This is a genomic window from Pleomorphomonas koreensis DSM 23070 (genome assembly GCF_000425185.1).
GTDB lineage: Bacteria > Pseudomonadota > Alphaproteobacteria > Rhizobiales > Pleomorphomonadaceae > Pleomorphomonas > Pleomorphomonas koreensis.
Genome location: NZ_AULH01000009.1, coordinates 1 through 56,594, shown reverse-complemented (window position 1 = coordinate 56,594; position 56,594 = coordinate 1). Strand labels below are relative to the sequence as shown.

52 protein-coding genes and 1 pseudogene (1 of these 53 running past the window's edge) are annotated in these 56,594 nt (G+C 66.0%); 28 read left to right on the top strand and 25 right to left on the bottom strand.

Annotation, left to right across the window (positions count from 1 at the left end; translation table 11 throughout):
- The 3 genes and pseudogenes from H512_RS23175 to H512_RS0108405 form a co-directional block, all read left to right on the top strand.
- Nucleotides 1-582, top strand: partial view of a TetR/AcrR family transcriptional regulator gene (locus H512_RS23175; RefSeq protein ID WP_169507139.1) — the 3' portion only. It extends 72 nt beyond the left edge of the window; 582 of the gene's 654 nt are visible here — the last part of the coding sequence; its start codon lies beyond the left edge, outside the window; the stop codon is at nt 580-582.
- Nucleotides 583-590: 8 nt separating this feature from the next.
- A pseudogene (locus tag H512_RS23170) lies at nt 591-1,037 on the top strand (carbohydrate ABC transporter permease); the annotation flags it as partial.
- Nucleotides 1,038-1,110: 73 nt separating this feature from the next.
- Nucleotides 1,111-2,133 carry a LacI family DNA-binding transcriptional regulator gene (locus tag H512_RS0108405; protein ID WP_036790765.1) on the top strand — a complete coding sequence of 341 codons (1,023 nt, stop codon included), beginning with the start codon at nt 1,111-1,113 and terminating at the stop codon, nt 2,131-2,133.
- 3 nt (nt 2,134-2,136) lie between these two features.
- On the opposite strand, the gene rhaM is transcribed toward H512_RS0108405, so the two are convergent.
- On the bottom strand, nt 2,137-2,451 hold the full coding sequence (gene rhaM / locus H512_RS0108400) for an L-rhamnose mutarotase (protein ID WP_026783074.1): 315 nt from the start codon (nt 2,449-2,451) through the stop codon (nt 2,137-2,139).
- A 375-nt stretch (nt 2,452-2,826) separates the two neighbouring features.
- On the opposite strand from rhaM, the gene H512_RS0108395 reads away from it, so the two are divergent.
- The 8 genes from H512_RS0108395 (at nt 2,827) to H512_RS23165 (ending at nt 12,133) form a co-directional block, all read left to right on the top strand.
- The gene (locus H512_RS0108395) at nt 2,827-4,095 is read left to right on the top strand and encodes an L-rhamnose isomerase (RefSeq protein ID WP_026783073.1); all 1,269 of its coding nucleotides are present in this window, start codon (nt 2,827-2,829) and stop codon (nt 4,093-4,095) included.
- Nucleotides 4,096-4,101: 6 nt separating this feature from the next.
- Nucleotides 4,102-4,968: a rhamnulose-1-phosphate aldolase gene (gene rhaD / locus H512_RS0108390; RefSeq protein ID WP_210162674.1), complete on the top strand. Its 867-nt coding sequence runs from the start codon at nt 4,102-4,104 to the stop codon at nt 4,966-4,968.
- A 78-nt stretch (nt 4,969-5,046) separates the two neighbouring features.
- The gene (locus H512_RS0108385; protein WP_026783071.1) at nt 5,047-5,859 is read left to right on the top strand and encodes a DeoR/GlpR family DNA-binding transcription regulator; all 813 of its coding nucleotides are present in this window, start codon (nt 5,047-5,049) and stop codon (nt 5,857-5,859) included.
- A gap of 51 nt (nt 5,860-5,910) precedes the next feature.
- A complete protein-coding gene (gene rhaS / locus H512_RS0108380; protein ID WP_026783070.1) occupies nt 5,911-6,906 on the top strand; it encodes a rhamnose ABC transporter substrate-binding protein in 996 nt (331 codons plus the stop codon).
- 240 nt (nt 6,907-7,146) lie between these two features.
- Nucleotides 7,147-8,679, top strand: a complete 1,533-nt coding sequence (locus H512_RS0108375) for a sugar ABC transporter ATP-binding protein (RefSeq protein WP_026783069.1) — start codon at nt 7,147-7,149, stop codon at nt 8,677-8,679.
- 55 nt (nt 8,680-8,734) lie between these two features.
- Nucleotides 8,735-9,715 carry an ABC transporter permease gene (locus tag H512_RS0108370; RefSeq protein WP_026783068.1) on the top strand — a complete coding sequence of 327 codons (981 nt, stop codon included), beginning with the start codon at nt 8,735-8,737 and terminating at the stop codon, nt 9,713-9,715.
- Nucleotides 9,712-10,725: an ABC transporter permease gene (locus tag H512_RS0108365; protein WP_026783067.1), complete on the top strand. Its 1,014-nt coding sequence runs from the start codon at nt 9,712-9,714 to the stop codon at nt 10,723-10,725. The genes H512_RS0108370 and H512_RS0108365 overlap by 4 nt, the downstream gene beginning before the upstream one ends.
- A gap of 16 nt (nt 10,726-10,741) precedes the next feature.
- Nucleotides 10,742-12,133: an FGGY-family carbohydrate kinase gene (locus H512_RS23165; RefSeq protein WP_084798375.1), complete on the top strand. Its 1,392-nt coding sequence runs from the start codon at nt 10,742-10,744 to the stop codon at nt 12,131-12,133.
- Here H512_RS23165 and H512_RS25700 read toward each other — a convergent pair.
- Together H512_RS25700 and H512_RS0108350 are read right to left on the bottom strand one after the other, a co-directional pair.
- Nucleotides 12,116-13,525, bottom strand: coding sequence for a sensor histidine kinase (locus tag H512_RS25700; protein WP_156899426.1), 1,410 nt, complete (start codon nt 13,523-13,525; stop codon nt 12,116-12,118). The genes H512_RS23165 and H512_RS25700 overlap by 18 nt on opposite strands.
- 69 nt (nt 13,526-13,594) lie before the next feature.
- Entirely contained in the window at nt 13,595-14,395 is an 801-nt protein-coding gene (locus tag H512_RS0108350) for a response regulator (protein ID WP_026783066.1), read from the bottom strand.
- 221 nt (nt 14,396-14,616) lie between these two features.
- Between H512_RS0108350 and H512_RS23155 the strand changes: the two genes are divergently transcribed.
- Nucleotides 14,617-14,841: a NepR family anti-sigma factor gene (locus tag H512_RS23155; protein ID WP_036790762.1), complete on the top strand. Its 225-nt coding sequence runs from the start codon at nt 14,617-14,619 to the stop codon at nt 14,839-14,841.
- Nucleotides 14,838-15,341: a sigma-70 family RNA polymerase sigma factor gene (locus H512_RS23150; protein ID WP_036790814.1), complete on the top strand. Its 504-nt coding sequence runs from the start codon at nt 14,838-14,840 to the stop codon at nt 15,339-15,341. The genes H512_RS23155 and H512_RS23150 overlap by 4 nt, the downstream gene beginning before the upstream one ends.
- A 63-nt stretch (nt 15,342-15,404) precedes the next feature.
- Here H512_RS23150 and H512_RS23145 read toward each other — a convergent pair whose 3' ends face one another.
- Entirely contained in the window at nt 15,405-16,526 is a 1,122-nt protein-coding gene (locus tag H512_RS23145; RefSeq protein ID WP_053239683.1) for an AI-2E family transporter, read from the bottom strand.
- Between the two features lie 214 nt (nt 16,527-16,740).
- On the opposite strand from H512_RS23145, the gene H512_RS27345 reads away from it, so the two are divergent.
- Both H512_RS27345 and H512_RS0108325 read left to right on the top strand, forming a co-directional pair.
- Entirely contained in the window at nt 16,741-17,136 is a 396-nt protein-coding gene (locus H512_RS27345; RefSeq protein WP_026783065.1) for a hypothetical protein, read from the top strand.
- Complete coding sequence (locus tag H512_RS0108325) at nt 17,133-17,531, top strand: hypothetical protein (RefSeq protein ID WP_026783064.1); 399 nt, start codon at nt 17,133-17,135, stop codon at nt 17,529-17,531. The genes H512_RS27345 and H512_RS0108325 overlap by 4 nt, the downstream gene beginning before the upstream one ends.
- Before the next feature lie 29 nt (nt 17,532-17,560).
- Here the strand turns inward: H512_RS0108325 and H512_RS0108320 are convergent, their stop codons facing one another.
- From H512_RS0108320 to H512_RS27340, 6 genes are all read right to left on the bottom strand, one after another.
- Nucleotides 17,561-18,628, bottom strand: coding sequence for a sensor histidine kinase (locus H512_RS0108320; protein WP_053239682.1), 1,068 nt, complete (start codon nt 18,626-18,628; stop codon nt 17,561-17,563).
- Nucleotides 18,629-18,630: 2 nt separating this feature from the next.
- Nucleotides 18,631-19,044 carry a response regulator gene (locus H512_RS0108315; protein WP_053239710.1) on the bottom strand — a complete coding sequence of 138 codons (414 nt, stop codon included), beginning with the start codon at nt 19,042-19,044 and terminating at the stop codon, nt 18,631-18,633.
- A 29-nt stretch (nt 19,045-19,073) separates the two neighbouring features.
- Nucleotides 19,074-20,582: a sensor histidine kinase gene (locus tag H512_RS0108310; RefSeq protein WP_036790758.1), complete on the bottom strand. Its 1,509-nt coding sequence runs from the start codon at nt 20,580-20,582 to the stop codon at nt 19,074-19,076.
- A 108-nt stretch (nt 20,583-20,690) separates the two neighbouring features.
- On the bottom strand, nt 20,691-20,852 hold the full coding sequence (locus H512_RS26300) for a DUF1328 domain-containing protein (RefSeq protein WP_026783060.1): 162 nt from the start codon (nt 20,850-20,852) through the stop codon (nt 20,691-20,693).
- Nucleotides 20,853-21,350: 498 nt separating this feature from the next.
- Nucleotides 21,351-21,569: a hypothetical protein gene (locus H512_RS0108300; protein WP_026783059.1), complete on the bottom strand. Its 219-nt coding sequence runs from the start codon at nt 21,567-21,569 to the stop codon at nt 21,351-21,353.
- A 98-nt stretch (nt 21,570-21,667) separates the two neighbouring features.
- Nucleotides 21,668-21,814: a hypothetical protein gene (locus H512_RS27340; RefSeq protein WP_169507138.1), complete on the bottom strand. Its 147-nt coding sequence runs from the start codon at nt 21,812-21,814 to the stop codon at nt 21,668-21,670.
- A gap of 324 nt (nt 21,815-22,138) precedes the next feature.
- Between H512_RS27340 and H512_RS0108290 the strand changes: the two genes are divergently transcribed.
- Nucleotides 22,139-24,478 carry a bifunctional diguanylate cyclase/phosphodiesterase gene (locus H512_RS0108290; protein WP_026783058.1) on the top strand — a complete coding sequence of 780 codons (2,340 nt, stop codon included), beginning with the start codon at nt 22,139-22,141 and terminating at the stop codon, nt 24,476-24,478.
- A 65-nt stretch (nt 24,479-24,543) separates the two neighbouring features.
- Nucleotides 24,544-25,992: a methyl-accepting chemotaxis protein gene (locus H512_RS23140; protein ID WP_053239681.1), complete on the top strand. Its 1,449-nt coding sequence runs from the start codon at nt 24,544-24,546 to the stop codon at nt 25,990-25,992.
- 65 nt (nt 25,993-26,057) lie between these two features.
- Here the strand turns inward: H512_RS23140 and H512_RS0108280 are convergent, their stop codons facing one another.
- From H512_RS0108280 to H512_RS0108270, 3 genes are read right to left on the bottom strand one after another with little or no spacing between them, the layout of a single operon-like run.
- Nucleotides 26,058-26,891 carry an FTR1 family iron permease gene (locus tag H512_RS0108280; protein WP_036790755.1) on the bottom strand — a complete coding sequence of 278 codons (834 nt, stop codon included), beginning with the start codon at nt 26,889-26,891 and terminating at the stop codon, nt 26,058-26,060.
- A 38-nt stretch (nt 26,892-26,929) separates the two neighbouring features.
- On the bottom strand, nt 26,930-27,238 hold the full coding sequence (locus tag H512_RS0108275; RefSeq protein ID WP_026783056.1) for a cupredoxin domain-containing protein: 309 nt from the start codon (nt 27,236-27,238) through the stop codon (nt 26,930-26,932).
- A gap of 49 nt (nt 27,239-27,287) precedes the next feature.
- Nucleotides 27,288-27,827 carry an iron transporter gene (locus H512_RS0108270; protein ID WP_036790753.1) on the bottom strand — a complete coding sequence of 180 codons (540 nt, stop codon included), beginning with the start codon at nt 27,825-27,827 and terminating at the stop codon, nt 27,288-27,290.
- Between the two features lie 268 nt (nt 27,828-28,095).
- On the opposite strand from H512_RS0108270, the gene H512_RS23135 reads away from it, so the two are divergent.
- The gene (locus H512_RS23135) at nt 28,096-29,547 is read left to right on the top strand and encodes a 4Fe-4S binding protein (protein ID WP_053239680.1); all 1,452 of its coding nucleotides are present in this window, start codon (nt 28,096-28,098) and stop codon (nt 29,545-29,547) included.
- A gap of 209 nt (nt 29,548-29,756) precedes the next feature.
- Here H512_RS23135 and H512_RS0108260 read toward each other — a convergent pair whose 3' ends face one another.
- Nucleotides 29,757-30,200 (bottom strand): RrF2 family transcriptional regulator, encoded by a 444-nt coding sequence (locus tag H512_RS0108260; protein ID WP_026783054.1) that lies wholly within the window; start codon nt 30,198-30,200, stop codon nt 29,757-29,759.
- A gap of 272 nt (nt 30,201-30,472) precedes the next feature.
- On the opposite strand from H512_RS0108260, the gene H512_RS0108255 reads away from it, so the two are divergent.
- Nucleotides 30,473-31,426 (top strand): aldo/keto reductase, encoded by a 954-nt coding sequence (locus H512_RS0108255; RefSeq protein ID WP_084798369.1) that lies wholly within the window; start codon nt 30,473-30,475, stop codon nt 31,424-31,426.
- 136 nt (nt 31,427-31,562) lie between these two features.
- Nucleotides 31,563-32,066, top strand: coding sequence for a GFA family protein (locus H512_RS0108250; RefSeq protein ID WP_026783052.1), 504 nt, complete (start codon nt 31,563-31,565; stop codon nt 32,064-32,066).
- Between the two features lie 92 nt (nt 32,067-32,158).
- Here the strand turns inward: H512_RS0108250 and H512_RS0108245 are convergent, their stop codons facing one another.
- The 4 genes from H512_RS0108245 to aspA all read right to left on the bottom strand — a co-directional run bounded on the left by H512_RS0108245 (nt 32,159) and on the right by aspA (nt 38,244).
- Nucleotides 32,159-33,490, bottom strand: coding sequence for a sigma-54-dependent transcriptional regulator (locus H512_RS0108245; RefSeq protein WP_026783051.1), 1,332 nt, complete (start codon nt 33,488-33,490; stop codon nt 32,159-32,161).
- On the bottom strand, nt 33,483-35,357 hold the full coding sequence (locus H512_RS0108240) for a sensor histidine kinase (RefSeq protein WP_245585373.1): 1,875 nt from the start codon (nt 35,355-35,357) through the stop codon (nt 33,483-33,485). Before H512_RS0108240 ends, H512_RS0108245 begins: the two co-directional genes overlap by 8 nt.
- A 115-nt stretch (nt 35,358-35,472) precedes the next feature.
- Nucleotides 35,473-36,771, bottom strand: coding sequence for a dicarboxylate/amino acid:cation symporter (locus tag H512_RS0108235; RefSeq protein WP_026783049.1), 1,299 nt, complete (start codon nt 36,769-36,771; stop codon nt 35,473-35,475).
- Nucleotides 36,772-36,810: 39 nt separating this feature from the next.
- Complete coding sequence (aspA, locus tag H512_RS0108230; protein ID WP_026783048.1) at nt 36,811-38,244, bottom strand: aspartate ammonia-lyase; 1,434 nt, start codon at nt 38,242-38,244, stop codon at nt 36,811-36,813.
- Nucleotides 38,245-38,708: 464 nt separating this feature from the next.
- Between aspA and H512_RS0108220 the strand changes: the two genes are divergently transcribed.
- Nucleotides 38,709-40,325 carry a fumarate hydratase gene (locus H512_RS0108220; RefSeq protein WP_026783047.1) on the top strand — a complete coding sequence of 539 codons (1,617 nt, stop codon included), beginning with the start codon at nt 38,709-38,711 and terminating at the stop codon, nt 40,323-40,325.
- Between the two features lie 460 nt (nt 40,326-40,785).
- Nucleotides 40,786-41,877, top strand: coding sequence for a type II asparaginase (locus H512_RS0108215; RefSeq protein ID WP_245585372.1), 1,092 nt, complete (start codon nt 40,786-40,788; stop codon nt 41,875-41,877).
- Between the two features lie 140 nt (nt 41,878-42,017).
- Here the strand turns inward: H512_RS0108215 and H512_RS26910 are convergent, their stop codons facing one another.
- Entirely contained in the window at nt 42,018-42,299 is a 282-nt protein-coding gene (locus tag H512_RS26910; RefSeq protein ID WP_156899425.1) for a hypothetical protein, read from the bottom strand.
- A 185-nt stretch (nt 42,300-42,484) separates the two neighbouring features.
- On the opposite strand from H512_RS26910, the gene H512_RS0108205 reads away from it, so the two are divergent.
- Nucleotides 42,485-43,156, top strand: a complete 672-nt coding sequence (locus H512_RS0108205) for a KH domain-containing protein (RefSeq protein WP_026783045.1) — start codon at nt 42,485-42,487, stop codon at nt 43,154-43,156.
- Between the two features lie 60 nt (nt 43,157-43,216).
- On the opposite strand, the gene H512_RS0108200 is transcribed toward H512_RS0108205, so the two are convergent.
- Genes H512_RS0108200 through H512_RS23130 form a run of 3 tightly spaced genes read right to left on the bottom strand, consistent with a single transcriptional unit; the run spans nt 43,217 to nt 45,610 of the window.
- On the bottom strand, nt 43,217-43,900 hold the full coding sequence (locus tag H512_RS0108200) for a glycosyltransferase family 2 protein (protein ID WP_026783044.1): 684 nt from the start codon (nt 43,898-43,900) through the stop codon (nt 43,217-43,219).
- Nucleotides 43,897-44,472: a DedA family protein gene (locus tag H512_RS0108195; protein ID WP_026783043.1), complete on the bottom strand. Its 576-nt coding sequence runs from the start codon at nt 44,470-44,472 to the stop codon at nt 43,897-43,899. Before H512_RS0108195 ends, H512_RS0108200 begins: the two co-directional genes overlap by 4 nt.
- On the bottom strand, nt 44,465-45,610 hold the full coding sequence (locus H512_RS23130) for a ceramide glucosyltransferase (protein WP_036790748.1): 1,146 nt from the start codon (nt 45,608-45,610) through the stop codon (nt 44,465-44,467). Before H512_RS23130 ends, H512_RS0108195 begins: the two co-directional genes overlap by 8 nt.
- Nucleotides 45,611-46,314: 704 nt before the next feature.
- On the opposite strand from H512_RS23130, the gene H512_RS0108185 reads away from it, so the two are divergent.
- Nucleotides 46,315-48,606 (top strand): glycosyltransferase, encoded by a 2,292-nt coding sequence (locus tag H512_RS0108185; RefSeq protein WP_026783042.1) that lies wholly within the window; start codon nt 46,315-46,317, stop codon nt 48,604-48,606.
- Nucleotides 48,603-49,877 (top strand): glycoside hydrolase family 130 protein, encoded by a 1,275-nt coding sequence (locus H512_RS0108180; protein ID WP_026783041.1) that lies wholly within the window; start codon nt 48,603-48,605, stop codon nt 49,875-49,877. The genes H512_RS0108185 and H512_RS0108180 overlap by 4 nt, the downstream gene beginning before the upstream one ends.
- Nucleotides 49,878-49,939: 62 nt before the next feature.
- On the opposite strand, the gene H512_RS0108175 is transcribed toward H512_RS0108180, so the two are convergent.
- Together H512_RS0108175 and H512_RS0108170 are read right to left on the bottom strand one after the other, a co-directional pair.
- Nucleotides 49,940-51,394 carry an HlyD family type I secretion periplasmic adaptor subunit gene (locus tag H512_RS0108175; protein ID WP_084798368.1) on the bottom strand — a complete coding sequence of 485 codons (1,455 nt, stop codon included), beginning with the start codon at nt 51,392-51,394 and terminating at the stop codon, nt 49,940-49,942.
- A complete protein-coding gene (locus tag H512_RS0108170) occupies nt 51,391-53,532 on the bottom strand; it encodes a type I secretion system permease/ATPase (RefSeq protein WP_245585371.1) in 2,142 nt (713 codons plus the stop codon). The genes H512_RS0108175 and H512_RS0108170 overlap by 4 nt, the downstream gene beginning before the upstream one ends.
- Nucleotides 53,533-53,824: 292 nt before the next feature.
- Between H512_RS0108170 and H512_RS0108165 the strand changes: the two genes are divergently transcribed.
- Genes H512_RS0108165 through H512_RS26295 form a run of 3 tightly spaced genes read left to right on the top strand, consistent with a single transcriptional unit; the run spans nt 53,825 to nt 56,286 of the window.
- Entirely contained in the window at nt 53,825-54,373 is a 549-nt protein-coding gene (locus H512_RS0108165) for a GNAT family N-acetyltransferase (RefSeq protein ID WP_053239679.1), read from the top strand.
- Nucleotides 54,363-55,151: a hypothetical protein gene (locus H512_RS26905; protein ID WP_156899424.1), complete on the top strand. Its 789-nt coding sequence runs from the start codon at nt 54,363-54,365 to the stop codon at nt 55,149-55,151. The genes H512_RS0108165 and H512_RS26905 overlap by 11 nt, the downstream gene beginning before the upstream one ends.
- Before the next feature lie 13 nt (nt 55,152-55,164).
- A complete protein-coding gene (locus H512_RS26295) occupies nt 55,165-56,286 on the top strand; it encodes a LysM peptidoglycan-binding domain-containing protein (protein ID WP_084798367.1) in 1,122 nt (373 codons plus the stop codon).
- On the opposite strand, the gene H512_RS0108155 is transcribed toward H512_RS26295, so the two are convergent.
- The coding region (locus H512_RS0108155) for a transposase (RefSeq protein ID WP_156899423.1) at nt 56,273-56,594 on the bottom strand (322 nt) is incomplete at its 5' end. The genes H512_RS26295 and H512_RS0108155 overlap by 14 nt on opposite strands.

The window sequence follows — 56,594 nt, the reverse complement described above, 5'->3', positions numbered from 1 at the left end:
CGCGCCCTGATTGTCGCGGCGGCGGCGCGCGCCTTCCTTGATACGGGCTATGTCGGCACCGGCGTCGACACCATCGCGCGGGCGGCGGGCGTGTCGACGCGGACGCTGTACCGGCTGTTCGCCACCAAGGGCGATCTCCTCAAGAAAGCCATGGAGGCGCGGATCGATATCGCCTTCGGCCAGCTCGACGCGGCCCGCGCCGCCGGTGCCGCCGGCGCCGATCCGCGGTCCAGCCTGGAACTGCTGCTCGGTGGCTATGCCGAACTGGTGCTGTCGGACGAGGCGGTGCGGCTGACCCGGCTGATCATCGCCGAGCGGCAGGGCGTGCCGGCGCTGGTCGAAAGCTATCGGCAGGCGACGGTCCGCGTCGCCGACGTGTTCGACGCCTGGATCGGCGAGCAGCAGCGAACCGGCTTCCTGCGGCCGGGCAAAGCCGAGATGGTGGCGCATCTCCTGCGCGGCACGATCAACGAGGCACAGCGGCAGATCCTGCTCGGCCTGCGCGAGCCGCTCACCGCCGACGAGCGTCGGGACTGGGTGGCCGCGTCGCTGGCGATGGCCCTCGACGGGCTCGCCGCCTGATCCTTCAGCTGCAATGGCCCGGCCTGTTCAAGATGCTCTCGGGCCTGATCCTGATCGAGATCGCCTATTCGCTGTCCTTCTCGGTGCCCCTGTTCCGCGCCTTCATCGCCACCATTCCGCGCGAACTCGACGAGGCGGCCATCCTCGAAGGCGCCGGGCCGTTCACGCTGTTCTTCCGTATCGTGCTGCCGCTTCTGAAGCCGGTGGCGGTGACGGTGATCGTCTTGCAGTCGGTGGCGATCTTCAACGACTTCACCAACCCGCGCTACTATCTGCCGGGGGCGAAGAACGCCACGGTGCAGCTGACGCCGTTCAACTTCCAGAGCATGTTCAATACCTCCTACAATCTCCTGTTCATGAACATCCTGCTGATCACCATTCGGCCGCTGATCATGTTCCTGTTCTTCAATCGGCAGATCGTCGAGGGCATGACGGCCGGCGCCGTCAAGGGGTGAAAGCAAGGTTGCCGGCAAACGGCCGGCCGTATAGAGGAAACCTTGGAAACGGGCGGGAAACGGGCGGGAGATCATGAAGCGCGCGACGATCAAGGACGTGGCGGAGGCGGCCGGTGTGTCGCGCGCCGCCGTCTCCAAGGTGCTGCGCAACGCCTACGGCCTCTCAGACGACATGCGTGCCCGCGTCGAGGCGGCGATGACCGCGCTCAACTACCGGCCGCAGACGGCGGCGCGCGGTCTCCGCGGCCGCACCTACACGCTCGGCATCGTGCTGCCGGACATGCGCAATCCCTTCTTCCCCGACATCCTCGACGGCGTCATCTCGACGCTCCGGAGCACCAGCTACGAGCCGCTGATCGGCTTCCGGCCGTCGGCCGAGGCCACCGAGAAGCACGCCGTCGACACCATGCTCGATCACAAGATCGACGGCTTCCTGATGATCGCGCCGCGCCTCGACGAGGCCTATCTCCACGCCGTCGCCACCTCGGTGCCGACGGTGATGATCGGCCGGCACGACCGCGATTGCGGCTACGACACCGTCAACAACGACGACCGCGCCGGCGCCCGCCTCGCCGTCGAGCATTTCATCGCCGCAGGCCACCGCGACATCGCCTATTTCGGCCTCGACGTCGCCTCGGTCGGCGTCACCAACTCGACGGCGCTGCGCCTCGACGGCTATCGCGACACCATGGCCGCCCACGGCCTTTCGGGCCATATCCAGGTGCACGAGGGCACGCATTTCCGCGGCGAGCGCCACGATGAGGACGTGGCGCGGCGCATGCTGACGGGCGCGCGGCGGCCAACGGCCATCTTCTGCTGGACCGACCAGGTGGCGATCACCGTCATGGCGGAAGCAGCGCGGCTCGGCATCCGCGTACCCGAGGACCTGTCGGTGATCGGCTACGACAACAGCCGCCTCGCCGCGCTGCCGCAACTGTCGCTGACCTCGGTCGACCAGTCCGGCCATCTTCTCGGCAGCGAGGCGATGAAGCTGTTGATCGAGCGGATCGAGGGCCGGCGGATCGACCGGCACGTCATCCTGCCGCCGCGCCTCGACATCAAGGGCTCGACCGGCCCGGCGCCGGCGCGGAGCTGACCGTCAGGCCAGGAAGAACACCTGCCGGAGATCGTCCGACCGTGGGCTGTTGTCCGGGTTGGACGGCATGATGTCGGCCATGTATTTCCACCATCTCTGGCAGACCTCGGTGGAGGCGACGGCGTTCCAGCGCTCCTCGGATTCGATCTCGACGGTGGCGAACAGCGTCGAGGTGCGCGGCTCCAGATAGATGGCGTAGTTGTGCGCGCCATGCGCCTTCAGCACGGCGGAAAGCTCCGGCCAGATCTCGTCGTGCCGGCGCCGGTATTCGGCGTGGGCGTCCGGATTGACCCACATGACGAAGGCTTTCCTGATCACGGCACACTCCTCCCTGTCGCTTGCCAGACGATCATATTCGATCTCGCCCGGTCATTCATCGTGGGGCCATTACGCAAAGTCGATCATTTTCGATCTCGCGACAAAGGTCTGGCCGGCCGGCCCGGATTTCCCACCATCGGCTAGAACTTTCGACGATACGCAATTCTACGCCAAAACGCCGTTCGGAAAGCGGTTTTCGTTGCCTTTTCAGGGGACAGGCGCCGTCCCGGATGCCAGGCCGCCCCCTTCGCCCGATCAAGTAGCCGAAGCTACGGATATGATCGTACTTGATCATACATGATGGAATATGATTGATGGTGACGGCGCACTGGAAACAGGCGCCGGCAGCGGAGCCAATGGAGGAAACCGCCGGTCATGTCCGAGAATTCGCCGATCACCAAGGCCTACGAGCTGGCCCGCGAGCACTTTTCCCGCGACGGAATCGACACCGAGGCCGTCCTCGGCACGCTCGACGCCGTCCCCGTGTCGATGCACTGCTGGCAGGGCGACGACGTCAAGGGCTTCGAGAATCCCGACGCCGAGCTGACCGGCGGCATCCAGGTCTCCGGCAACTATCCCGGCCGCGCCCGCAATCCCGACGAACTGCGCGCCGACATCGACACGGCGCTGTCGCTGATCCCCGGCGCCAAACGGCTCAACCTGCACGCCCTCTATCTCGAAGCCGACCGCAAGGTGGAGCGCGACGCCATCGAGCCGAAGCACTTCCAGCGCTGGGTCGACTGGGCGAAGGAGCGCGGCCTCGGCCTCGACTTCAACCCGTCCTGCTTCTCGCATCCCAACAGCGCCGACAACCGCACGCTCAGCCACCCCGACGCCGGCATCCGCCAGTTCTGGATCGACCATTGCAAGGCCAGCCGCAAGGTGTCCGAGCATTTCGGCCGCTCGCTCGGCACGCCCTCGGTGATGAACATCTGGATTCCCGACGGCTCCAAGGACTATCCCTTCGACCGCTACGGACCGCGCGAGACGCTGAAGGCCGCCCTCGACGAGGTGATCTCCGAGAAGATCAGCAAGGAATTCCACTACGACGCCGTCGAGAGCAAGCTGTTCGGCATCGGCGCCGAGGCCTATACCGTCGGCTCCAACGAGTTCTACCTCGGCTATGCGGCGACGCGCGGCACCATGCTCTGCCTCGACGCCGGCCACTTCCACCCGACCGAGGTGGTATCCGACAAGCTGTCGGCCGTGTTCCAGTATGTCGACCGCGTGCTGCTGCACGTGTCGCGGCCGATGCGCTGGGACAGCGACCACGTCGTGCTGTTCGACGACGAACTCCAGGCCATCGCCAACGAGCTGGTGCGCGGCGGCATGCTCGGCCGCACGGCGATCGGCCTCGACTATTTCGACGCCTCGATCAACCGCGTCGCCGCCTGGGTGATCGGCATGCGCAACATGCGCAAGGCGCTGCTCAAGGCCATGCTGGAGCCGGCGAGCAAGCTCCGGGCGGCCGAGACCTCCGGCGACTACGCGCTGCGGATGGCTCTCTTCGAGGAACACAAGACCAGCCCGTGGGCGGCCGTCTGGGATCACTATTGCCAAAGCCGGAACGTGCCGGTCGGCGCCGCCTGGTTCGACGTCGTCAAGGCCTATGAGCGCGACGTGCTCGCCAAGCGGGAGTCCTGAGCCATCATGACGATCAACATGACTGCGAACATGATCGACGCCTGGTTCGTCAAGGCCATGGTGAAGGCCACCACCGACTGCTGGGAAAAAGGCTGGGACGAGCGCAACGGCGGCAACATCAGCCTGCGCCTTCTCGACGAGGACGTCGCGCCCTATCTCGGCGGCATCAAGGAGCCGCGCCGGCTGCCGATGTCCGAGCCGCTGCCGGCGCTGGCCGGGCAGAGCTACATCGTCACCGGCACCGGCAAGTTCTTCCGCAACGTCCAGCTCGATCCCGAGAACAACCTCGGCGTGGTGCGCGTCGGCGCCGACGGCAGCTTCCTCGAAGTGCTGTGGGGCTATCGCGACGGCGGCGGGCCGACGTCGGAATTCTCCAGCCACTTCAAGGGCCACATCGCCCGCCAGACCGCCAGCGCCGGCGCTGACCGGGTGGTGCTTCACTGTCACGCCACCAATCTGATCGCGCTCACCTACGTGCTCGACTGGACCGACGCCAACGTGACGCGCGCCCTCTGGGAAGGCTCGACCGAGTGCCTCGTCGTGTTCCCCGACGGCGTCGGCACCATGCCCTGGCTGGTGCCCGGCACCGACCAGATGGGCGACGCCACGGCCCGGCTGCTGGCCAGGCGGCCGCTGGTTCTCTGGCCGTTCCACGGCGTGTTCGGCGTCGGCCCGACGCTCGACGACGCCTTCGGCCTGATCGACACCGCCGAGAAGGCGGCCGAGATCCTGGTCAAGGTGCTGTCGATGGGCGGGCCGCGCCAGACGATGACCACGCAGGACCTGATCGACCTTGCCGCCCGCTTCAAGGTGGTGCCGCAGCCCGAGGCCATCGCCCTCGACGGCTGGACGCTGGCGCCCCGCGCCGGCTGACGTTCCATCCGCCGGCGCTTGCCCCCGCGGCGCCGGCGGGACAAAGTCCCTGCCCCACCCTCGGAGCCGAGACACGCCATGCACGAACGCGAACGCCACCGCATCATCCTCTCCGCCGTCCAGGAGCGTCCGATCCTGACGGTACAGGACATCGTCGAGCTGACCGGCGCCTCCGAGGCGACGATCCGCCGCGACATCAGCGCGCTGGCGCTCCAGAACCGCCTGAAGAAGGTGCGCGGCGGCGCCGAGGCGCTGCATCCGCCGCAGATCGGTGTCTTGGCCGCCCGCTCGTTCCGGGCCGACGAGACGGTCAATTCGGCGCAGAAGCGCGCCATCGCCCGCGAGGCGGTGAAGCTCTGCCGCGACGGCGAGGCCATCGCCATCAACGGCGGTACCACCACCTTCCCGATGGTCCATTACCTCGCGCAGATGCGCTTGCAGGTGATGACCAACTCGTTCCCGATCGCCGAGCACCTGATCAAGCATTCCAAATGCACGGTGATGCTGCCGGCCGGCGCCGTCTACCGCGAGCAGAACATCATCCTGTCGCCGTTCGACAGCGACGGCACCGGCCATTTCTACGCCCGCCGCTTCTTCATGGGCGCCCGCGGCGTTTCGTCGCTCGGCATCATGGAATCGGACTCGCTGATCATCCAGTCCGAGCAGCGGCTGATGCGGCAGGCCGACGAACTCGTCGTGCTGGTCGACAGCTCCAAGTTCAAGACGCGGTCGAGCCTGATCCTGTGCCCGCTCGAACGGGTCAGCACGATCATCACCGACGACGGCATCGACGATCGCGACCGGCGCATGGTGGAGACCGCCGGCATCGAGCTGATCGTCGCAGCCACGGACAGACAGGAAGATACCCAGCAATCCCCGACCGTTGCCTGACAGAGGAGTGAGGCGGCGGTCGACGGACGGTCGAAACGGGAGGAGACCCAAATGACCCTGTTCAAGAAACTGATCGTTACCACGGCGGCCGCCGTCGCCCTCATGGCCGGTCCGGCCAGCGCCGACAACGTCAAGATCGCCCTGGTGGTCAAGACGCTCGGCAACGGCTTCTTCGACGCCGCCCACAAGGGCGCCCAGGAGGCGGCCAAGGAGCTTGGCGACGTCGACATCATCTACACCGGCCCGACCACCTCGACCGCCGAGGCGCAGATCGACGTCGTCAACTCGCTGATCGCCCAGAAGGTCGACGCCATCGCCATTTCCGCCAACGACAAGGACGCCCTGGTGCCGGCCCTGAAGAAGGCCATGCAGCGCGGCATCACGGTCATCTCCTGGGATTCGGGCGTGGCGCCGGAAGGCCGCCTGATGCACCTCAATCCGTCGTCCAACCCGCTGATCGGCAACATGTGCGTCAAGCTGGCCTCCGACGGCCTCGGCGGGGAGAAGGGCGACGTCGCCATCCTGTCGGCCGCCTCGACGGCGACCAACCAGAACATCTGGATCGAGGAGATGAAGAAGGTCCTGCCCAACTATGCCAACGTCAACCTCGTCGACACGGTCTATGGCGACGACCTCGCCGACAAGTCCTATCGCGAGACGCAGGGCCTGATCGCCAAGTACCCGAACCTCAAGGCGATCATCGCGCCGACGTCGGTCGGCATCGTCGCCGCCGCCCAGGCCGTTGAAGACGCCGGCCTCGTCGGCAAGGTCAACGTCACCGGCCTCGGCCTGCCGTCGGAGATGGCCGGCCACGTCAAGGCCGGTTCGTCCAAGGCCTTCGCCATCTGGAACCCGATCGACCTCGGCTATTCGGCGACCTACATCGCCTACGAGCTGAAGACCGGCAAGGCCGAGGCCAAGCCGGACGGCGAGATCTCCATCGGCCGCATGGGCAAGATCAAGCTCGACGCCAACAACGAGGCGGCGATGGCCGACCCGTTCGTCTACGACGCCGGCAACGTCGACGAGTTCGCCAAGATCTTCTGATCCGGCGCCAGCATTGCGGACCCGGCTTCGGCCGGGTCCGCCCCGACAGAGTGAAGACCTCCTCTCCCTGCTTCCTCGCGGGACAGGACATTCTCCGGCCCGAGATGGTCCGAACGAGGCGCCGGTTCGCGCCTCCTGCCGATCCGCGCCGGCCGGCTCGCCGTGCCGATCCCGATCGCGACGATACGCATCCCGGCCGCCCCGCCTCCGGGACCCAAGGCTCTAGCAGCGAAAACGCCGATGACCGCCATGCTTTCAACGGACACCCCCACCACAGAGCCCATCCTCCGGATGACCGGCATCTCCAAGACCTTCCCCGGCGTCAAGGCGCTGTCCGACGTGGCGCTCGACCTGCGCCCCGGCCACGTCACGGCGCTGATCGGCGAGAACGGCGCCGGCAAGTCGACGCTGGTCAAGATCCTGACCGGCATCTACCAGCCGGACGGCGGCTCAATCCAAATCGACGGCAGGGAGGTGACGCTGCCGACCGCCGAGGCGGCGCAGGACCTCGGCATCACCGCCATCCATCAGGAGACGGTGCTGTTCGACGAGCTGACGGTGGCCGAGAACATCTACATCGGCCACGCGCCGCGCAACCGCTACGGCCTGATCGACTGGGCGGCCATGCACGCCCGCGCCGCCGCCATCCTGCACGGCATCGACGCGCCGATCTCGACGCGGGCGCGGCTCAAGGACCTCTCCATCGCCCAGCGCCATCTCGTCGCCATCGCCCGGGCGCTGTCGATCGACGCCCGCATCGTCATCATGGACGAGCCGACCGCCGCCCTCTCCTACAAGGAGGTGGAGGAGCTGTTCCTGATCATCGACCGACTGAAGAAGGCCGGCAAGGCGATCCTGTTCATCAGCCACAAGTTCGAGGAAGTCTGGCAGATCTGCGAGTATTTCGCCGTGTTCCGCGACGGCCGGCAGGTCGGCGCCGGCCGGCTCGACGAGGTATCGCACAACGACCTCGTCAAGCTGATGGTCGGCCGCGACGTGACGCAGGCCTTCCCCAAGCTCGACGCCGAGATCGGCGAGGTGGTGCTGAAGGTCGACGGCTACTGCCACCCGACCGAGTTCGACCAGGTGTCGCTGGAATTGCGGCGCGGCGAAATCCTCGGCCTCTACGGCCTCGTCGGCGCCGGCCGCTCGGAAGTCTGCCAGGCGCTGTTCGGCGTCACCCGGCCGTCGGCCGGTAGCGTGACGCTGAACGGCCGGCCGATCGCCGTGCGCTCGCCATCCGACGCCATCGACGCCGGCATCGTCTACGTGCCCGAGGAGCGCGGCCGCCACGGCGCCATCACCGCCATGTCGATCGTCGCCAACATCTCGCTGCCGTCGCTGAAGGTGACCAGCCGCCGCAACTTCCTGCGCATGGCCGAGGAATTCGCCCTCGCCCGCCAATATGCCGAGCGGCTCGACCTCAGGGCCGCCTCGCTCAGCCAGCCGGTCGGCACGCTGTCGGGCGGCAACCAGCAGAAGGTCGTCATCGGCAAGTGGCTGGCGACACTGCCGAAGGTGATCATCCTCGACGAGCCGACCAAGGGCATCGACATCGGCTCCAAGGCCGCCGTGCACGCCTTCATGAGCCAACTCGCCGTGGAAGGTCTCGCGGTGATCATGGTGTCGAGCGAGATCCCGGAAATCCTCGGCATGAGCGACCGGGTGATCGTCATGCGCGAGGGCCGGATGGCCGGCCTGTTCGAGCGTCAGGGCCTGACGCCGGAGGCGCTGGTGCGCGCCGCCACCGGCAACAAGGAGGCCGCCGCGTGAACCGCCGTTCCCTCAGCCCCGCAATCCCTGCCCCGGAGCTTGTCCGATGAACACCATCCGCAGCCTTCTCGCGCGGCGCGAAGCGCTCCTGGTGCTGGCCTGCCTGATCCTGCTCGTCGCCATCACCGCCCGCTTCCCCGCCTTTTCGACGCCGCGGAACCTCGCCGGCGTGTTCAACGACACTTCGATCCTGATCATGATGGCGCTCGGCCAGTCGGCGGTGATCCTGACCAAGTCGATCGACCTGTCGGTCGCCGCCAACGTGGCGCTGACCGGCATGACGGTGGCCATGCTGAACCACCTCGCCCCCGGCCTGCCGCTGGTCGTGCTGATCCTCGTCGCCCTTGCCATGGGCATGCTGCTCGGTGCCATCAACGGCTTTCTGGTCTGGTGGCTGGACATTCCGGCCATCGTGGTGACGCTCGGCACCATGACCATCTTCCGCGGCCTCGCCTTCGTCTTGTCCGGCGGCGCCTGGGTCAACGCCCACGAGATGTCGCGGCCTTTCCTGGAGCTGCCGCGCACCGTCCTCCTCGGCCTGCCCGTCCTGTCCTGGGCCGGCCTCCTCGCCATCGTGCTCGCCGCGCTGCTGTTCACCCGCACCGGCCTCGGCCGCGCCTTCTACGCCACCGGCGGCAACGCCGTCGCCGCCGTCTATGCCGGCATCGACATCGGCAAGACGCGCTTCCTCGCCTTCGTGCTGTCGGGCACGGTGGCCGGCCTCTGCGGCTATCTCTGGGTGTCGCGCTATGCGGTCGCCTATGTCGACGTCGCCTCGGGCTTCGAGCTGGACACCATCGCCGCCTGCGTCATCGGCGGCGTCTCGACCATCGGCGGCGTCGGCACGGTGGGCGGGGTGGTGCTGGGGGCGCTGTTCCTCGGCATCATCAAGAACGCCCTGCCGGTGATCGGCATTTCGCCCTTCTGGCAGATGGCGATTTCCGGCGCCATCATCATCACCGCCGTCGTCATCAACGCCCGCGGCGAGCGCGTCAAGGGCCGCATCATCCTGCGCCGCAAGGAGCTTCCGCTATGAGCGATCCATCCGCCGCCCTGTCGCCGCGCCACATCCCCGACCGTCTCGACGGGCCGTTCAAGCGGGCGCTGAAAAGCTGGGAGACGCTGCTCCTTGCCGTGGCGATCGCCATCGCCATCGCCAACTCGCTGGCCTCGCCCTATTTCCTCGATCCGTGGAACCTCTCCGACGCCACCTTCAACTTCACGGAAAAGGCCATCCTGGCGCTGGCCATGACCTTCGTGATCATCAGCGGCGAGATCGACCTCTCGGTCGCCTCGATCATCGCGCTGGCGTCGACGGCAATGGGCGCCGCCGCCGAGGCCGGGGCCGGCACGCCGCTGCTGCTCCTGACCGGCCTTTCCGTCGGCCTCTGCTGCGGCCTCTTCAACGGCTTCCTGGTGGCAAGGCTCGGCCTGCCGGCCATCGTCGCCACCATCGGCACCATGAGCCTCTATCGCGGCATCGCCTACGTCGTGCTCGGCGATCAGGTCTACAAGAACTATCCGGCCGACTTCGCGGTGTTCGGCCAGGGTTATGCCGTCTGGATCTTCTCGAACGAGTTCGTCACCTTCCTCATCCTGGCGCTGGTCGCCGGCGTGGTGCTGCACAGGACGGTGTTCGGCCGGCAGGTCTACGCGGTCGGCAACAACGCGCTGGCCGCCAGCTTCTCCGGCGTCAAGGTGCGGCGCATCAAGTTCATCGTCTTCCTGATGACCGGCGTCGCCGCCGGCCTCGCCTCGGTGATGCTGACCTCGCGCCTCGGCTCCACCCGGCCGTCGATCGCCGTCGGCTGGGAACTCGACGCCGTGACCATGGCCGTGCTCGGCGGCGTCTCCATCAACGGCGGCTCGGGCAACATCCTCGGCGTGGTGATCGCCGCCTTCGTGATGGGCCTCGTCACCTTCGGCCTCGGCCTCCTCAACGTGCCCGGCATCGTCATGAGCATCTTCATGGGCCTGATGCTGATCCTGGTGATCGCCCTGCCGCTCGTCGCGCAGCGGATCAACAACCACCGCCGCGCCCGCTGACAGTCTGGAGAAGATCATGGCGACGACGCCGAGGTTCATCGCGGTGCTCGACGTGGGCAAGACCAACGTCAAGCTGGTGGTCCACGACCTCGAAACCGGCGACGACGTGTTCGTCCGCACGCGGCCCAACGCCGTCGTCCACGCGCCGCCCTACCCGCATTACGACGTCGCGGGCATGTGGGCCTTCTTCCTCGACACGCTGCAGGAAGCGGCGGCGGAGAGCCGCATCGACGCCGTCTCCTTCACCACCCATGGCGCCACCTTCGTGGCGCTGGCCGGCGAGGAGCTGGCGCTGCCCATCCTCGACTACGAGTTCGCCGGCCCCGACGCGCTGGACGAGACCTACGCCAAGGCGCGGCCACCGTTCCCGGAGAGTTTCACGCCGCGCCTGCCGGCCGGGCTCAACGCCGGCGCGCAGCTCTACTGGCAGGCCCGGACCTTCCCCGACGCCTTCGCCCGCGTGACGGCCATCGTCCCCTATCCGCAATACTGGGCCTTCCGCTTCACCGGCGTGCTCGCCAGCGAGCCGACCTCGCTCGGCGTCCACACCGACCTCTGGGCGCCGGAACGCCGCGACTTCTCGTCGTTTGCCAAGGCCGAGGGCTGGGACAGGCTGTTCGCGCCGATGCGCCCGGCCTTCGACCGGCTCGGCACGGTGACGGCCGAGGTGGCCGCCCGTACCGGCCTATCCGCCGACACGCCGGTCTATTGCGGCATCCACGATTCCAACGCCTCGCTGCTGCCGCATCTCCTCGCCCGGACGCCGCCGTTCACGGTGCTCTCCACCGGCACCTGGGTGATCGTCTTCGCGGTCGGCGGCGATGCCTCGGCCCTCGACGCCCGCCGCGACGGCCTCTGCAACGTCGACGCCTTCGGCAATCCGGTGCCGTCGGCGCGCTTCATGGGCGGCCGCGAGTTCGACCTCCTGACCGCCGGCCACGCGCGGGCGCCGACGCCGGACGACGTCCGCGCCGTGCTCGACGGCGGCATCGCCATCCGCCCGACCTTCGTGCCGGGCTGCGGCCCGTTTCCGGACGGCGAGGGAAGCTGGAGCGTCGATCCGGCCGGCCTCTCCGACGGCGTGCGCACCGCCGCCGTCAGCCTCTACCTCGCTCTCGTGGCGCGGGCGGCGATGGCGGTAGCCGGCGCCGCCGGGCCGATCGTCGTCGAGGGGCCGTTCGGCCGCGACAGGCTGTTCGCCGAGGCGCTGCAACGGCTGACCGGCCGGCCGGTGCTGATCGCCGCCGGCGCCACCGGCACCTCGACCGGCGCCGCCATGCTGGCGCTCGGGCCGGAGGGGCGGCCCAGCCTGCCGCCGGACCGGCCGGTGGGCGGCGCCTACGACCTCCAGGGCATCGAGGATTACGCCGAGCGCTGGAGCATCCGCCGGTCAGACGGTTCTGCCTGACCGGGAAACGGTCTGGACGCGCTGAAGCTGCGGGCCGATGCGGCCTCGGAGACCATAGGAAAAGCCGGCGTCGGAGACGTCGAGCGCCGTCACCTCGCCGCCGAGCACCACCGGCAGCACGGTGCGCAACAGGCGCTGGCCGAAGCCGCTCACCCGGATCGACGGCGAACCGAGCATCCGCCAGTCGAGATGGAACACGCCATCCGGCATCAGCGACCAGACCACCGTCACCCGCTCCGGGCGCTGTTCGGCGGCGGCGGCCGCCGCCACCAGCTCGTGGGCGCCAAGCATGACGTTCTGCGTCACGTCGGGGCCGAGCAGGACGGGCGGTCCGTCGATGTCGAGGGCGATGCCGTCGGTGCCGTCGACGTCGGCCCAGGCGCGCGTCACCACCTCGTCGAGCCGAGCGCCCCGCCAGCCGTTCTGCACCAAGAGTTCGTGAGCGGCCGACAGCGCCATCAGCCGGGCGCGGAACGGCGCCAGGAAGTCGGCCGCCTCGGGGTTGCCCTCGCTGCTCTGCCGCGCCATGCCCTGCACCACGGCCAGCAGGTTCTTGGAGCGGTGGGTAAGCTCGCGCAGGATATCGCGCATCTCCCGCTCGTGCTCCTTGTAGCGCGAGACGTCGATGGCGGCCGCCAGTACCCCGCCGACGTGCCCGTCGCTGGTCAGCGGCTCGACGAAGCCCTCGAACCAGCGCGGCCGACCGCCAAGGGCGAAGGATATCTCGAAGCGCTCGCTTTGGCCGCCGTGGATGACGCGCTGCGCGATGCTGTCGAAATGCTCCGCGTCGGCCGGCGGCAGCACGTCGGTCATGCTGCGGCCGAGGATGTTATCGGCAGTCAGCGGTTCCGGCGGATTGTGGACCCATGTGAAGACGAGGTCGGTGTCGAGTTCCAGCACGGAGATGTCGGAACCGCCCAGCGCCACTTCGAAGCGGTGGCGGGCCGCCTCCAGCTCGGCCGTGCGGCGGGCGACGCGGTTCTCGAGATCGCGGTTGAGGTCGCTCAGCTGGGCGATCAGCGCCCGGTTGGCCGCCTGCCCCTCGGCGAGCAGCACGTTGGCGTCCCTGGTTTCCTGCTGCGTCGGCTGGCCGACCAGCTTCGGCACCATCGGCCAGACGGCGACGCCGACCGTGAAGGCGACGACGGCGGTCAGGCTTTCCAGAAGCACCAGAGCGCCGCCGCCGGCGCCATCGGCCAGAAAGCGACCGATGTAGCCGAGGGCGAGCGCCAGGGCGACCAGCGACAACAAGGCGTTGGCGCCCGCCAGCCCGCCGCTGCGCCGGCGCATGCGGAAGAGATAGGTCATGAGAGCCGCGGTCACGGACGCGCAGGCGGCAATGGATACGGCCCTCGCCAGCATGGCGACGATCTCAAGGTCACTGGGCTGCAACTTGCCCTCCGCCTTGCACGGGGACGCGCAGCACCGATCGATACCCGTCGACCGGCGTTGGTCCTTCCGTCATACGCTGTCTTTCAGGCGAAGCGAGGCCGCATTGTCGAAGAACAGTGCCTGCGAGATCACCGCTTTCACCATCTCCTCGCGGAACGGCTTGGCGATCAGGAAGGTCGGCTCCGGCCGCTCGCCGGTGAGCAGCGACTCCGGATAGGCGGTGATGAAGATGACCGGCACCTCGAAGGTGGTGAGGATGTCGTTGACGGCTTCCAGTCCCGACGAGCCATCGGCGAGGCGGATGTCGGCGAGGATCAGGCCGGGCCGCTCGCGGCGGGCCATGGTGACGGCTTCATCATGGGTGCGGGCGTTGCCGACCACCGAGTGGCCGAGCCCTTCCACCAGCGCTTCGAGGTCCATGGCGATCAGCGGCTCGTCCTCGATGATCAGCACGCGCGAGGCGACCTGCGCGCCGATCTGCCGCGCCGCCTCCGACAGCAGCGCCGCGAAGGCCTCGGGACCGACGTCGAGGATGCGCGAGGCGTCGAAAGGCGAAAAGCCCTCCATGGCGGTCAGCAGGAACGCCTGCCGCGGCAGCGGCGTGATGGCGTCGAGCCGGCGGTCGGCGGCCGGCCGGTCGAAGTCGTCAACCCGCAGGTAATTCATGGGGTTGGCGTTCCAGACCGCGGAGAACAACTTGTAGACGCCGAGGCGCGGCTCAAGCGACTGGTCGAAGCCATCGGGATCGGCTACCAGTTGTTCCAGCATCGCCACGACGTGGCTGTCGCCGCTCGCCTGGCTGCCGCTCAGCGCACGGGCATAGCGGCGAAGGAGGGGAAGCTGCGGGGCGATCAGGGCCGTGATAGACATGAGAAGCCTTTCAAACGCTCAAGCGAAAATAGAAGCATACGCGGAACCACGTGGTCTAATCCTACTTCCAAACGCGACGGCTCGCATCCGGTTCCCTTTTCTCCCACACATTTTCGTGTAGATGCGGGAACCACCGGCCGCCTTCCGCGTTCCTAGCAATATGCAACGTGCAGCCCCCATAGTCCAAGGTTCTATAGGTCTGCCGTCCCGAAAGAGCAGTCATGTCAGAAAAGAAAGAAACGCCTGAACATCCCTCCCTGGAGCCGCCCATCCAGGCTCATCTCGGCGACCAACTCAAAAAGCTCTACGGCACGATCCTCTCCGAACCCATTCCGGAACGACTGACGCTGCTGCTCGACCAGCTCGAAAAGCTCGAACGGAAGGATAGGCAGGAAGTCCCTCCCGAGACTTTTCCTGACGGCGCCGACGGGGGTGGCGATCGATGACAGCCATCGCGGCCTTCAAGTCCGCCCTCCTCGCAGAGCTTCCATCTCTCCGCGCCTTCGCTATCTCGTTGTCGGGCAGCCATGATCATGCCGACGACCTGGTGCAGGAAACGGTGATGAAAGCCTGGGGAGCGCACGCCAGCTTCGTGCCCGGCACCAGCCTCAGGGCCTGGCTGTTCACCATCATGCGCAACACCTATTTCAGCCAGTACCGCAAGGCCCGGCGCGAGGTGCAGGACACCGACGGCGAGGCGGCGGCGCGACTGGTGTCGGCGCCGGCCCAGGACGGCCACCTCAACCTGTCCGATTTCCGCACGGCTCTTGAAAAGCTCCCCGACGACCAGCGTGAGGCGCTGATCCTGGTCGGCGCCTCGGGCTTCTCCTGTGAGGAAGCGGCCGAAATCTGCGGTTGTGCCGTCGGCACCATCAAGAGCCGCGTCAACCGGGCGCGGCAGAAGCTCTTGCAGCTTATGTCGATCAACAGCGCCGCCGACTTCTGATCCTTCTTGCCTTATCGTGACAGCTCGGACCGGCGCCGTTCAGGCGCCGGTCTTGCTATCTTGTCAGGACGGCAACGGCACGCGCGCATCGGCCTTCAGCTCGGCGCGCACGGTGCGGGCGATCAGCAGCAGCGGCACCGCCAGCACGGCACCGATGGCGCCCCACATCCAGGTCCAGAAGATGATCGCCACGAAGACGAGGAACGGATTGATCTCGAAGCGGCGGCCCAGCACCGCCGGCACCACGGCGTTCTCGCACGTCAGATGCACGGCCATGAAGGCGCCGACCGGCCAGGCGACCGACAGCAGGCCGTGGTCGAGCAGCAGGCCGCCCGAGGCGATGGCCAGCGACACGATGGCCGGGCCAAGGAAGGGCACGAAGCTCATGGCGAAGGCGAGCAGTCCCCAGAGCAGCGGCGCCGGCAGGCCAGCCGCCATGGCGATCAGGCCGGCGGCGAGCCCGATGCCGGCGTAGATCACCGACGTCGTGCCGAAATAGCGGGCCAGCGCCTCCTCGGTGGCGTTGAAGATGCGGATGGCGGCCAGCCGCTCCTCGCGGCCGCCGAAGACCATGATCGACTGGCGCCGCAATTGCGCCCGGCCGGCGACGAAGAAGACCAGCGTCGCGAGGAAGATCAGGAACTCGCCCAAGGCCGGCGTCAGGCCACCGAGAAAGCTGGCCACCGCGCCGAGGTCCAGCGAGCCGAACATCTTCTCCAGGCCGGCGAGGTCGTCGTCGGCGCCAATACCCGTGCCGGTGAGGCGGGCCTGGAGGTTGTTGAACGGCGCCAGCATGGTGGCGACGGCCGAGGCCAGGCGGGGCAGCACCGCCGGCAGCCGGTGGACCAGCGTGGCGATCGGCTGGGCGATCGCCTCGATCAGCAGGAACAGGCCGACGCCCAGCACGGCGGTCAGCGCCAGACCGGCGACCAGCGGCGGAATGCCGATCCGCTGGCCGCGATCGCCGATGTGGACAATAACGCTGCCGACGATGATCGCCGCCACCATCGGCACCACGAAGGCGGCCGCCACCTTGAGCGCCACCAGGACGGCGACGACGAACAGGCCGATGGTCGACAGCTCGGCCAGCGACCGGCGGGTTTCCGGCCAGCCCTCCTCGCTTCCACGCTCTGCCCCGCCGGCCGGCGGCGGGTCGGAAGGCGTCCGGCGAACGATGTCTTTCAAGCGGGCGCTCCCTCGAGACGAGGCGCCTCTCCCCGACAAGGCGGCGCGATACACCGACCAATGCGTGAGAAGCCATCCGGTTCCGCCTTTTCGGTCGGCCCGGAACCCGACGCCACGTCGGGCGTTGATCCTCGGAATGCAACTCCGGGCAGCATGTCGGAACCTCCCTGCAAGCCCCGACGGCCCGGCCCACCCCGAAGAAAGGACAGAGTAGATGATTTCGAGTGAATCTTCCGCCGCCAAGACGGTCGCCGACAACGCGGCCAAGATCAAAAATGACCTCGGCGCGGCCGGAAGCGACCTGGCTGGCAAGGCCGGCGACGTCGCTGGCGCTGCGCAGGAGGCCCTGGCCGAGATGCGTCGCATCGTCGATAATTTCGCCTCCAAGACCGGCGTCAGCGCCTCCGAGGCGTTCGACGCGGTGAAGGCAAGAGGCTCGGATACCGCCGATCATCTCGGCGCGGCGCTGACCGGCGCCTCGGCGCTCGGACGCGAGGGTATCGACGGCGTCGCCGATGCCGTCTCCAAGCGGCCGATGACGGCGGTGGCCGTTGCTCTCGGCGTCGGCGTGCTGCTCGGTCTCGCCTCGCGTGGCGGTCCGCGCGCATGATCCTCGCGCGGCTTCTCGGCGTCGACCTCTCCCGCCTCAAGCGGCGTGGCGGCATCGTGGCTGCGGCGGCGGCGTTTGCCGCCGTCATGGCCACGCTGGCCATCGCCTTTGCCGCCTTCGCCGGGTACATCGCGCTGGCGCGCCACTTCCGCCCGGAGAACGCCGCCCTGATCGTGGCAGGAGTGCTTCTCTTCCTGGCGCTGATCGGCCTGCTGATCGTCCGGCAGGTGGCGGCGCGGGCCCGGCGGGAGATGCGGAGCGCGGTGGCGTCGAGCGCCGCGGTGGCTTTCGCGCCGACCGCCGCCTCGATGGCCGTCAAGCACACGCGGCTTGCCGCCGTTGCCGTGCTGGCCGGCCTCGGCTTCTGGCTGGCGCGCAACGTCGCCAAACGGTGAACGGTACGGCCGGACCACCGGCCGTACCGTCAATCAGCGGCAAGATCGATCATGAACTGGATGCAGGCGAAGGTTCCCGGATTGCGCCGGGTGTAGGTGACATCGGCGTCGAGATTGCGCGCCATGGCGTGCAGCACCTTGGAGCCGATGCCCGTGCCCTGTACCGCGCCGGTGCCGTCCCAGCCGATGCCGTCGTCCTCGACGCAGATACGCAGCCGGCCGTCGCCGCGGTCCTCGGAGCGGACGCGGATCTCGCCGGTGGTGCCGGCGGGATAGGCGTATTTGATGGCGTTGGTCACCAGTTCGCCGACCATGACGCCGAGCGTCACCGCCTTGTCGGTCGGGATGGAGATGGAGGCGATGTCGGTCTTCACCATATGCAGCGCGCCGCTGCCGGACAGCGACGCCGACAGCTCGCCGACCAGATGGCCGAGATAGGAGCCGATATCCACTTCGCCAACGTTGTCGGAGGTGTAGAGGTGGCGGTGGACGCCGGCGACCGCCGAAATTCGTCCCTGCGTCTCCTCCAGCGCCTGCCGGGCGTGCGGGTCGGTGACGGCCGCCGCCTGCATGCGCACCATGGCCGCCACCAGCCCGAGCGAGTTGGCGACGCGGTGGTTGACCTCCTTCAGCAGCATCTCGGCGCGGTCGCGCGCCTCGCGGATCAGTTGCTGGTCGCGCACGCGGGCGCTCTTCAAGCGCCAGCGCTCGTAGGCCTGCTCCAGCGCGGCGATGAGCAGATGGAAGAACTCCTCCGACGTGTCCTTGATTACGTAATCGTCGGCGCCGCGTTTCATGGCGTCGACGGCAAGGCGCGCGTCCATCGATCCGGTGACGTAGACGATCGGCGGCCGGCTGCCGCGCGGTCCGACGCGGGCGAGGATATCCATCCCCGTCTCGGTGGTAAGGGTGTGGTCGAGGGCAACGACGTCGATGCCGCCCCCGGCAATCAGTCTCAGAGCCTCATCGCCGCTGGTTACGTGAACCGTCTCATGGCCGCGGCGAGCCAGTGCCTTGCGCACCAGCACGGCGAGGGCGAGGTCATCCTCGATGTGCAGGACCGTGATGGGTCCCTTGAGATCGGTCCCGTAGGGCATCGTCAATCCGGCTCCGGGATCTGCATGACCGACAGGAACAGGCCAAGCTGGCGTATGGCGTTGGCGAAGCTGTCGTAGTTGAGCGGCTTGGTGATGTAGACGTTGGCGCCGAGATCATAGCAGCGCTGGATCTCGCGGGCATCGTCGGTGGTGGTCAGCACGATTACCGGCGTGCTCTTGGTGTGCTCGTTGGCCTTGAGACGCGACAGGATGTCGATGCCTGTCATGTCCGGCAGGTTGAGATCGAGCAGCACCAGCGACGGCCGGCCGATGGCGTTGCGCCCCGAGTTGTCAGACCCCAGCAGATAGTTGACGGCGCTGGTGCCGTCGCGGAAGGGGATGATCTCGTTGGTGACGCCGGCCCGGCGAATGTTCTTCTCGATCAGGCGGGCGTGCCCTTCATCGTCCTCAATCATGAGGATCGCTACGGGCTTGGGATCCTTACTCACGCTTCGTTTCTCCCCATACGCAGTCCGAGATCACGGGCCACGGCCACGACAAAGGTCGTACCCGACTCGCCGTCGCTCTTCACCGTGACGTCGCCGCCGAGGCGGCGGCTCAACATGCGGGTATGGGCGAGGCCGATGCCCTCGCCCGGCCTGTCCTGGACGCCCGCCCGCCGGAACAGCTCGAAAATGCGTTCGAAATCGGACTCGGCGACGCCACGGCCGTTGTCCTCGACCTCGAATATCGCCATGCCGCGCTCCAGTCGGCCGCGGACGACGATCTCGCCCGGCCGACCTTCCTTGAGGTACTTGCTGGCATTATCGAGCAAATTTGTAAAGATTTGCTGCAACGCAGAGCGGTCGGAGACGACATCCGGCAACCTTCCCTCAATTCGCACCTCGGCGCCCGCCTCGGCGAAGCGCTGGCGGATGGAATCGGCGCACTCGGTCACCAGCGCCTGCATGTCGACCGGCAGCGGCTCCAGCACCCGGCGGCCGGCCCGCGACAGCTTCAGGATCTCGTTGATCAGGCTGTCCATGCGCTTCATCGAGGAGCGGATGAAGCCGAGCGCCTCGGGGATGTCCTGGTCGACGGCGAGCAGCACCTCGGCCCGCTCCGGGTCGGAGGGATCGTCGGCAGTCTTGCGGACGTAAGCGGAGATTTGCTCGGCCGACGTCTCCAGCTCGGAGGTGAAGCCCATGATGTTGACGAGCGGCGCCCGGAGGTCGTGGCTGACGATGTAGGCGTAGCGCTGCAATTCGTCGTTGGTGCGCATCACCGCCTCGGTCCGGTCCCGGACGCGGGACTCCAGCTCCTGGTTGATGTCGACAAGCTCGTTGCGCGCGTCGTCGATCTCCTTGAGATGGCGGATGATCACCAGAGCCGCGCCGGTGGTCAGCACGACGATCATGGCGACGCCGAGGCTGATCATGGTGGTCAGCAGCGAAGCGGATTCGCGCATGGCGGCGGCGCGGGCGATACGGACCGCGGCGGCGGTGTCGCGGATCGCCGCGCCCTTCTGCCTGATCTCTTCCATCAGCACGCGGCCGCGATCGGAGGCGATCACCAGCCGCACTTCATCGAGATTGCCGGCCCGGAACTCCTCGAGATTGTGACTGACCAGTTTCATCTTCTCCTTGCCGAGGGCAATCAGCTCATCGACCGGACCGGGAGGGATGGCCCTGCCCTCGTCGACTTCGGCTGCCCGCAGCCTGAGATCGTCGGAGTCGGTGGCGAACTCGCCGGTCGCCGTCTCATAGGGGGCGAGATAGGCTTCATTCCGGGTGATGACGAAGCCTCGCTGGGCGGTCTCGGCATCCACGAGATCGGAAATGAACTCCAGCACCAGCCGGTCGACCCGCGCTGCCTTGAGCGATTCGGTGGCATGCAGCAGGGAGCGGGAGGAAAAGACGAAGGCGGCCGACACGATCATCAACAGGACGACCGTTCCGCCCGCCAGAAGCAGCAGATTGTAGCCGACGAACCGGCGCGCACCCGATCTCAGCATCTCCCCGTTTCTCCCCGTCCGCTCCGAAACATCCAACATACTCTGCCTGCGAACCGGGAAACTGCAAGTTTCATCTTTTGCTTCGTTCCTTCAAGAGCAGCGACGCCGTCAGGCGTGCAGCAACTGGAAGAGGAAGCTTACCACAAACAGGATCAGGAACAGGCCGAACAGCACCCGCGCGATGCCGGCCGAGGCAGCGGCGATGCCGGAAAAGCCAAAAACGGCGGCAATAAGCGCGACGACAAGAAAGATAAGTGACCAATAAAGCATGGCGAAAACTCCAATTCACTTTGCTTTCCGGCTGACAACGCCGCATTGCCCGGACGGTTCCGAAACGAATCCTCTGCTTCCATCAATATCCACATGCATTAACCATTCGGAACCGGATGGGGCGATGCTGCGTTTCATCTCCGAAGCCCGGATGGAGGAGAGCAGACTTCGCCGCCGGTGCTGTCGACACGGCGGAGAGGCTTATTCGCCGGTCATTCCGATCAGCCCCAGTCATGGAGAGCAGGCATCATGCGAAGCATCCTTCTCTGGTTTCTCGGCGTTCCCATCCCGATCATCATCCTGATCGCCCTCCTCTACCGCTGAGGCAGAAGCCGGCGATCGAGGCTGCCGCCCCTTCTCCCCAACCGCCGGTCCTCACCAGGAGGGCCGGCGGTTTTCATATCCGGTTAGTCGCTCGCCTTGTTTGCCCGGTCCGAAATGCCAAAGCCCGGCTCCAGGAGAGCCGGGCCAAGGCACGGGACGACATCGAAACAGGCGTCATCCGCCGATCTTCCGGCCGCGTACCACCTTGCGGGGCACGATCTGCGCCGCCGGCACGCGGCGGGCGCCGGCCGACAGAGCGGCGACCAGCAGGACGACCGCGGCCGCCATCGGCGCCAGCGCCAGGAGGTGGGCGACGAAAGCCGTCGCCTCGGGAGCGGTCGACGCGGAAAGATGTGGAAGAACGGACTGCTCGACAAGGGCAAGGGTGCTCATGGCTTGATCCTCATTCTGCATCGGCCGAACCGGGAGGTCGGATGGCCGTTGCCGATGGCGGAGAGGGACCGGCGAGGTGCGGCGGCGCCTGCCGCCCGCTACTTTCCTTCGACCGACACGCCGTTTTCACCGATCTTTATCTCGACGCCGTCCGGCTGCTTCTTCTCTTCGTAGAGCTGGTAGCCGAGCACGCCGACGCCGACGGCCAACAGAACGACGACGGCAACGAGAATCTGACGGTTCATGACGTCTCCCTGGTTTGGGCGCTGGTCCGGAAAAACGGACACCCGGCGCGGACTTGCGAAGGTCGGCGGATCCGATCTTCGAGTGGGTAACGTGCCGGCGCGGCCGGAGGTTCCCGCAGCCGGGAAATAATCGTTGCCGCGGTCCTGGCCGGACATCCACGAGATTGGGACAGCAATACAATCAGCAACTGTGACAATTTATCTCGCAACCCGTTCCGGAATACAACCTCTATGTGACTATCTGTGATTGGTTCAGCCCTTGATAAGGAAATTATGTAATCATTGGTTGGATATCCCTAGTAATGCTTACCTGGGAGTGAGACCGTGTTTCGGGTCATCGCCTGCATACAGAACCAGCACGACCACCTCCTCGTCGCACTTGCGACGGGCATCTGCCTGCTGGGCTGCTTCACCTTTTTCCTGTTGCTGCGGCGGGCCGGCGAGTGCCGGCCGAACCACCGCGAGATGTGGCTGGCGCTCGCCGCGCTGGCCGGCGGCGTCGGTGTCTGGTCGACGCACTTCGTCGCCATGCTCGCCTACCAGAGCGCGCCGCCGATCGGCTTCTCCCTGTGGCCAACCGTGCTGTCGGTCACCTTCATCGTGCTCTGCTGGTGGGTGGCGTTGTCGTCGCTGTTCTTCCGAAGCGGTGTCCGGGCGGCGGCGACGCTCGGCTTGCTGATGACTTTCGGCGCCGTCTGGATGCACATCACCGGCATGGCGGCCATCGATATCGCGGCCCGCCTGAGCTACGACATACCGCTCTATGCGGCCGGCGTGCTGACTGCCACCGTCTTCTTCGTGGCGGCGATGGTGGTGCGGCAGCGTCTTGCCGGAGCCCGACAGATCGTCATTCCGGCGCTGCTGACGGCGCTCGGCATCGTTGCGCTGCACTTCACCGGCATGAGCGCGATCGAACTTGCGCCCGACCCGACGATCGCCTTCGCCGGCGGCGACCTGCATCGCGAATGGCTAATCGCGGCGGTGGCCAGCGCCACCGTGCTGCTCGTCTGCGCCGCCGCCCTCGCCGTGGTGCTCGATCGCTACGTCACTGACCTCAAGGGACTGATCGATGCCGCCTTCGACGGCGTCATGGTGGTGCGCGATGGCCGCATCGTCCAGGTCAACCGGGCGATCTGCGACATGAGCGGCCGCCGCGCCGGCGAGCTGATCGGCAAGCCGCTCGACAGTTTGCTAACGCTCGAAGGCGGCGAGCAGCGGCTCGGCGGCGAGAGTTTCGAGACCGGCATCTGGCGGGCCGATGGCCAGCTGCGCATCGTCGAGGCATCGGCCCGCAGCGTCGAGTTTCATGGCCATCTCTCGACGGTCGTTTCGCTGCGCGACCTGAGCGACCGGCGGGAAGCCGAGCGGCAGATCGCCCACATGGCCCGCCACGACAGCCTGACCGGGCTGCCCAACCGCCATCTGTTCGACGAGCGCCTCGCCGAGGCGCTGGCCAAGGCACGCGCCGCCGGTCTCGCCGTGTCGGTGCTGGCGCTCGACCTCGATCGCTTCAAGGCTGTCAACGATATCTTCGGCCACGCCAAGGGCGACGAAATCCTCTGTCGCGTCGCCGACATGCTGCGCGCCTCGGTACGAACCGCCGACACCATCGCCCGCGTCGGCGGCGACGAGTTCCTGATCCTTCAGGACGGCATCGCCTCGCACGCCGAGGCCGAGACGCTGGCGCTCAGACTGCTGGAAGACTTCGACCGCGAGATGGACATGGCCCGCAACCCGATGGCCGTCGGCGTGTCGATCGGCGTCGCGGTGTTCCCGGCCGACGCCCGCGACGGGGAGGTGCTGAAGCACCACGCCGACATCGCCCTCTATCGCGCCAAGCAGACGGGGCGGGGCAACGTCTGCTTCTTCGCGCCGTTCATGGACCGCGAGGTGCGCGCCCGCCGCCAGATGGAGCACGATCTGCGGCTCGCCGTGCAGCGGCACCAGATGTCGATCGCCTACCAGCCGATGGTGGCGAGCGATACCGGCGGGGTGGTCGGCTACGAAGCGCTGCTGCGCTGGCGGCACCCCGACCTCGGCGACGTGCCGCCGTCGGAGTTCATCCCGGTGGCCGAGGAAAGCGGCAGCATCGTCCAGCTCGGCGAATGGGTGCTCGCCACCGCCTGCCGCGATGCGGCGGGCTGGCCCGAGCCGCTGACGCTGGCGGTGAACATGTCGCCGGTGCAATTCCAGCTGCCCAACCTCGCGAGAACGGTCGAGAACTGCCTCCGCCAGGCCGGACTGCCGCCGCACCGCCTGGAACTCGAGGTGACGGAGGTGGCGCTGATGCGCAACAGCGCCGACGTGCTGGCGATCTTCCGCCAGTTGAAGACGCTGGGCGTCAGCATCGTCATGGACGATTTCGGCACCGGCTATTCCTCGCTCAACAGCCTGCAGAGCTTCCCCTTCGACAAGATCAAGATCGACCGCAGCTTCATCGGCGCCCTCGAAAGCGACGAGGCGGCGCGATCGATCGTCCGGGCCATCGTCGGCCTCGGCCGCAGCCTCAACCTGTCGGTGGTCGCCGAGGGGATCGAGACCGAAGCGCAATGGCGCCTCGTCGTCGAGGAGGGGTGCCCCGGCGCCCAGGGCTTCCTGTTCGGTTCGCCGAACAGCGTCGGATCGACGCCCCAGGCGTCCACCGGCACCGTCGGCAAAACCTAGAAACCATCAGCCACTCAAGCACCAAGCCTACATCTTTCGACTACCCATCGATCGAGGAGCAAGCGATGTTTCATTTCTCACGGCCCGACGAGCAACTGGCGGCAATCAGCGCTTCCCAGGCGGTGATCCGCTTCGATCGGGACGGTACGGTGGTCCATGCCAATCCGATCTTCCTGAAGACCATGGGCTACGAGCTGGCCGAGATCCGCGGCAAGCACCACCGTGTTTTCATGCCGGACGGCGAGGCGGACGGCCCCGCCTACGCCGCCTTCTGGGCGGCGCTCCAGCGCGGCGAGGCGCAGGCCGGCGAGTTCGAGCGGAGGACCAAATCGGGGCGGGTGATCTGCCTGCAAGCCACCTACAGCCCCATCCGCAGCACGGCCGGCGAGGTGACCGGCGTCGTCAAGGTGGCGACCGAGGTGGTGTCGCGGCGGGCGGCCGAGGAGCGGGCGGCGCGGCTGCTCGGCGTCCTCGACCAGTTGCCGATCGCCATCATGACCTGCAACCCCGCCACTTATGTCATCGACTACGTCAACCAGACCGGGGTCGAGACCATCCGCCGCGTCGAGCAGTACCTGCCGGTGAAGGCCGACCAGCTGGTCGGCACCAGTATCGACATCTTCCACAAGGCGCCGCAGCACCAGCATCATCTGCTGTCGACGCTCGGCAACCGCCGCCACCGGACGGAGATCAGCATCGGCCCGGAGACGCTTGACCTCAACGCCTCCATCGTGGCCGGCCAGCCGCTCCTGACCTGGGCGATCGTCAGCGACCGGGTGGCCATGGTCACCGGCATCGACGAGGCCGTCGCCACCATGAAGGAGGTCGGCGTGCAGGTTTCCGCCGCCAGCACCCAGCTCAAGGCCAATGCCGCCGAGACGGTGGCGCTGTCCGGCACCATGGCAGCCGCCACCGAGGAGCAGTCGGCCGCCCTCGGCGAGGTGGCGCAGCGCGTCGCCGAATCCGCCGATCTCGCATCGCGGGTCAGCGCCGCCGCCAGCGGCACGCAGGACAAGCTGGCGCAGCTCGATCAGGCGGTGCGCGGCATCGCCGAGGTGGTCAACCTGATCACCAGCATCGCCGAACAGACCAAGCTCTTGGCCCTCAACGCCACCATCGAGGCGGCGCGGGCCGGCGAGGTCGGCAAGGGCTTCGCCGTGGTCGCCGCCGAGGTGAAGGCGCTGTCCGACCAGACCAGCAAGGCGACGCTGTCGATCTCGCAGCGCATCGCCGACATCACCGACGGCACGCGGATGACCGTCGAAAGCGTCGACGAGGTGCTGGCCGGACTGCGCAGCATCGCCGAGTTGTCGGCCGCGGTGGCCGGCGCCACCGAGGAGCAGCGGGCGGTGGCCAGCGAAACGGCGGCGGCCGTCGCCTCGCTGGCCGTGCAGTCGCGCCAGACCGATGGTGCCGCCCGCGACGTCGAGAGCATCGCCGTCAAGGTCAACTCCGCCACGATGCAACTCGCCGACAAGGTCGGCTCGTTCCTGCACAAGCTGGCGGACGGCTAACGCAAACGGCCCCGGCGCTTCCACGAGAAGGCGCCGGGGCCGGAGACAATGCCTGGACCGTCAGATCAGGCGGCGGCGGTCACCTGCCGCCGCGGGCGGTAGATCAGCAACAGCACCACGGCCCAGTAGCCGGCGAAAGCGATCAGCTCCATCAGGTTGGGCGTCGCCCGGTAGCCGGTCAGCGCCGAGATGAAGCCGCCGGTCGCGTTGCCGTCGGAGAGCAGCCAGCCGCTGTCCCAGAGGCGGCGCGACAGGCGCGGCAGGATCTCGAGATCGATCAGGCCGTCGATGCCGGTCATCAGCAGCGCGCAGGCAAGGAACAACAGCATCACCTCGGTGATGCGGAAGAACAACCGCCAGGACAGCACGCGGCTGCCGGCCTGCAACAGGCCGTAGCTCAGAAGCGCCAGCGCGAAGCCGAACAGGCCGGCGCCGACACCCGACACCAGACTGCCGGCGGCGCCCGACGACAGGATGCCGTAGAGGAAGATCACCGTCTCGCTGCCCTCGCGGGCGACGGCGACCAGCGCCAGCACGAAGACGCCCCACCACGACTGGCGGGTGACGGCGACCGCCAGCTGCGTTTCGAGGTCGCGCTTCATCGAGCGGCCGTGCTTGCGCATCCAGAATACCATCTGGAGGATCAGCGCGGCGGCGATCAGCACCACGGTCGTCGTGTAGGCGAGTTGCGCCTCCTCGGAGATGGCGTCGCCGAGCCCGACCAGCAGGGCGGCCAGAACGCCGGCGAAGGCGAGGCCGGCGGCGACGCCGCCCCACAGATAGAGGCGGGCGCGGCCGGTGTCGCGCGTTTCGGCCCTGAGCCAGGCGTCGAGGATGCCGATCACCAGCAGCGCCTCGACGCTCTCGCGCCAGACCACGAAGGCTATGGAGCCGAACATTGCATCAGACCTCGTCTTGACCCGTCAGCACCGGTCGCTCACTTGGCGATCAGCACGGCGGGCGGCGCTTCCGGGTGGAAGTCGTCGAAGAAGGAGTATTCGCCCGGATCGAGGTACTTGATCACCATGGAGGTGGTGACGCCCGGCCCGATCACCTTTTCCTTGCGCAGCGGCACGCTCTCGAACTCGGCCGGCGTCTTGCCGAGGTTGACGAGCTGCAACTCGAAGCGGGTGTCGGCCGGCACCTCGATGCGGCTCGGCGTCACCGTGCCGTCGTTGAACTCGATGCGGAAGACCGGATCGTCCTCGGCGGCGGCGGGACCCGCCGCCGCGAGGACCACGAGCAGGCAGCCGGCGGCCTGGCAGAACCGCCGCCGGTGCGTCGTGCGGGGCGCCTCAGTAGCCACCCTTCTTCCCCGTGCCGGCGAAGGTGAACTCGTAGTTGGTCTCGAAGGGCGCGAACCACGGGGCGACGCCGGTCTCCTTGTCGACGTGGCGGCCGAAGGCCATGTGGCCCTCGCCCGACGGCGGCGCGATACGGAAGGTGAGCGTGTAGTTGCCCGGACCGTCGAGCTTGATGTTGTCGCCGTAGTGCGGGCCGTCGGAGGCGACCATGGCCATGGCCGGGCCTTCGGCGACGGTCTTGCCGTCCTTGACCAGCTTGTAGCTAACCTGAAGATCGGGCACCCAGTCGCCGTTGGCGAAGCCGTTGACGTTGTCCTTGGTGGCGTGGATGTCGGCTTCGAGGTGGATGTCGGCCTTGTCGGCGGCCAGCATCATGCCGGCCGGCTCCATCTCGATCGGCTGCAGGTAGACGGCGGCCACTTCCATGCCGCCGCCGAACTGCGGCTCGCCAATCGGATACTCCAGCGCCCAGGCGCTCGTCGCAAGTCCGAGGGCGGCCGAAGCCGCGACCAGTCCGGTCAAGATACGCATTCTGTTGCCCCTTATTTGCAAATGATTGTCAGGAGTAGGTTCGTTTGCGACGGCGCGTCAACCGTGGGGAAACTCCTGATGGCCGAAGGTTGGATCATTCAAGATGATGATTCTTTAGATCTCTTCTGAAGTCTCATGGCGTGCGCGGGCTATATGCGGGAAACCACCAGCTTGCAGTCCTGATGCAATTGCGAGCAGTTAGCATTTTAGCGCCCTTCACGGACGGGTGAATCGCGCCTTGGTGACATCGGTGTCGGAGGGACACATCATGAACAGGCTCGTCCATGGCGACGCCTTTGCTGGCACCCCGGTGAAATCCCTGGCCGACATCGAGAAGGTTCAGCCCCCGGGCGCCTTCACCCGCACCATCGAGGCGCTGTTCGTCGGCTGGCGGCGACATTTCGGCTGGATCCAGGTGCTGATGTTCGTCGTCTTCCTGGTGGTGATCGGCCTGCCCCTGCTCATGCCCGATCCGCCGGCCGAAAGCGGCATCCTCACCAACCCGACGCTGTTCCTGCGCTACATGCTCTGGGGCATCTGGTTCCCGCTGGTTTTCCTGTCGGTGATCGTGCTCGGCCGCCTGTGGTGCGGCACGCTCTGCCCGATGGGCGCCGCCTCCGAGCTTGCCAACAAATACGGCCTGCAACGGGCCATTCCCGGCTGGATCAAGTGGGAGGGCACCCCCGCCCTCAGCTTCATCATCATGACGCTCTACGGCCAGACGCTCGGCGTGCGCGACCATCCGGAAGCGGCGGCCGGCCTGTTCGGCGGCACCATGCTGCTGGCCATCGCCATCGGCGGCCTCTACGGCCGCAACAAGCGCGTCTGGTGCCGGCATCTCTGCCCGATCGGCCGCGTGCTCGGCCTCTATTCCCGCCTGGGCGCCGTGCAGTTCGCGCCGAAGGTGCTGCTGGGTGGCGGCGACGCCTACACCGAGCGCGGCGCCTGCCCGACGATGATCGACCTGCCGAGGAAGCGCGAGAGCCGCCACTGCATCGAGTGCTTCCGCTGCGTCAATCCGAAGGCGGCCGGCAGCATGCGTCTCGAACTGCGGCGGCCCGGCGTCGAGGTCGAGGAGATCCGCGACCATCGCGCCAACAAGGCCGAGGCGTGGTTCCTGTTCCTCGACACCGGCGTGGCGCTCGGCGGCTTCCTGTGGCTGGTGCTGCCGCAATACCAACAGATGCGCCAGGGCCTCGGCGTCTGGGCGATCCAGAACCACATCGACTGGATCACCCGCGTCGGCCCGTCCTGGCTGATGAGCGTACATCCGGCCCGCGCCGAAACCTTCCTGTGGCTCGACTTCCTGATGATCGTCGGCTTCATGCTCGGCACCATGGCGGTGCTCACCGTCGTGCTCGCCTGCCTCACCGCCGTCGGCGCGATGATCGCCCGCAAGCTGGGCGCCGATGGCGGCTTCGGTCAGGTGTTCACCGAACTTGGCTACCAGTATGCGCCGGTGGCGCTGATGAGCCTGATCATCGGTCTCGGCGCCGAGTTGCTCAACCCGCTGCGCGACACCGCCATCGGCATCGAGGGCGTGCACGTTATCCGCGGCGGCCTGTTCCTGATCGGCGTCGTCTGGAGCATCTGGCTCGGCGACCGCATCCTGAAAAGGCAGGGGATTGACCTCTCGAAGCGCTGGCTGCCGCTCTTGCCCGGCATCGCCGGTAGCCTGTTCGTCGGCTTCGGCTGGTGGCCGGCCATCTTCGGTCTGTGACCGTCAGGGAAATCGAAGCCGGCCGAGAGGGTGGGTGGCGGCAATAGCCATCCACCTCGGCGGCCGAAAACGCAAAATCGAACCACTCCAAACGCCGGCCTGCCGTCTAGCCTTTCGAGACATGTGGCGGCGTCCTCGGGCGTTGCCGCCGATTGCCCGAAACGAGACAACCGATGGCGACGCCGGCTGCGCCCGCACCTGGACGCGGTCTACTGAGCGAGCAAAGAGCCGGCGGTATTCGACTTGTCCAGCATGTCGGCAAGCGTGGTGCCGTCAAGCACCTTGGCGATGGCGTCGCGCACCTCAATCATCACGAGGCGCACGGCGCAGGCCGAGAGATCGCCGCAGTCGTCGCAGGGCTGGAAGGCGGTGCGGCTGGCACAGGCGATCGGCGCCAGCGGTCCGTCGAGCGTCCGCACCACCGGCCCGATGACGATCTCGGACGGCGGCCGGCTGAGCGCGAAACCGCCGCCGGGGCCTTTCCACGAACGGACGAAGCCGGCGTTCTTCAGGTCGCGCATGATGGCGTCGAGGAACTTCTTGGAGATATTTTCGCGCGCGGCGATCTCCGCCACCTGGATCGCCTTGCCCGGTTCCGAGCGGGCGAGGAAGACCAGGGCCTTCAGCCCGTATTTGCCCTTCTTGGTCAGCATCGAAACCTCCGGACGCCGAGCGGCATAGCGGCGCGTGGACGCGGCGTCAACCGGCGCATCCTTACCCCGCCACGGGGCAACAGGAGGCGGTCATCTTGTCCGGCCCGAAGCCGGCGGGCAAAGCACGTGCGGCAAAAGGGGCGTATCGCGGCATATCGTTCCAGCATCTCCCGGCAAAAGGAAATCTCAAGCCTGATGATCCGCCGCAATATTGACTAGCCTTCTCAGGAATACCAGCCACGGCCGGCCACCATTGCCTGGGAGACGGGAGCATGCCGGAAGACCGAATGCCGCGCTTTCTCGCCACCGCCAGCGGCGCGCCGCTGTCGCGGATCGGGCTTGGCACAGCAGCCTTCGGCGCGGCCGGCGACGACGACCTCGCGGAGGCGACCATCCGCCGCGCGCTCGACCTCGGCATCAACTGGCTCGACACCGACGCGGTGTTCGGCCTCGGTGCCGCCGAGCGGGCGGTTGGCCGCGTCCTCGCCGCCTTGCCGGCGGCAAGTCGCCCCTTCATCGCCACCGCCGTCGGCTTCGACTGGGACGGCCGCAGCCGCCGGGCGGCACGACAGCCGACGCTGGAGCCGCGCCGCCTGCGCCAGCAGTTCGAGCGGTCGCTCGGCCGGCTCGGCGTCGAGGCGGTCGACCTCATCAAGCTCAACCTCGCCGACGGCACCACCGACGCGCTGTTCGAGGATGCCTGGTCGGCGCTGATCGACCTCAAGCAGGGCGGTCTTGCCCGCGCCATCGGCCTCGTCGCCCCCGACAGCGCCCGCCTCGAACGCGCCGAGCGGATCGACGCCTGCGACGCCGTCTACGTCGAACTGTCGCTGATCGACCGCCGCGTCGGCGACAGCGATCTGCTGTGGCGACGGACGCCGGCGCCGGCCGTCATCGCCTACCGGGCGCTGGGCGGCGGCGCGCTGCTTCACGCCAAACCGGATGCCGACGAGCCGTGCCTCGCGCCGCTGCGGCGGCTCATCCGGACGGTCGCCGTCCGCCGCCGCGTGACGCCCGCCGCCGTCGCCGCCGCCTGGAGCCTCGTCTGGCCGGGTATCGCCGGCGTCGCGGTCGGCGCCCGATGTCAGGAGCATGTCGAGGCCGTCGCCGCCGCACCGGACATCGACCTGTCGGTGCGGGACCTGTCCGACATCGCCAACCTCCTGCCGGCGCTCGGCGGCGGCCGCGGTCCCGTGCATCCCCGCCGTTTCGCCAAGGCGGCGTGAAGCCGGCCCCGGCGGATTGGTTCTTTCCGGCGATATCGTCTCTGGCAGGGAGACAGGGGGCTTGCCTGCCGGCGCCGGCCCGTCGACAATCGCCCGGCCGGCCGCCGGACGCCGGCCGGTTGCGGAGGAGCCAAGCATGGATGAAGTCCGTCTCACCGGGGGCTGCCAGTGCGGCGCGGTGCGCTATGCGCTCAGCCAGCGGCCGCGCAACGTCCACGTCTGCCATTGCCGGATGTGCCAGAAGGCGGTGGGCGGACCGTTCGCGGTGATCTGCCCGATTCCCAAGGCGGCCTTCCACCTGACGCGTGGCGCCCTTGCCTATTTCAGGAGTTCGGACGTCGGGCGGCGGGGCTTTTGCAGCGCCTGCGGCACGCCGATGACCTTCGATTACCCTGAAGACGACGAGTTCGGCGTGCTGGCCGGCACTCTCGATGAGCCCGACCGGGCGGCGCCGGAGAATCAATACGGCAATGAGAGCCGGGTCTCCTGGTTCGCCACCCTGACAGAGGTGCCGGGCGACAGCCCGACCTATGCCAGCAATCCTGAGATGCTGCATCGCATCAGCAGCAGCAACCACCAGCACCCCGACCACGACACCGACGTCTGGCCGCCGGCAGCCGGCGGACCGTCGGCCTCCTAGGCTGTGCTGCGTGCAGATCGGATTCGACGCTGGTGAAGAAGACTGGCGAGCGTGTCTTTAACATGCTCAGGCAACCAGACTATCGCCACACCCTAGCGAATCGAGAGTTTGTACTTCCGGATACGATCGTGAAGGGTGGTCTTCGCCATCTTGAGATCTTCAGCGGCGCGTGACAGCGACATGCCGTTGCGACGCAGCGCCTCGGAAATCAGCCGGCGCTCGAAGACTTCCAGCGTTTCCGTCAGCGACCGGCGGTTGTCGCCATCCGGGTCGTCGAGCGGGAATCCCTCGACGTCGCCCAGCACCCAACGGTCGGCGGCATTCTTGAGTTCACGCACGTTGCCCGGCCACTGGTAGGCCATCAATGCCTGCAGTTTGTCACTGTCGACACGCGGGACCGGGCGGCCGTAGCGGGCGGCGGCCTGATGGGCGAAATGCTCGAACAGCAGGCCGATATCGTCGCGCCTTTCGCGCAGGGGCGGCAGGCGCAGTGTCGCGACGTTGAGACGATAATAGAGATCGGCGCGGAAGCGCCCCTGATCGGCAAGTTCGCGCAGGTCGGCCTTGGAAGCGGCGATGACACGGCAGTTGATTTCGATCACCTGATTGGAGCCGAGCCGCTCGATGGTTCTCTCCTGAAGCACGCGCAGCAGCTTGATCTGCATCTGCATCGGCATGCTCTCGATCTCGTCGAGGAACAGCGTGCCGCCATTGGCGTGCTCGATCTTGCCGATCCGCCGCTTGGCGGCTCCGGTGAAGGCGCCGACTTCGTGACCGAAAATCTCGCTGTCGATCAGGCTCTCGGGCATGCCGCCGCAATTGAGGGCGACGAAGTTGCCGTTCTGGCGCGGGCTCGAATCGTGCAGGCATTGGGCGACCAGTTCCTTGCCGGTGCCCGTTTCACCCATGATCAGCACGTCTGCCGCGGCTTGGCCGAGATCGACGATGCGCCGCCGCACCATCTGGATCTGCGGCGATTTGCCGATGATGCGCGTTTCGAGATTCTGGCCGTTCTTGAGCTGCCGGCGCAGGTCCCGAACCTCATGCACCAGCCGGGACTTCTCCAGCGCGCGACGCGTGACCTCGACGAGATGGATCGATGAGAAGGGCTTTTCGATGAAGTCCTGGGCGCCCTCCTTCATGGCCTGAACGGCGAGCGAAATGTCGCCATGGCCGGTCATCAGCACCACCGGCAGGTCGGCATCGAAGGCGCGGATGCGCGCCATCAGCGCCATGCCGTCCATGCCGGGCAGGCGAATGTCGGAGACCACCACCGCCGGCACGTTCTCGGTGATGTAGCGCCAGGCACTCTCGGCGCTGTCGACCGCATCCGCGACGATGCCTTCCAGCACCAGCGCCTGCTGGCAGCCGCGCCTGACATTGGGATCGTCTTCGACGATCAGCACCCTGAATGCGTCAGGCATCGATGGTCTCCGAGGCGAGCGCCGACGGCAGCTCAAGGACGAACAGCGCCCCGCCGTCGTCGATGTCGAGAGCCGACAGCGAGCCACCGAAGTCTCTGGCAATACCGGCCGAGATGGCAAGCCCCAGTCCGAGGCCGCCCCCCGAGTCCTTGGTCGTGAAGAACGGCTCAAACAGCCGGCTCCGCACGCTCTGGCTCAGTCCGGGGCCGTTGTCACGGACTTCGATGCGGACGCGCGCGCCGTCACGCCGGACCGACAGGTGGAGGCGCGGCTCCTCCACCCCTTCGACCGCGTCGATGGCGTTGGCGAGCAGGTTGACCAGGATCTGTTCCAGCCGGTTGGCGTCGGCGAGCACGGCGAGATCGTCCGGCTCGACGTCGATCTCCGGCCGGATCGACCGTTGCGACAGGCGGCGGTCGAGGAAAAACAGGGCGTTCTCCATGGAGCGCCGCACATCGACCGGTCTCGGCATGCCGGTGGATTTGCGCGCGAAGGATTTGAGCTGGCTGGTCAGCGTCCCCATGTGCGTCACGAGTTCCGAGATGAGCTTCAGGTTGCTCTCCGCCTCTCCGGGAAGCCCCCGCTGCATGAACTTGACCGCATTGTCGGAAAGGGTGTGCAAGGCGGCGAGCGGCTGATTGAGTTCGTGGGCGAGCCCCGCCGACATCTGGCCGATCACCGCGAGCTTTCCGGCATGCACCAGTTCGTCCTGCGCCTCCTTGAGCGTCCGCGTCCGCTCCTCGACCTTGCGCTCGAGTTCGTCATGCGCGCGTTGCAGCGCTTCGCGGGCGCGCAGCCGTTCCCACGTGCGCACGCGCAGTTGATAGAGGGCGATCATGGCGACGCCCAGTATGACGCCGCCCGCCGCGGCCAGCGCGGCATTCAACCAGGCCATGGTGCGCAGATCGCCAAAGGGCGAGAGCACGGTGAGGCGCCAGTCGGTGCCTCTGAGCGGCGCCGACTGGGACAGGAAAAGGCCGGAGACCGGAAAGGCTTGAGACGCCTCCGCCTCGGGGCGAACAAGTTGGACGATCTCGTCCGCGCCGAAGCCGACGACCCCCAGCGACTTGAGGCCGAGCGGCGGCAAAGGGCGCGCGTTGTAATGGAGCGATTGCGCAAGGTCCCGGCGGCGCTCCTCGCTGAGCGGCGTCAGGGTGGTGAACTTCCACGACGGGACGGAGGCAAGAATGACGACGCCGTTCTCGTCGGTGACCAGTACCGGCGCCTCGACGGTCGACCATGACGTCTCGAGCTGCTCCAGACTCACCTTGACGACCGCCACGCCCATCGCGTGCTCGTCGACGAGTATGGGGGATGCGAGATAATAGCCCGGCTGGCCGCGCGTCGTACCGATGCCGAAGAAGCGACCGGTTCGTTTCGCCATGGCATCGTGGAAATAGGGCCGGTAGGACAAGTCCTCGCCGATGAAGCTGTCGGGCTGGTCCCAGTTGCTGGCGGCGATCACATGGCCGCGCGAATCGAGAACGTAGATCGACAGCGAGCCGGCGCGCTTGTTGAGTTCGGAAAGGTAGCGGTTGATCCGCCGCCTCTGGTCCTCGCCGCCGTTGACGAGGAGGTCGACGACATCCCGCTCAAGACCGAGCGTCGCCGGGAAGAAGGCATATTTGTCGATCTCGCGTTCCAGGCTGGTCTCGTAGAGATCGAGCCGTTGACGCCCGCGATCGGCCAGGTAAGCGAGGCTTGTCCCCTCGCTGACCTTGAATCCGATAAAGCTCAGCGTCAGCGCCGCCGCAAGAATGACGGTCAGCATCAGAGCGAGCGATCGCTGGGCATGGCGTTGAGTCATGGGCCGCGAGGCCTCCGGCCGTCTCCGTCTATGCGACGGTTTCTGCTTGGCACCGACCACATCGCTTGTCCAGAGACGTTGGCAAGTTGGCCGCATCGCCAAGTCATCCGCCTCGTTGCCGGCAGTTGCCGGCGAAACGCGCCGCCCGCCTCCGGGGCAGGCGGCGCATTGTCCGTCAGGCCGCTTCGGGAGCGGCTTCCATCTCGATTTCCTCGACGCTTTCCTGAGCGTCGTAGGCGTTTTCCCATTTGGCGATGACGGCCGTGGCAATCGAGTTGCCGAGCACGTTGGTCGCCGTGCGGCCCATGTCGAGGAACACGTCGATGCCCATGATCAACAGCACGCCGGCTTCCGGCAGGTTGAACATCGGCATCACCGCGGCGACGACGACGAGAGCCGAACGCGGCACGCCGGCGATACCCTTCGACGACACCATCAGCACCAGCAGCATGGTGATCTGGGTGCCGAGATCCATCGGGATGTTGTAGGCCTGCGCCACGAACAAGGCGGCGAAGGTGGTGTAGATCATCGAGCCGTCGAGGTTGAACGAATAGCCGAGCGGCAGCACGAAGCCGATGACGCGCTCGGAAATGCCGAGACGCTTCAGCGCTTCCATGACGCGCGGATAGGCGGCCTCGCTCGACGCGGTCGAGAAGCCGAGGATCATCGGATCGCGAATGGCGCTGAGCAGCGGGAACACCTTGTTCTTCAGCACGAGGTAGGCGAGGCCGATCAGCACGGCCCAAAGGATCAGCAGGGCGAAATAGAAGCCGCCCATGACCTTGCCGTAGACCGTCAGCACGCCGAGGCCCTGGGTGGTGACGACGTTGGCGATGGCCGCGAACACGCCGATGGGGGCGAACAGCATGACATAGCTGGTCACCTTGAGCATGGCGGGAACGGCGCCCTCGATGGCGGTGGCCATCGTGTCGGCCGCCTTGATGTGGCGGACGTTACCGAGCGCCAGGCCGAAGAACACCGAGAACACCACGATCTGCAGAATCTCGTTGCCCGCCATGGCCTCGAAGATGTTGCGCGGGAAGACGTGGGTCAGGAAGTCCTTGAGGTTCAGGGACGACGTCTTGAGATCGACGGCGGCGTTGACGTCCGGCAGCGGGATGCTGAGGCTGCCGCCCGGCTGCAGCAGGTTGGCGAGGACGAGACCGATGGTCAGCGACAGGATCGAGGCCATCAGGAACCAGCCGATGGCCCGGCCACCGATGCGGCCGACGGTCTTGGCGTCGCCCATGTTGATGAGGCCGGAAACCAGCGTCGCGAAGATCAGCGGCGCGATGATCATCTTGATGAGGCGGAGGAAGATGTCCGTCATCATCGCGAAATAACTGGCGACCGCCTTGGCGTCATCCGGCGTGGCGGCCGTCTTGTTGCAGACGTAACCGGCAAGGATGCCGAGGACCATGGCGATGAGAATGTAAGTCGACTGGCGCGACTTCTTCTGCGGGGTTGTGTTCATGGCGTGCATTTGCGTGTACCTTGGGTTCCCTGATTATAGTTATTGTACGAAAGCCTCGGACCGGGCTTTGAACAGGCGCGGATGGGTGAGAACATCGGGACGGAGAACGTCCGCGAGTTCTTCCTCGCTCATCAGCCCCCGCTCGAGCACCAGTTCGGCAACACCCCGGCCGGTCCGATGAGCCTCCACCGCCACTTCCGTGGCATTGGCGTAACCAATGAACGGGTTGAGCGCGGTGGCGATGCCGATCGAGTCGCGGACGATGGCCTCAAGCCGCCCTTTGTTGGCGGTAATGCCGTCGACGCATTTGTCGGCGAGGATGTAGCAGCCCTGCCTCAGGTGGGTGATCGACTTGAAAAGGCTGTGGGCGATGATCGGCTCGAAGGCGTTGAGCTGGAGCTGGCCGGCCTCGGCGGCGAGCGACACCGTCATGTCGTTGCCGATGACCTCGAAGGCGATCTGGTTGACGACTTCCGGGATCACCGGGTTGACCTTGCCCGGCATGATCGACGAACCGGCCTGACGGGCAGGCAGGTTGATTTCGCCGAAGCCGGCGCGCGGACCCGACGACAGAAGGCGCAGATCGTTGCAGACCTTCGACAGCTTGACGGCGACGCGCTTCAGCACGCCCGACAGCTGCACGAAGGCGCCACAGTCCTGGGTCGCCTCGATGAGGTTGGGCGCGGTGATCACCGGGATGCCGGATATCTCGGCCAGATGGCGGCAGACCAGCGCGGCATAGCCGGGATGGGCGTTGATGCCGGTGCCGATGGCGGTGGCGCCGAGATTGATCTCGCGGATCAGCTGCGCGGCTTCCTTGAGGCGATCCTCGTCCTCCTCGAGCATCACGGCATAGGTGGCGAACTCCTGGCCGAGCGTCATCGGCACGGCGTCCTGGAGCTGGGTGCGGCCCATCTTCAGCACGTCGCGGAACTCGTCGGACTTGCGCTGGAATGCCGCCCGGAGATGGGCCATGGCATCGACCAGCCGGTAAATGCCGGCATAGGTCGCCACCTTCAGCGCCGTCGGATAGACGTCGTTGGTGGACTGGCTCATGTTGACGTGTTCATTGGGATGCAGGCGCTTGTACTCGCCGCGCTTCGCTCCCATGATTTCCAGTGCCCGGTTGGCGATCACCTCGTTGGCGTTCATGTTGGTGGAGGTGCCGGCGCCGCCCTGGATCACGTCGACGACGAACTGGTCGTTGAGCCGGCCATCCCGGATTTCGCGGCAGGCGGCGACGATCGCATCGGCGACCGGCGGCGGCAGCAGCCCCAGTTCGGCATTGGCGCGGGCAGCGGCCTGCTTGATCATCGCCAGCGCGCCGATGAGGTCGGGATATTGCGCGATCGGCGTACCCGTCACGGGGAAGTTCTCGACGGCGCGCAGGGTATGAACCCCGTAGTAGACGCTGTCCGGTACCTCCAGGTCGCCGAGCAGGTCGTGTTCGATTCTTGTCTTGTCTGTGGGCATCACTCTCTCCCAGTTTTCAGCCCGTTCGCCCAAGAAGGCTTGGCCATACCGGCAAGTGGCGTGCCAACAGCGCCGCGAAGACGTGATCAGCAAGTGATTGTTATGTAACGTCTTTCCGCGGGGCGAATATCGGCTTGTTCGGAAATCCGAACGATGTGTCCGCATCGTGACGTGATGGCTGATCCTGCGGCGGGCGTCGTTGCAACTCATTCTCGGCTGCAACAACTGATCGTATTGTTATCAAAAGGTTTCTATCGGAATTTCCCGGCTTGTTCGGAAATCCGAACGCGTTTGAGAAGCCGTTCGGCACCGCGAACGGCGGCAAGAAAATGGCCAGCTTCATTCATCCCATTTGACGTGACAGCCGCTATTGGCCCCTGCCGCGGCGGCGCGCTAGACAGCCGGCCACGCATGTTCCGGCACCGGGATTGCGCCGGCCAGTTCCTCGATGGGAGTTTAGCCCGATGTCCGATGATGTGAGCGGCCTGTTTCCTCTTGCGGCCGACAGCACGCCCTACCGCAAGCTGACGGGCGATCTGGTGAGCACGGCGATCTTCGAGGGCGAGACCATCCTGAAGGTCGAGCCTGAGGCGCTGCGGCTTCTTGCCGCCACCGCCTTTGACGACATCAACCACCTGTTGCGGCCGGCCCATCTCAGCCAACTCGCGTCGATCCTCGATGACCCCGACGCAACGGACAACGACCGCTTCGTTGCCTACGACCTCCTGAAGAACGCCTGCATCTCGGCAGGAGGCGTCCTGCCGATGTGCCAGGATACCGGCACGGCGATCATCTCGGCCAAGAAAGGCCGCCGCGTCTGGACCGCCGGTGGCGATTCCGCGGCGCTCGGCGAAGGCGTGCGCGAGGCCTACGCTTCCAGGAACCTGCGCTATTCCCAGCTCGCGCCCCTGACCCTGTTTGACGAGACCAACACCGGCGACAATCTGCCGGCGCAGATCGACATCTACGCCGAGGGCGAGGACGCCTACAAATTCCTGTTCATTGCCAAAGGCGGCGGCTCGGCCAACAAGACCTTCCTTTTTCAGGGCACGCCGTCATTGCTGACCCATGATCGCATGCTGGCGTTCATCAAGGAGAAGATCCTGACGCTCGGGACGGCCGCCTGTCCGCCCTACCATCTGGCCATCGTCATTGGCGGCACATCGGCCGAGATGAACCTCAAGACGGTCAAGCTCGCGTCGACCAAGGCGCTCGACGGACTGCCCACCGCCGGTTCCACGGCTGGCCACGCCTTCCGCGATCTCGCTTTCGAGGCCGAGGTCTTCCAGGCAACGCAGGCGACCGGCGTCGGCGCCCAGTTCGGCGGCAAATACTTCTGTCACGACGTGCGTGTCGTTCGCCTGCCGCGCCACGGCGCTTCGCTGCCGATCGGCATCGGCGTTTCCTGTTCGGCCGACCGGCAGGCGTTCGGCAAGATCACCCGCGATGGCGTGTTCCTCGAAGAACTTGAGCGCAACCCGGCCCGCTTCCTGCCGGATATCGATGCGCGGAGCCTCGGCGGAGAGGTGGTGGAGATCGACCTCAACCGGCCGATGGCCGACATACTCAGCACGCTGTCGCGCCATCCGATCCGCACCCGCCTCAGTCTCAGTGGCCCGATGATCGTCGCCCGAGACCTTGCCCACGCCCGCCTGCGCGAACGGCTCGAGCGGGGGGAGCCTTTGCCCGGTTATTTCAAGGATCACCCGATCTACTACGCCGGTCCGGCCAAGACGCCGCCGAACCATGCATCCGGCTCGTTCGGGCCGACCACGGCCGGTCGCATGGACGCCTACGTCGATCAGTTTCAAGGCGTCGGCGGTTCGATGGTGATGCTGGCCAAGGGCAATCGGTCGCGCGTCGTGCGCGAGGCCTGCGCCCGCCACGGCGGCTTCTACCTTGGCTCGATCGGCGGCCCGGCGGCCCGGCTCGCCCGCGATTGCATCAAGAAGGTGGAACTCGTCGAATTTGCCGAACTCGGCATGGAGGCGGTCTGGAAGATCGATGTCATCGACTTTCCGGCCTTCATCGTCATCGACGACAAGGGCAACGATTTCTTCGCCGAACTCAACCTCGGCTGAACCGCCGGCCGGCTGGGGATCTCCTCTGTGGAGACGCCCTATTCGGAAAGCCGAACACGTTCGACGCGGAGACCGGTTCGGCGTTGAATCACCCTCCCGAAAACGACCAAAGTCTATTCCAGCGCTGCCCACCGGGTAGCGGCGGCTCGCTTTTGACGCCGAAACCAGTTCTTTTTCTATTTTTAGTTGTGTTTAGGCGGTATGGCACCAGAATATAGCGGAGTTGGTAGCCGGCACCGTGTACGGCATTTCGAACGGTCTGAAGGCGGCGTTCGGAGAACCGAATGGGAATCGCATTCCGATTAGTATAAAAATCTATATCTTTCAAAGAGATGCACAATATTTCCGGCTCCGCACGTGCTGGCATATGGCTTGCTCAATCCGTCTTGCATCGGCCCATCAAGGAGGAAGGGCCGGCTCCGGGGAGGCTCGGAGTAACAAAGCACAAGCGGAGGAACGCATGACCAAGATGGAGTTCATGACGAGGTTTGCCGTGGCGCCGGTGTTCGCGCTGTCGCTGGCCTGCACCGGCTATACCGCCGAGGCCGCAGACGGCGGCCATCTGCCGAACATCACGATTCTTGCGACGGGCGGCACCATTGCCGGAACGGGTGCCAACAGCACCACCACCGTCGGCTATACCGCCGCCAAGGTCGGCGTCGAGGCGCTGATCGAGGCGGTGCCGGAAATCAACAAGGTTGCCAACGTCAAGGGCGAGCAGATCTTCCAGATCGCCAGCGAGAGCATGACCAACGATCACTGGTTGAAGCTGGCGAAGCGGGTCAACGCCCTGCTGGCCCAGCCTGACGTTGACGGCATTGTCATCACGCATGGCACAGACACGCTCGAAGAAACTGCCTACTTCCTCGACCTGACGGTGAAATCGGAAAAGCCAGTGGTCATGGTTGGCGCCATGCGCCCGTCGACGGCGATCTCGGCCGATGGTCCCGTCAACATCTACAACGCTGTCGTACTCGCCGGCTCCAAGGAGGCCGAGGGCAAGGGCGTCATGATCGCCATGAACGACGAGATCAGTGCAGCCCGCGACGTGACCAAGACCAACACGTCGCTGACCAGCACCTTCCGCACGCCAGAACTGGGCGTCATCGGCTACATGCAGAACAATGCACCGCATTTCTATCGGCAGTCGCTGCGCAAACATACCGCTCAGTCCGAGTTCGACGTCAGCAATCTCGACAAGCTGCCGGCGGTGGACATCGTCTACGGCTACGCCAACGTCAACCCGATCGCTCTCAACGCCTTCGTCGGCGCCGGCGACAAGGGCATCGTCTATGCCGCTGTCGGCGACGGCAGCCTTGGCGCCGGCATCAAGCCCGACCTCATCGAGGCTCGCAAGAAAGGCGTCGTGGTGGTTCGCTCCTCGCGTGTCGGCAACGGCATCGTCGCCCGCAATGGTGAGGCCAACGACGACGAACTGGATTTCGTGGTGTCCGATACGCTCAACCCGCAAAAGGCTCGCATCCTGCTGATGCTGGCGCTGACCAAGACCGCCGATACCAAGGCAATTCAGACCATGTACTACGCATATTGATCAGCAGGCGCCGTTCGGGGAATTGTCGCCGAACATAGGTAGCCGGCGGCCGTGCCATGCCCCTCCACGCATGGCACGGCCTTTTCATGGACGTGGAGCGACGTTGTCACCGGCAAATCGAGTTGGTCCTGGTCGGGCGATCACTTGCCCATCGAGGTTCGCGAGGAGGCCGCTACAGCATCATCGCCGGCAACGGCAGGCCCTGTCGGGCATTTGAACCTGCCGACAACAAGCCCTGGAGAATCCATCTGCCCTGTCATGGCGACGAGAAAGAATTCCTCATGCCCTTTTACACAATCCTCATGCACGGCTTCGTCGGCCGAGCGGGCATCTGCCACAGTCGGCCATGAAAACGACGATGCCGATCTCGGGTCCGGCTGCCGCAGCTTCGGCCCGGTGCCGCTGGCCGTAGCCTCGGCCATGGCTGGGCAATCGGCGCTTGAAGACCGGCGTGATGGTCGCCGTCGCCGCGGAACCGATCGTGCTGATGCCGGGCATCCGGCGGTCCGGCGATCGCCTCGTCGACCGGCTCGACCGTCGCACCTGAACACGTCTCCCGCGAATCCGGCTATCGTCGCCACCAGCACGACAGCAAAGCGAGGGTCCGATGCGTTCTTTCGATTTCAGCTCCTGGCAGGGGGTCCTCACCACCCTTCTCGGACTGGCGGTGTTCACGCTGATCGGCGTCGGCATCCGCGTGGTGATGATGCTGACCATCCAGCAGCGCCAGCAGCGGGTGAACCGCCAGATCAACGAGCGTCTGGGCGCGCTGATCGCCGCCTACAAGGCGCTGGGCGGCTCGTTCACCGGCGAGCTGACGGTGGACCCCACCCACCTGCGCGATCTGATCGCCCGCGGTGGTGGCGAGGCAGCCGAGGCTGTCGCCCAGGCCGGCTCCGACCGCGCCCGGCGCATCCGCGACCAGGTGGAAGCGGCGCTGTCGGACATCATCCTGCTCGGCACCGAGGAGCATGTCCGCCTGGCCGCCGAGGCGGCGAGAGACATGGCGGCGGGCCAGCCGGTGCGGACCGACGAACTGGTGGTGTCGCTGCGCGACTATATCCGCAAGGCACTCGATCTCGGGCCGGTGCCGGCCGACGTGGCGATCCCCCGGCAGGGACCGACGCGCCAGCCGGGCGGCTCCGCTCGGGGCGGCAAGGCCGGCGGCGGCAAGGCCGGCGGTGGCTCGGAGGGTGGAGGTGGCGGTGGCATGGCAGCCATGGGCGGCGGCGGAATGGGCCTGGGCCTCGGCAGGACCGGCCATTCGGACGACAACTGACGGCAGCGCCCCCCCGGAGCGGCCAGAAGCAATGGGCAAAACCCGTCGAACGGGCGGTGGTCAGTGAGCGCTCAGGTTGCGCAAGTGGCGGATCTGCGTCACGAAACCCATGACGCCGATGGTGCCGGCGATGTCGGCGAGCATGGCGGCGTCGGATCGCACGCCGCGCCACAGTCCGCGCTTCACCGACTTGGCCGGGCTGGCCACCTCCGGCCAGTGGACCACCGATACCGGCCGACCGCTCGCCACGATCAGCGCATTGAGGAATACCTCGAAGCCAAAGCGGCGCTGATGCTCCAATTCGTCGAGCTGGCCGGCGATCAGCTCCATCGGGAACGCCCGCTCGCCGGAGATGTAGTCGATGCCGATCTGGCGCCACGTCCACGGTGCATTGCCGCGCAGCGAGACGGAGGTATAGGCGTCGCCATTCCCCACCGGGGTGATCAGCGCGGTGATCGCCGCCGGCGTCAGTCCGAGCAGATCGGCGTCGATCAGCACCACGTGGCTGGTCGTCACCGTCCGGAGGCCGAGCAGCAGGGCGCGCGTCTTGCCGAGGTTCTCGGGCGCGGTGATCAACTCGGCGCCGCGGGCCTGCGCCACCTCGCCAGTGCCGTCGGTCGAGCCATCGTCGATGACCACGACGCGCGTGAGAAGCGGATGGCCGAGCACGGCATCGAGCACCCGCGGCAGACGCGCCGCCTCGTTGAAGGCGGGTATGAGGCAGGTGAAGCTCCGGGGCGTCATGGGCCGGTCCTCCTGAATTGGAAATAGGCGACGGCGATCGCCACCAGCACGAGGGCCAGCGCCAGCATCGCCCACGGCGACATCCAGCGCTCGATGGTGGCGTAGGCGTTGCCGAACAGGTAGCCGAGAGCGAGGAAGAACAGGGTTTTCGGTATGCTGGCCAGCGTGTTGACCCACAAGAAGGTCGAAAAGCGCATGTGCGCGGCGCCGGCCGCCGTCAGCGCCGCAAAACCGGCGGCGTGGGTCAGCTTGGCGGCGACCAGAATGCCGGTGCCGTTGCGGCGGAAGCCGCGCATCAGGCCGAACACTCGCCGCCGCGACACGCCGAACCGCTCACCCCAGGCCGGACTGAGGCGGCCGACGGTGTAGCGCCCCAGGAGATAGAGCATGACGTCGCCGACCACGTCGGCGAGGACCAGGCAGGGGACCACCCAAGCGAGGCTGATCACCGACAGGCTGGCCAGATAGCCGGCGACAACCGTGACGATCGGCCCCTCGAGCACGGCGAGCGGCGTCAGCACCCACAGTCCATAGTCCGACATCATGCCGGAGAGGGCGGCGTGGTCAATCATGATCCATCAGCACCGGCGTCAGGCGTTCGTCTTCGTCGCTGGCCGGCTTGATCGCGGTGCCCCGCCACTCGATGTCGCGACTGAGGAAGGTGGCGACCCAGATGGCGGGCAGCCAGAGGTCGCGCAGCGGCAGCGCCAGCATGTCGCGCCAGCCGGCCGGCCAGCGGGCGAGCCGCATCAGCAGGATCTCGGCGCCATACCAGAGCGCGACGAAGACGACGACGAGCAGCATCGACAGGTCGAGCCGATGCAGGGCCGCCGCCGCCAGCACCAACGGCACCAGCGGACCGTTCAGCGGCTCGACGGCGAATAGCCAGGGGAAACCGTCGCGCCGCACCCGGCTCCAGCGTAGCTGGCGGTTCCAGACCTGCCGGAAGGTCCGCCGGCCGATCGGCTGGGCGAAGGGCTGCGGCGTCAGGCGCACTTCGAGACCGGCCGCCCGCACCAGCTTGGTGGCGTTGACGTCCTCGGCGAGATAGGCGCCGAGCGCTTCGATGCCGCCGGCCTCGTCCAGCATCCGCCGCTTCCAGAACAGCGTCTTGCCCTGGGCGAAGCCGTTGCCGAGGCTGTCGGAGGCAAATTGCAGCCGCGCCTGATTGCTGTTGAGGAAGGCGCATTCCAGCGCGCCGGCCATTCCTTCCGGCCGCTCGCCGGATGGCGGCGACGAGACGAGGCCGGTGTCGGCGTCCCAGGTGGCGACGACGGTGCGGAGATAGTCGGGCGGCAGGCGAAGGTTGCTGTCGGACATGCACACCCATTCGGTGGCGGCCGCTTGCCAGCCCTGCCAGAGATTGTTGAGCTTGGGATTGCGCGTTACCAGCCTCTGGTCAGTGAAGAGCCGCGCCTTGCGCTCGGGGTGGGCGGCGATCAGCTCGCGCAGAAGTGGTGTCGCCGGATCGGACTCAGACGGCACGCAGAAGATGATCTCGTAGTCCGGATAGTCCTGCTCGAACGAACTCTCCAGCGTCTCGCGGTCGAACGCCTCGCGGCCGCAGACCGGCCGCAGCAGCGTCACCGGCGGCAGCCCGATGGCTCCGACCTCCGGCGGCCGGCGGCGGAGACGCGCCAGATAGAGCACGACGGTGGCGAGATGGGCGACGAGCAGCACCGCCGCGACAAGGATCAAGGCGCTGGTCATGCGGTCACCGTCTGTCCGGCATCGGGAAGGGTCGGGCTGGAAGCAAACCGGCAATGGCGGCAGGCGAACGGACTCCGTGGTGCGGTGTCGGGCAAAAACGCTCTCCTTCGCAACCTGCTGCGTGTCGCTCCGTCAAACCAATGTCAGCCGGCTCGCACATGCTACGACATGATCGGAATTTCAACGCAAGATTTCAAGACTATATAGGTTGCTATCCGACAATTCCAAGACAACGCCGCCCGGCCCGACGGCGAATCTTCTCCATGCCGCGCTCCGCTTCCCGCAACGGCGGCGCGCCGGCCGTCGCCGCTTCCGGCCGGCGTCGCTGGCATCTTCGTAGATCGTTTCTTGAGGAACCGCATCCGTCGGTCGGCGTTATTTCCAAATGAATGACGACCGAAAAATTCAGCAACGAATCGCCCCATGCAATCAACGGATGCCCTGCCGCAAGGCTCCGCACAGTCTCCAACCTCTTGAAATTGGCCTCTACTTTCCCCATCTCTAGTAGGTTGACCAGATAATTGCCTGTAGTGGCAAGACTTTATCGACCGTCATTCACCATCATCTGTTTGGGACGCCGAGCCGATGCTGATCAAGACGCAACAGAACAGGATGCGAACCGCATTTCTCATTTCCGCTAATTCTTTCAGCGCCGCCCCGCATGCCGCCGCGGGTAACGGCGCCGATTTTCGGAGGGCCCGCCAGTGACCAGCGACAATCTCACCCCGCCCGTAGGCCATGTGGCGTTGATCGGCAACTTCCCGCCCCGCAAGTGCGGCATTGCCACCTTCACCGCCGATCTGCGCGAGGCGCTGGTCACCACCAACCGCGACCTGAGGCTGACCACCGTCGCCGTGACCGACACGGGACAGACGCACGCCTACCCGCAGGAGGTTGGCTACGAGATCGGCCAGCACGAGGCGGACGACTATGCCGCCGCCGCCGATCACATCAACGCGCTGAACCCCGACGCGGTGTCGATCCAGCACGAATTCGGCATCTTCGGCGGCGCGGCGGGCAGTTACCTCTTGAAGCTCACCGAGCGGCTGCGCGCTCCGGTTGTCACCACGCTGCATACCGTGCTGACCGATCCCACCGCCGACCAGCGGCGGGTGATGATGCGCCTCGCCGAGCAATCGGCACGGCTGGTCGTCATGACCGAGATGGGTCGCACCATCCTGACGCGCGACTGGAATATCTCGCCGGACAAGATCGCCGTCATCCCGCATGGTATCCCGGACGTGCCCTTCCTCGATCCGGCCTTCCAGAAGCACAACTTCGGCCTCGACGGCCGGCAGGTGGTTTTGACCTTCGGCTTGTTGTCGCCCAACAAGGGCATCGAGAACATGATCGACGCCCTGCCCGATCTGGCAGAGGCGCATCCCGACCTCGTCTATGTGGTGCTGGGGGCAACCCATCCGCATCTGGTCGCCCACGAGGGCGAAGCCTATCGCGAGAAATTGCAGGCGCAGGCGGTGGCGCTCGGCGTCGCCGACCACCTGATGTTCGTCAACGAATACGTCGACGCGCCGATCCTGCAAGCCTGGCTGTCGGCGGCCGACATCTATGTCACGCCCTATCTCAACGAGGCGCAGATCACCTCGGGCACGCTGGCCTATGCGGTCGGCCTCGGCAAGGCCGTGGTTTCGACGCCCTACTGGCACGCCCGCGAGCTGCTGGCCGACGATGTCGGCGCGCTGGTGCCATTCGGCGACCCGAAGGCGCTCGCTGCGGAGATCGGCGACCTCCTGACCAATCAGGGCCGGCGCGACCGGCTGCGCAGCCGCGCCTATGACGTCGGCCGCAAGGCGATCTGGCCGGTGGTGGGACGCTCCTATCTCGACCTGCTGGCCGAGGCGCGGGCCGGCGGGCGGCCGTCGAGCCCGGTGCGCAACCTGCGCGCCGGCAAGCGGATCCCGCCCGTCTCCACACTGGCGGCGGTCGACCGGATGATGGACGGCTGCGGCATGCTTCAGCATGGCCGCTCCACCATTCCCGACCGCCGTCACGGCTACTGCCTCGACGACAACGCCCGCGCGCTGATGCTGGCCGTCGAGCTGAAGGCCGAGGGCGTCGAGATCGATCGGGCGACCCGCATCGCCGGCACCTGCGCCGCCTTCGTGGAATCGGCCTGGGACGACGACCGCAACGCCTTCCGCAACTTCATGGGCTACCAGCGCAACTGGCTGGAGGATATCGGCTCGCAGGACAGCCACGGTCGCGGCCTCTGGGCGCTCGGCCGGGCGGTAGCGGGCACCGACGACCACGGCCTGAAGCTGTGGGCCACCGGGCTTGCCGAACGGGTGATCCCGGCCAGCGCCGAGCTGACCAGTCCGCGCGCCCGCGCCTTCGCGACGCTGGGGCTGGTGGACTGGTTGTCGGTCTATCCCGGCCACCGGCCGGCCCGGACCCTGCTCGACGTCTTTTCCACCCAGTTGCACGACCTCCTGCGCGAGCAGCGGCGGCCGGACTGGCTGTGGTTCGAGCCGGTGCTCGCCTATGATAACGCCCGCCTCCCCGAGGCGCTGATCCGTGCCGGCCGCCACCTCGGTCGTCCCGAGATGGTGGCGGACGGCCTCGCCGCCCTCGGCTGGCTGGCCGGGATGCAGACCGGTGACGGCGGTCATTTCCGCCCGGTCGGCACCGAGAGCTTCGGCCGGCTCTACAGCCGCCCGCTGCCCTTCGACCAGCAGCCGGTGGACGCCTGGGCGATGATCGACGCCTGCCTCGCCGCTTTCGAGGCCGACGGCGACACCGAGTGGCGGCGCCATGCCGAGGCGGCCCTCGACTGGTACCTCGGCCGCAACGACCTCGGCCTCCGGCTGGCGACCGCCGACGGCGGCTGCTACGACGGTTTGCAGGTCGATCGCGTCAACCTCAACCAGGGCGCGGAGTCCATCCTCGCCTTCCAGTTCTCGGTGAGCGCGATGCGACGGCTGCACAGGCTGGCACAAGGCGATGCCGAACAGGAGGTGGTGGCGAGGGCCCGTCGATGACGCTCCAGCTCCTGCCCCTCAGGCTGCACGCGGCCGCCAGCCGGGTGGTCGTGCGCAACTTCCAGCTGGCGACCGAACCGCGCGGCCTCAACCCCGCCTCGCAGGCCCGTGCCCGGCGCATCATCGACACCGTCCAGGCCATGGACAACCGCACGGTACAGGCCGAGCTGTCGCTGGTGATGGCCGATTTCGAGAACCGGCACCGGGAGGTCCGCCGGTTCTTCGAGCAGCGCTATGCCGGCATCGCCGCCGACATGGGCATCGTCGAGCCGCTTCGCGACGCCGAACAGCTGCTGATCGGCGCCTATTTCTGCCACGAATATTCCTTCGAGGCAGCGGCGCTGATGAACCCCAGCGTAGTGCCGCATCCCGACCAGTCGGGCCTCGCGCCCGGCGAGATACGTTTCCTCCTGTCGCTCAGGGCGGTCGGCGAGGGCCACATATCCTCGATCACCTTCCGCGAGGGGGTCCTTGACGCCCAGGGTGAATTGCGGCTGGCCGAGGAAAGCCGCTACGCCGTGGCCTCCCGGCCGGAGATCGGCGAGGACGGCAAGGTGTGGGTGGTCCGCGACGGCGACGGGCCGCTCGACGAGACCGTGCTGCTGCCGGTGACCCCGGCGCAGCGCAACGGCCTCGAAGACCTCCGGCTCGTCCGCTTCCAGGATCCGGGCGGCGAAGAGCTCTGGTACGGCACCTATACCGCCTTCAGCGGCACGTCGATCGCCTCGGAACTGCTGATCACCCGCGACTTCCGGCGCTTCGAGCTGCGCCCCTTGAGCGGATCGGCGGCGCGCAACAAGGGCATGGCGCTGTTCCCGCGCAAGGTCGGCGGCAGCTATGCCATGCTCGGACGGCAGGACAACGAGAACCTGTTCCTGATCCGCTCCGACGACATCTTCCACTGGGATGAAGGCGAACGCATCGCCGGCCCCCTTCACCCCTGGGAGCTGATCCAGATCGGCAACTGCGGCTCGCCGATCGAGCTTGACGAGGGATGGCTGATGCTCACCCACGGCGTCGGGCCGATGCGCAAATATGCCATCGGCGCCATGCTGCTGGACAAGGACGATCCGTCCAAGGTGCTGGCCCGCTCGCGCGTGCCGCTCCTGTCGCCGTCGGACGCCGAGCGCGAGGGCTACGTGCCGAACGTCGTCTACACCTGCGGCGCGCTTGCCCATGCCGGGCGGCTGTTCCTGCCCTACGGCATCGCCGACAGCGCGGTGGGCTTCGCCAGCGTCGAGATCGCCGAGTTGCTGGCCGCGCTCGGGTGACGTCTCAAGAGCGTGCGCCCTCGGGGCGCATGCTCGCCTTCTTTATGGCCGTGTTCTATTTTTCACCGCTCATGCCCGGAGTTGGCCAGTGTCTCAGCGAGCGGCGACATGAGGAAGCCGAGGACGCTGCGACTCTCCGTCATGATCTCCACCCGCACCGTCATGCCCGGTTGGAGGGATAGGGGCCGGCCGCTGCTCGTCCGGTTGGGATGGTCGGGGGCAATCCGCAATATGTAGTGCAGGCCGGCGACATCCGGGATGCCGGTCGGTTGGCCGATGCCCTCGCCGCGCCCGGCTTCCGAAGCATCCTGCATCGCCAGTACCTTAGCGGCGGCGACCGCCTCGTCGGAGATCGCGACAACCCGTCCTGAAAAAGTGCCGTAGCGCGTGAACGGGAAAGCGTCGGCCTTGATCACCGCTTCGTCGCCGAGGGTGACGAAACCAATATCAGCGGACGGCAGCAACGCCTCCACCTCGAGCGGCCCGCCGTCCGGCACGACGATGGCAACCGGCTGGCCGGCCGTCACCACCTGCCCAGGCGAGGTCACGGCGAGCTGCTGTACGACGCCGTCGATCGGCGCCCGGATCGCGTAATGCTTCAGCCGGTCGGCGAGGCCTTCCACCTCCTTGCCGAGTTGCTCGATCTGCCGCTCTGCCGCCTGGATACCGCGGGTCTCCTCGTCGAGGAACTGCTCGACGATCTGCCGCCTCTCGCGCTCGATGCGTTCGACGGCAGCGTCGATCTCGCCGAACTGGGTGGCGGTGTCGACGAGATCGGCCTCAACGCGGAACAACTGATCGTTGACGCCGAGCACGGCCGCCCGCGATCCGGCAGCAGATTCGAGCAGCTTCTCCTGCATGGCCTGCCGCTCGGTCAGCACGGCAACCAGTTTCTCCCGTACGGCCTTCACCCCTTCGATGCGTGTGCGCCGCGCCGCCGCCTCCCGCACCTCGGCCGTCTTCGCCGCAACGGCGGCATCGAGGGCGGACAGCGCCGCTTCGAGGCTCGCCCGCTCACGTGCGGCGACGTCTGGCGGAACCGACGGATCGAATTCGATATTCACCGGACGTCGGCCGCCGACCGCCGCCTCGACGGCCGTCTTCCGCCGAAGACGCTCGGCCCGCCAGCCGGTGAGCGATATCTTGGCAGCGTCGTGCTCGGTACGAACCGCCGCATCGTCGAGGGTCAGCAGCACCTGCCCCGCCCTCACCGTGTCGCCATCCTCAACCGAGACCGCTGTCACCCTGCCTGCTTCCTCCGGCTGCAACAGCGCTGGCGGTTCGGCGGTGCGCACCCGACCGACGGCATTGGTGTATTCGTCGAGCCGGGCGACAGCGCTCCAGCCGATGGCGGCGACCGTCGCTGCGAAGATGACGGCGATCAGCCCGATCACCGGCTTGGGCGTCGGCCGCGCCGATATTTCGACGGCGGCCGGCAGAAACTCGACATAACGGCCCGGCACCTTCGGCAACCCAGGCGCTGGCGCCCCCGCCCCTTCCTCCGACGACCCGGTCATGACTGGAACACCTGCCGGTTCTGATACTGCAGCATGCGGGCGAAGAAGCCCTCGCTTGTCCGGACGAGATCGCCCGGCGTGCCATCCTCGACGATCCGGCCACGCGCCAGCGTGACGATGCGGTCGCAACGCGTCACGGCGGCGAGGCGGTGGGCAATGACGATCACCGTGCGCCCGCGAGCGATCTCGCGCATGTTGGCCTGGATTGCCTCCTCGCTTTCGTAGTCGAGGGCGCTGGTCGCCTCGTCGAGGATGAGGATGCGCGGACTGGTTGCGAGCGCCCGCGCGATGGCCAGCCGCTGCCGCTGGCCGCCCGACAGGTTGGCGCCGCGCTCCTCCAGCACGGTATCGTAGCCGGCCGACAGCTCGGCAATGAAGCCACCGGCACCGGCCAGCTCGGCGGCGCGCATTACCTGCCGCCGCGTCATTGCCGGATTGGCGAGGGCGATGTTGTCGTGGATGGAGCGGTTGAACAGGAAATTCTCCTGCAACACCACGCCGACCTGCCGCCTCAGCCAGGTCGGGTCGACCTGCGAGATGTCGATGCCGTCGACCAGCACCTGTCCACGCTCCGGCACGTAGAGTCGCTGGACGAGCTTCGACAGCGTCGACTTGCCCGAGCCGGATGGGCCGATGATGCCGATCGAGGTGCCGGCCGCAATGTCGAGGCTGAGATTCTCGATCACCGGTGCCGCGTCGGCCCTGTAGCGGAAGGTGACATCGGCAAGCCGGATGTGGCCATGCGCCGCCGGCAGCGCGCCGAGGGCACCGAGGCGCGGCTCGGCCGGATGCGACAGCACGTCGCCGAGCCGGTCGACGGCGACGCGCACCTGCTGGAAGTCCTGCCAGAGCTGCGACAGCCGCAGCACCGGCGCCGAGACCTGCGACATGATCATGTTGAAGGCGACGAGGCCGCCGACGGTCATCCGGCCCTCCATTACCTCCCAGGCGCCGAACAGCAGCACCAGCGCCGACAGGCTGCGGCTGATCCACTGGATCGCCGACTGGCCGACCGCCGACAGCAGCACGCCGCGGAACGAGGCGTGCACGAAGGCGGCGAGCCGGTCCTCCCAATCGGCCTGGCTCTGCGGCTCGGAGGCGGTCGACTTCAGCGTCTGCACTCCGAGAACCGTCTCGACGAGATGCTGCTGGCTGAGCGCGCCCTTCTGAAATCGCTCCTCGGTGTTGGCGTGCAGCAAGGGCTGCAGCACCAGCGCCACGACGACATAGGCCGGCACCGCCAGCGTGACGATCACCGCGAGCTTCGTCGAATAGAGATAGAGACAAGCGATCAAGAGCAGCGCGAATATCACGTCGAGGCCGGCGGTCAGCGCCTGGCCGGTAATGAACTGGCGGATGCGATCGAGCTCGCGCACCCGCGCCACCGTCTGGCCGGCCGCCCGTGTCTCGAAATAGGCGACAGGCAGCTTCAAGAGGTGGCTGAACACGCCGGCGCCCAACTCGACGTCGATACGGCTCGCCGTTTGGGTGAGCAGATGGGTGCGGAGATATTCCGTCACCGTCTGGAACACGATCACCAGCACCATGGCGGCGACGACGGTGACCAGGGTCGCCCGACTGTAGTGGACCAGCACCTTGTCGATGACGATCTGGAACAGGAGCGGCGTCGCCAGCGCGAACAGCTGGATAACCAGCGAGGCGGCCAGCACGAAGGCAAGCTCCATCCGGTGCTTTCTGAGCGAGGCCCACAGCCAGGCAAATCCCAGCCGCTCCTCGACACTGGCGAGGCGGCGCGTCACCAGGATGAGGCTGCCGGAAGTCTCCCGCAGAAAGCCGGCGGCCTCCACTTCTGAGAGCGCGCGGCTCGTCGGGTCGTAGAACTTCAGCCGGCCGGCCTCGACGGCCACCAGGATGCGGTAGCCGCCATCGGCGAGACCGACGATCGCCGGCCGCGGCGCTTTCGTCAGGTCCTCGATCGTCCTGATCGGAAAGCGTCGTGCCTTGAGGCCGGCGACCTTGGCCGCCCGCAGGATATCGCGGTCGCCGACCGGCCCGCTGCCGAGTGCCAGGCGATGACGCAAGCCGGCCCCGTCGAAAGGCAACCTGTGATGGCCGGCGAGCGCGGCGAGCGCCGCCATGCCGCTGTCGGGAGTAAGGCGCGCATCCGGCGCGTTCAAGATGCCGTCTCCATCGAGCCGACAGAATGGATGCAAAACCGTGGTGGCAACAGGTATTCGTCAAGTCGATTGACAAATTCCCATCGGCAACGATCATGAAGGGAAAATTCCATCACATTGGTATATTTCTAAACGTTTCCCGCAACCATTGACATACACAATTTTTACGATAACGTCCAGCGCAGTCGCGTGCTTCGCAGGAGATTTGCACCACCCTTGGGGCGGGAAGGTGCAGGCGGCGCCTTGGTGCCGCATTCCTCGCGCGAAACATCGGCGACGAGGGGAATTCAGCGTGGACGATATCGGTCATCCGGCCGCCATTGGCGGCGCGCTGGAGAGCATTGACGCCGATGCGGCGGGCCCTGCTTCCAATGGAAGCGGCCTGCGCGTGAGGCTGTTTGAGCCGCGCGACCGCGAGAGCACGCTGCGGCTGATGCGCCAACTCCACACGGTGATGCCGTTCCGGAACCAGCCCTTCTCCGACGAAAAGTTCGACAAGCGGCTGCGCGAGCTTCTGGCAAGACCGAATACCAGCGTGGCACTCGTCGCGGAGCGAGGTACCGAGGTCGTCGGCGCTGCCGCAGGGCATATCGCGCCCTATATCCTGAGCGACGGGCCGCCTTTCTGCACCGTCGAGGTCATCGTAGTCGATTTCAAGAGTCCGCCGCTCCGCCGGGCGAAGGTGTTTCTCGCACTGATCGCCGGACTTAAGCAATGGGCGGCATCGAAGGGTGCCAGCCATACCTTTGTGCATGTCACCACTGGATCGAATCTCAAGGCGACCGACAAGCTGATGCGGGCGTCGGGCGCAGAAATTATAGGAGGAGCTTATGTCGCTTAGAATATTTGGCTCCACAGATACCCCCCCCTCCAGATTAAAGTATCCATACAATGCCGTCAGATTTTTGATTATATTTATTTCAGTAAATTTTGTATTTTTACTCTTCAATCTTACGATAGCATGTAATGCGACCACCGCCGATAAGAATCGGATCACGGAAAAATTTGAATTTAATACATACGGAAAATTAATATACAGATTATCAATTGGGTATCTAAATTTTGTCGACCCAGTTCCAAAGCTCCCAGCTCATAGGGCAGCAGCATATCTAGACCGGTATCTTGATTCATCGGGTATTCAAATAAATGAAACAGACTTGGAACAGCCCGACATAAAAGACAGGTCTCAACTAATAAACGTATTTTATGGCCATCAATACTTCTCCAACAACTCTATTAATACAAACAATATCAAAGAAAAATACGACCAAATGGCAACATTCTACAACATACCCCCATATGACTCCAATATATCATTTAATATATACTCAAAATATTGCGCAGTTTATCGTAAATATAATAACGTAGAAATCGGTGAATCAATAATTGTAGCAGACGATATTATTGACGAAAAAGATTTAGAAGATTGTTTCTATTATGGAGTGTCGTATTCTTTTGGATTTTTAGTTGGAACTCAGGAAAAAATCCCAACGGATGCTATTAGAAGAAGTCGGGATCAGTTAGTATATAGCGCATCTCGCCAGTGCCTCAATCAAGAAGGTCCGGATGCCTTCGCAAAGTGCGTAATTGAGACTATATCTGGGCTTTTCAACAACTAGAAAGGCGGTTATTATGAGCGAGATTAAGTCTGACCAGAAAATCTCGGGTGTAGTAGGGATTGGCATTTATGATGGAGACATTACGATTAATTTTAGCGCTTCAAAAGAAAATAAAGTGTCAATCGGTCAGCATTTTTCGGGGTACGGGGGAGAGTTTAATCCCAAAACAGGCGAATGGACCCCTAGCTATTCTGGCGGAATCGGAGGATCTTTTATCTTTGGATTGGGAATTGACTGGACAATCAAATTCGATTCTGTCGAAGTATCTCCGTACGCGGCCTACGGAGTTTTCGGAGAAGTGCCGTATAGCCCGGCAACGAAACTTTTAGCAGGAAGCGGTCTAAAGTACTATCCAGTCAGTATCGAATTGGTTTTACATAGTAAAGAATATAATTTCTACCTCGAACACAAGCAATGGATAGAAACACCTCCTGAGGTTATTGACTATCTATCAAAAGCAGGCTCTCCTATTGGAAATATTTTACAAGGCGTCCAGTGTTTTCCGCCTAGCACAACTATACATACAAGAAATTTAGGTTTGATTCCTATCTCCGAATTATCTGTCGGAGAAGAAGTTCTTTCCTTTGGGAACGACCAATCCGGTCGCGGCGACCTCGTCCCTCGTCGGGTCACCCGCCTGTTCCGCAACATCACAACCGAGTGGGTTATTCTCAATTGGCAGGAGACCGGCGAGACCCGCGAGCTAACCTGCACGCCAAGTCATCACTTCCTCGATGAATTCGGCAACTTCCCGACTATCGGCGATATCTTAAAGCGCAACGGCGGCACCGAGGCCACCATCGTGCTCGCCGACGGACGGTTGCAGCGCGTTTCCGCGCGGCGCGTCGTCTATTCCGCCGAAACCGCCCACCTCTACGAGCGCGCCAGCCGACTGGAGATGCCCGTCGCGGGCGGTCTTGCCCTGTCGCCCACTGTCGTCGAGGGCTGGGCCACCTACAATTTCGAGGTCGAGGATCTGCACACCTACGTCGCCGGCGGCGTCCGCGTTCACAATGACTCGACGGTGATTACCGTCCGAAGCGGCGATACTCTGTCGGCCATTGCAAAAAAGTACAACGTGTCGGTTGCCGACATCATGGTGCTAAACGGCATCGTCGATCCTAGGTTGCGTTGACAAAAGCCGTTATCCAGATCATCGCGGCGGCGAGGTTGAGGAAACTCTCGTATGAAAGTCTCGTCTTGTCGTAGCGCGTGGCGATGCGTCGAAACTGTTTGATGCGATTGAACATGCGCTCGATACGGTTGCGATCCTTGTAGGCTTTGAAGTCGCACGATGGCGGATCGCGGCGATTTGCGCGTGGCGGGATGACCGGCAGAATGGCTCGCATCAACAGGCTGGAACGGACGTCGTCGCCATCGAAACCCTTGTCCGCCAACATTTTTCTGGGCTTTGCGACCGGCAGAGCCAGAAGAGGCTCGACG

Excerpts from the sequence above, each read along its gene's own strand:
- H512_RS0108405 (WP_036790765.1), top strand. The coding sequence starts at position 1,111 with ATGAAGCGCGCGACGATCAAGGACGTGGCGGAGGCGGCCGGTGTGTCG.
- H512_RS0108395 (WP_026783073.1), top strand. The coding sequence starts at position 2,827 with ATGTCCGAGAATTCGCCGATCACCAAGGCCTACGAGCTGGCCCGCGAG.
- rhaD (WP_210162674.1), top strand. The coding sequence starts at position 4,102 with ATGACGATCAACATGACTGCGAACATGATCGACGCCTGGTTCGTCAAG.
- H512_RS0108385 (WP_026783071.1), top strand. The coding sequence starts at position 5,047 with ATGCACGAACGCGAACGCCACCGCATCATCCTCTCCGCCGTCCAGGAG.
- rhaS (WP_026783070.1), top strand. The coding sequence starts at position 5,911 with ATGACCCTGTTCAAGAAACTGATCGTTACCACGGCGGCCGCCGTCGCC.
- H512_RS0108375 (WP_026783069.1), top strand. The coding sequence starts at position 7,147 with ATGACCGCCATGCTTTCAACGGACACCCCCACCACAGAGCCCATCCTC.
- H512_RS0108365 (WP_026783067.1), top strand. The coding sequence starts at position 9,712 with ATGAGCGATCCATCCGCCGCCCTGTCGCCGCGCCACATCCCCGACCGT.
- H512_RS23165 (WP_084798375.1), top strand. The coding sequence starts at position 10,742 with ATGGCGACGACGCCGAGGTTCATCGCGGTGCTCGACGTGGGCAAGACC.
- H512_RS0108350 (WP_026783066.1), bottom strand. The coding sequence starts at position 14,395 with ATGTCTATCACGGCCCTGATCGCCCCGCAGCTTCCCCTCCTTCGCCGC.
- H512_RS23155 (WP_036790762.1), top strand. The coding sequence starts at position 14,617 with ATGTCAGAAAAGAAAGAAACGCCTGAACATCCCTCCCTGGAGCCGCCC.
- H512_RS23150 (WP_036790814.1), top strand. The coding sequence starts at position 14,838 with ATGACAGCCATCGCGGCCTTCAAGTCCGCCCTCCTCGCAGAGCTTCCA.
- H512_RS27345 (WP_026783065.1), top strand. The coding sequence starts at position 16,741 with ATGATTTCGAGTGAATCTTCCGCCGCCAAGACGGTCGCCGACAACGCG.
- H512_RS0108325 (WP_026783064.1), top strand. The coding sequence starts at position 17,133 with ATGATCCTCGCGCGGCTTCTCGGCGTCGACCTCTCCCGCCTCAAGCGG.
- H512_RS0108320 (WP_053239682.1), bottom strand. The coding sequence starts at position 18,628 with ATGCCCTACGGGACCGATCTCAAGGGACCCATCACGGTCCTGCACATC.
- H512_RS0108315 (WP_053239710.1), bottom strand. The coding sequence starts at position 19,044 with ATGATTGAGGACGATGAAGGGCACGCCCGCCTGATCGAGAAGAACATT.
- H512_RS0108310 (WP_036790758.1), bottom strand. The coding sequence starts at position 20,582 with ATGCTGAGATCGGGTGCGCGCCGGTTCGTCGGCTACAATCTGCTGCTT.
- H512_RS26300 (WP_026783060.1), bottom strand. The coding sequence starts at position 20,852 with ATGCTTTATTGGTCACTTATCTTTCTTGTCGTCGCGCTTATTGCCGCC.
- H512_RS0108300 (WP_026783059.1), bottom strand. The coding sequence starts at position 21,569 with ATGAGCACCCTTGCCCTTGTCGAGCAGTCCGTTCTTCCACATCTTTCC.
- H512_RS27340 (WP_169507138.1), bottom strand. The coding sequence starts at position 21,814 with ATGAACCGTCAGATTCTCGTTGCCGTCGTCGTTCTGTTGGCCGTCGGC.
- H512_RS23140 (WP_053239681.1), top strand. The coding sequence starts at position 24,544 with ATGTTTCATTTCTCACGGCCCGACGAGCAACTGGCGGCAATCAGCGCT.
- H512_RS0108280 (WP_036790755.1), bottom strand. The coding sequence starts at position 26,891 with ATGTTCGGCTCCATAGCCTTCGTGGTCTGGCGCGAGAGCGTCGAGGCG.
- H512_RS0108270 (WP_036790753.1), bottom strand. The coding sequence starts at position 27,827 with ATGCGTATCTTGACCGGACTGGTCGCGGCTTCGGCCGCCCTCGGACTT.
- H512_RS23135 (WP_053239680.1), top strand. The coding sequence starts at position 28,096 with ATGAACAGGCTCGTCCATGGCGACGCCTTTGCTGGCACCCCGGTGAAA.
- H512_RS0108260 (WP_026783054.1), bottom strand. The coding sequence starts at position 30,200 with ATGCTGACCAAGAAGGGCAAATACGGGCTGAAGGCCCTGGTCTTCCTC.
- H512_RS0108255 (WP_084798369.1), top strand. The coding sequence starts at position 30,473 with ATGCCGGAAGACCGAATGCCGCGCTTTCTCGCCACCGCCAGCGGCGCG.
- H512_RS0108250 (WP_026783052.1), top strand. The coding sequence starts at position 31,563 with ATGGATGAAGTCCGTCTCACCGGGGGCTGCCAGTGCGGCGCGGTGCGC.
- H512_RS0108245 (WP_026783051.1), bottom strand. The coding sequence starts at position 33,490 with ATGCCTGACGCATTCAGGGTGCTGATCGTCGAAGACGATCCCAATGTC.
- H512_RS0108235 (WP_026783049.1), bottom strand. The coding sequence starts at position 36,771 with ATGAACACAACCCCGCAGAAGAAGTCGCGCCAGTCGACTTACATTCTC.
- aspA (WP_026783048.1), bottom strand. The coding sequence starts at position 38,244 with ATGCCCACAGACAAGACAAGAATCGAACACGACCTGCTCGGCGACCTG.
- H512_RS0108220 (WP_026783047.1), top strand. The coding sequence starts at position 38,709 with ATGTCCGATGATGTGAGCGGCCTGTTTCCTCTTGCGGCCGACAGCACG.
- H512_RS0108215 (WP_245585372.1), top strand. The coding sequence starts at position 40,786 with ATGACCAAGATGGAGTTCATGACGAGGTTTGCCGTGGCGCCGGTGTTC.
- H512_RS26910 (WP_156899425.1), bottom strand. The coding sequence starts at position 42,299 with ATGGCCGAGGCTACGGCCAGCGGCACCGGGCCGAAGCTGCGGCAGCCG.
- H512_RS0108205 (WP_026783045.1), top strand. The coding sequence starts at position 42,485 with ATGCGTTCTTTCGATTTCAGCTCCTGGCAGGGGGTCCTCACCACCCTT.
- H512_RS0108200 (WP_026783044.1), bottom strand. The coding sequence starts at position 43,900 with ATGACGCCCCGGAGCTTCACCTGCCTCATACCCGCCTTCAACGAGGCG.
- H512_RS0108195 (WP_026783043.1), bottom strand. The coding sequence starts at position 44,472 with ATGATTGACCACGCCGCCCTCTCCGGCATGATGTCGGACTATGGACTG.
- H512_RS23130 (WP_036790748.1), bottom strand. The coding sequence starts at position 45,610 with ATGACCAGCGCCTTGATCCTTGTCGCGGCGGTGCTGCTCGTCGCCCAT.
- H512_RS0108180 (WP_026783041.1), top strand. The coding sequence starts at position 48,603 with ATGACGCTCCAGCTCCTGCCCCTCAGGCTGCACGCGGCCGCCAGCCGG.
- H512_RS0108175 (WP_084798368.1), bottom strand. The coding sequence starts at position 51,394 with ATGACCGGGTCGTCGGAGGAAGGGGCGGGGGCGCCAGCGCCTGGGTTG.
- H512_RS26905 (WP_156899424.1), top strand. The coding sequence starts at position 54,363 with ATGTCGCTTAGAATATTTGGCTCCACAGATACCCCCCCCTCCAGATTA.
- H512_RS26295 (WP_084798367.1), top strand. The coding sequence starts at position 55,165 with ATGAGCGAGATTAAGTCTGACCAGAAAATCTCGGGTGTAGTAGGGATT.